The 54957-nt window shown below is 43.1% G+C and carries 67 protein-coding genes, 4 tRNA genes and 5 pseudogenes (2 of these 76 only partly in view); 51 read left to right on the top strand and 25 right to left on the bottom strand.

Features of this window, described 5'->3' with window-relative positions; genetic code table 11:
- The 27 genes and pseudogenes from rplD to FOC32_RS02015 form a co-directional block, all read left to right on the top strand.
- Nucleotides 1-199: the 3' end of a 50S ribosomal protein L4 gene (gene rplD, locus FOC32_RS02145; RefSeq protein ID WP_004786925.1), read on the top strand. 404 nt of this gene lie to the left of the window's left edge; the window shows 199 of its 603 coding nt (coding positions 405-603); its start codon lies beyond the left edge, outside the window; it ends in the stop codon at nucleotides 197-199.
- Nucleotides 196-516: a 50S ribosomal protein L23 gene (rplW, locus tag FOC32_RS02140; protein WP_004786923.1), complete on the top strand. Its 321-nt coding sequence runs from the start codon at nucleotides 196-198 to the stop codon at nucleotides 514-516. Before rplD ends, rplW begins: the two co-directional genes overlap by 4 nt.
- Before the next feature lie 11 nt (nucleotides 517-527).
- On the top strand, nucleotides 528-1352 hold the full coding sequence (rplB, locus tag FOC32_RS02135) for a 50S ribosomal protein L2 (RefSeq protein ID WP_005233738.1): 825 nt from the start codon (nucleotides 528-530) through the stop codon (nucleotides 1350-1352).
- 19 nt (nucleotides 1353-1371) lie between these two features.
- The gene (gene rpsS, locus FOC32_RS02130) at nucleotides 1372-1647 is read left to right on the top strand and encodes a 30S ribosomal protein S19 (protein WP_004673001.1); all 276 of its coding nucleotides are present in this window, start codon (nucleotides 1372-1374) and stop codon (nucleotides 1645-1647) included.
- 11 nt (nucleotides 1648-1658) lie between these two features.
- Nucleotides 1659-1988, top strand: coding sequence for a 50S ribosomal protein L22 (rplV, locus tag FOC32_RS02125; RefSeq protein ID WP_001982638.1), 330 nt, complete (start codon nucleotides 1659-1661; stop codon nucleotides 1986-1988).
- Between the two features lies 1 nt (nucleotide 1989).
- Nucleotides 1990-2806: pseudogene (gene rpsC / locus FOC32_RS02120) on the top strand (30S ribosomal protein S3).
- Nucleotides 2746-3159, top strand: a complete 414-nt coding sequence (gene rplP, locus FOC32_RS02115) for a 50S ribosomal protein L16 (protein WP_004786917.1) — start codon at nucleotides 2746-2748, stop codon at nucleotides 3157-3159. Before rpsC ends, rplP begins: the two are co-directional and overlap by 61 nt.
- Nucleotides 3159-3356 carry a 50S ribosomal protein L29 gene (gene rpmC / locus FOC32_RS02110; protein ID WP_004786915.1) on the top strand — a complete coding sequence of 66 codons (198 nt, stop codon included), beginning with the start codon at nucleotides 3159-3161 and terminating at the stop codon, nucleotides 3354-3356. Before rplP ends, rpmC begins: the two co-directional genes overlap by 1 nt.
- Nucleotides 3353-3610, top strand: a complete 258-nt coding sequence (gene rpsQ / locus FOC32_RS02105; RefSeq protein ID WP_004786913.1) for a 30S ribosomal protein S17 — start codon at nucleotides 3353-3355, stop codon at nucleotides 3608-3610. Before rpmC ends, rpsQ begins: the two co-directional genes overlap by 4 nt.
- 91 nt (nucleotides 3611-3701) lie before the next feature.
- Nucleotides 3702-4070, top strand: a complete 369-nt coding sequence (rplN, locus tag FOC32_RS02100) for a 50S ribosomal protein L14 (RefSeq protein ID WP_001982634.1) — start codon at nucleotides 3702-3704, stop codon at nucleotides 4068-4070.
- A 9-nt stretch (nucleotides 4071-4079) separates the two neighbouring features.
- The gene (gene rplX, locus FOC32_RS02095; protein ID WP_004786911.1) at nucleotides 4080-4397 is read left to right on the top strand and encodes a 50S ribosomal protein L24; all 318 of its coding nucleotides are present in this window, start codon (nucleotides 4080-4082) and stop codon (nucleotides 4395-4397) included.
- Nucleotides 4398-4413: 16 nt separating this feature from the next.
- Complete coding sequence (gene rplE / locus FOC32_RS02090) at nucleotides 4414-4950, top strand: 50S ribosomal protein L5 (protein ID WP_004786908.1); 537 nt, start codon at nucleotides 4414-4416, stop codon at nucleotides 4948-4950.
- A gap of 9 nt (nucleotides 4951-4959) precedes the next feature.
- Nucleotides 4960-5265: a 30S ribosomal protein S14 gene (rpsN, locus tag FOC32_RS02085; RefSeq protein WP_004786907.1), complete on the top strand. Its 306-nt coding sequence runs from the start codon at nucleotides 4960-4962 to the stop codon at nucleotides 5263-5265.
- 12 nt (nucleotides 5266-5277) lie between these two features.
- Nucleotides 5278-5673 carry a 30S ribosomal protein S8 gene (gene rpsH, locus FOC32_RS02080; RefSeq protein ID WP_004786905.1) on the top strand — a complete coding sequence of 132 codons (396 nt, stop codon included), beginning with the start codon at nucleotides 5278-5280 and terminating at the stop codon, nucleotides 5671-5673.
- Nucleotides 5674-5686: 13 nt separating this feature from the next.
- On the top strand, nucleotides 5687-6220 hold the full coding sequence (rplF, locus tag FOC32_RS02075) for a 50S ribosomal protein L6 (RefSeq protein WP_004786903.1): 534 nt from the start codon (nucleotides 5687-5689) through the stop codon (nucleotides 6218-6220).
- Nucleotides 6221-6234: 14 nt separating this feature from the next.
- Nucleotides 6235-6585 carry a 50S ribosomal protein L18 gene (rplR, locus tag FOC32_RS02070; RefSeq protein ID WP_004281497.1) on the top strand — a complete coding sequence of 117 codons (351 nt, stop codon included), beginning with the start codon at nucleotides 6235-6237 and terminating at the stop codon, nucleotides 6583-6585.
- A 2-nt stretch (nucleotides 6586-6587) separates the two neighbouring features.
- A complete protein-coding gene (rpsE, locus tag FOC32_RS02065; RefSeq protein ID WP_004786901.1) occupies nucleotides 6588-7085 on the top strand; it encodes a 30S ribosomal protein S5 in 498 nt (165 codons plus the stop codon).
- Between the two features lie 6 nt (nucleotides 7086-7091).
- On the top strand, nucleotides 7092-7268 hold the full coding sequence (gene rpmD, locus FOC32_RS02060) for a 50S ribosomal protein L30 (RefSeq protein WP_004786899.1): 177 nt from the start codon (nucleotides 7092-7094) through the stop codon (nucleotides 7266-7268).
- A gap of 3 nt (nucleotides 7269-7271) precedes the next feature.
- On the top strand, nucleotides 7272-7712 hold the full coding sequence (gene rplO, locus FOC32_RS02055; protein WP_004786897.1) for a 50S ribosomal protein L15: 441 nt from the start codon (nucleotides 7272-7274) through the stop codon (nucleotides 7710-7712).
- 45 nt (nucleotides 7713-7757) lie between these two features.
- Nucleotides 7758-9077: a preprotein translocase subunit SecY gene (gene secY, locus FOC32_RS02050; RefSeq protein ID WP_171065444.1), complete on the top strand. Its 1320-nt coding sequence runs from the start codon at nucleotides 7758-7760 to the stop codon at nucleotides 9075-9077.
- A gap of 20 nt (nucleotides 9078-9097) precedes the next feature.
- On the top strand, nucleotides 9098-9214 hold the full coding sequence (gene rpmJ, locus FOC32_RS02045; protein WP_000867907.1) for a 50S ribosomal protein L36: 117 nt from the start codon (nucleotides 9098-9100) through the stop codon (nucleotides 9212-9214).
- Nucleotides 9215-9321: 107 nt separating this feature from the next.
- Entirely contained in the window at nucleotides 9322-9678 is a 357-nt protein-coding gene (gene rpsM / locus FOC32_RS02040) for a 30S ribosomal protein S13 (protein ID WP_005233747.1), read from the top strand.
- Between the two features lie 19 nt (nucleotides 9679-9697).
- Nucleotides 9698-10084, top strand: coding sequence for a 30S ribosomal protein S11 (gene rpsK, locus FOC32_RS02035; protein WP_001040166.1), 387 nt, complete (start codon nucleotides 9698-9700; stop codon nucleotides 10082-10084).
- A 12-nt stretch (nucleotides 10085-10096) separates the two neighbouring features.
- Entirely contained in the window at nucleotides 10097-10723 is a 627-nt protein-coding gene (gene rpsD, locus FOC32_RS02030; protein WP_004786890.1) for a 30S ribosomal protein S4, read from the top strand.
- A 16-nt stretch (nucleotides 10724-10739) separates the two neighbouring features.
- The gene (locus FOC32_RS02025; RefSeq protein WP_004786889.1) at nucleotides 10740-11747 is read left to right on the top strand and encodes a DNA-directed RNA polymerase subunit alpha; all 1008 of its coding nucleotides are present in this window, start codon (nucleotides 10740-10742) and stop codon (nucleotides 11745-11747) included.
- 18 nt (nucleotides 11748-11765) lie between these two features.
- Nucleotides 11766-12131, top strand: a complete 366-nt coding sequence (rplQ, locus tag FOC32_RS02020; RefSeq protein ID WP_004786886.1) for a 50S ribosomal protein L17 — start codon at nucleotides 11766-11768, stop codon at nucleotides 12129-12131.
- Between the two features lie 207 nt (nucleotides 12132-12338).
- Nucleotides 12339-13829 carry a flavin-containing monooxygenase gene (locus FOC32_RS02015; RefSeq protein ID WP_175966134.1) on the top strand — a complete coding sequence of 497 codons (1491 nt, stop codon included), beginning with the start codon at nucleotides 12339-12341 and terminating at the stop codon, nucleotides 13827-13829.
- Between the two features lie 53 nt (nucleotides 13830-13882).
- On the opposite strand, the gene FOC32_RS02010 is transcribed toward FOC32_RS02015, so the two are convergent.
- A complete protein-coding gene (locus FOC32_RS02010; protein WP_005233750.1) occupies nucleotides 13883-15055 on the bottom strand; it encodes an acyl-CoA dehydrogenase family protein in 1173 nt (390 codons plus the stop codon).
- 182 nt (nucleotides 15056-15237) lie between these two features.
- Here FOC32_RS02010 and FOC32_RS02005 point away from each other — a divergent pair, with 182 nt between their 5' ends.
- From FOC32_RS02005 to FOC32_RS01985, 5 genes are all read left to right on the top strand, one after another.
- Nucleotides 15238-15495, top strand: a complete 258-nt coding sequence (locus FOC32_RS02005) for a succinate dehydrogenase assembly factor 2 (RefSeq protein ID WP_125278962.1) — start codon at nucleotides 15238-15240, stop codon at nucleotides 15493-15495.
- The gene (locus FOC32_RS02000; protein ID WP_175966132.1) at nucleotides 15488-15874 is read left to right on the top strand and encodes a hypothetical protein; all 387 of its coding nucleotides are present in this window, start codon (nucleotides 15488-15490) and stop codon (nucleotides 15872-15874) included. Before FOC32_RS02005 ends, FOC32_RS02000 begins: the two co-directional genes overlap by 8 nt.
- Nucleotides 15875-16420: 546 nt before the next feature.
- Entirely contained in the window at nucleotides 16421-17461 is a 1041-nt protein-coding gene (locus FOC32_RS01995) for a hypothetical protein (protein ID WP_175966130.1), read from the top strand.
- Nucleotides 17462-17533: 72 nt separating this feature from the next.
- On the top strand, nucleotides 17534-18106 hold the full coding sequence (rrtA, locus tag FOC32_RS01990) for a rhombosortase (RefSeq protein WP_005233757.1): 573 nt from the start codon (nucleotides 17534-17536) through the stop codon (nucleotides 18104-18106).
- Between the two features lie 177 nt (nucleotides 18107-18283).
- Complete coding sequence (locus FOC32_RS01985; RefSeq protein WP_175966128.1) at nucleotides 18284-20566, top strand: TRAP transporter large permease subunit; 2283 nt, start codon at nucleotides 18284-18286, stop codon at nucleotides 20564-20566.
- A 48-nt stretch (nucleotides 20567-20614) separates the two neighbouring features.
- Here FOC32_RS01985 and FOC32_RS01980 read toward each other — a convergent pair whose 3' ends face one another.
- The 4 genes from FOC32_RS01980 to FOC32_RS01965 are packed head-to-tail and all read right to left on the bottom strand — an operon-like array spanning nucleotide 20615 to nucleotide 24277.
- Nucleotides 20615-21490: a DMT family transporter gene (locus FOC32_RS01980; protein ID WP_034701408.1), complete on the bottom strand. Its 876-nt coding sequence runs from the start codon at nucleotides 21488-21490 to the stop codon at nucleotides 20615-20617.
- A 60-nt stretch (nucleotides 21491-21550) separates the two neighbouring features.
- Complete coding sequence (locus FOC32_RS01975; protein WP_175966126.1) at nucleotides 21551-21970, bottom strand: hypothetical protein; 420 nt, start codon at nucleotides 21968-21970, stop codon at nucleotides 21551-21553.
- Between the two features lie 14 nt (nucleotides 21971-21984).
- A complete protein-coding gene (locus tag FOC32_RS01970; protein WP_171064841.1) occupies nucleotides 21985-22197 on the bottom strand; it encodes a YheV family putative zinc ribbon protein in 213 nt (70 codons plus the stop codon).
- Between the two features lie 40 nt (nucleotides 22198-22237).
- Nucleotides 22238-24277: a M3 family metallopeptidase gene (locus tag FOC32_RS01965; protein WP_175966124.1), complete on the bottom strand. Its 2040-nt coding sequence runs from the start codon at nucleotides 24275-24277 to the stop codon at nucleotides 22238-22240.
- Nucleotides 24278-24542: 265 nt separating this feature from the next.
- Between FOC32_RS01965 and FOC32_RS01960 the strand changes: the two genes are divergently transcribed.
- Nucleotides 24543-24938, top strand: coding sequence for a transposase family protein (locus tag FOC32_RS01960; protein WP_175966122.1), 396 nt, complete (start codon nucleotides 24543-24545; stop codon nucleotides 24936-24938).
- Complete coding sequence (locus FOC32_RS01955; RefSeq protein ID WP_175966120.1) at nucleotides 24886-25356, top strand: transposase family protein; 471 nt, start codon at nucleotides 24886-24888, stop codon at nucleotides 25354-25356. Before FOC32_RS01960 ends, FOC32_RS01955 begins: the two co-directional genes overlap by 53 nt.
- 272 nt (nucleotides 25357-25628) lie before the next feature.
- Here FOC32_RS01955 and FOC32_RS01950 read toward each other — a convergent pair.
- The 3 genes from FOC32_RS01950 to rnr form a co-directional block, all read right to left on the bottom strand.
- A protein-coding gene (locus FOC32_RS01950) for an IS3 family transposase (protein WP_122959112.1) occupies nucleotides 25629-26773 on the bottom strand; the annotation gives its coding sequence in 2 pieces (ribosomal slippage) (nucleotides 25629-26509 and nucleotides 26509-26773; 1146 coding nt in all).
- A 74-nt stretch (nucleotides 26774-26847) separates the two neighbouring features.
- A complete protein-coding gene (locus tag FOC32_RS01945; RefSeq protein ID WP_175966119.1) occupies nucleotides 26848-27108 on the bottom strand; it encodes a hypothetical protein in 261 nt (86 codons plus the stop codon).
- Between the two features lie 79 nt (nucleotides 27109-27187).
- On the bottom strand, nucleotides 27188-29635 hold the full coding sequence (rnr, locus tag FOC32_RS01940; RefSeq protein WP_175966117.1) for a ribonuclease R: 2448 nt from the start codon (nucleotides 29633-29635) through the stop codon (nucleotides 27188-27190).
- A gap of 260 nt (nucleotides 29636-29895) precedes the next feature.
- Between rnr and FOC32_RS01935 the strand changes: the two genes are divergently transcribed.
- The 5 genes and pseudogenes from FOC32_RS01935 to FOC32_RS01915 all read left to right on the top strand — a co-directional run bounded on the left by FOC32_RS01935 (nucleotide 29896) and on the right by FOC32_RS01915 (nucleotide 31233).
- Nucleotides 29896-29985: transfer RNA gene (locus FOC32_RS01935), tRNA-Ser, on the top strand.
- A 13-nt stretch (nucleotides 29986-29998) separates the two neighbouring features.
- A tRNA-Arg gene (locus FOC32_RS01930) sits at nucleotides 29999-30075 on the top strand.
- A gap of 49 nt (nucleotides 30076-30124) precedes the next feature.
- Nucleotides 30125-30201 (top strand) — tRNA-Arg (locus tag FOC32_RS01925).
- 117 nt (nucleotides 30202-30318) lie between these two features.
- Nucleotides 30319-30924 (top strand): annotated as a pseudogene (locus FOC32_RS01920) (dihydrofolate reductase family protein).
- A gap of 232 nt (nucleotides 30925-31156) precedes the next feature.
- Nucleotides 31157-31233, top strand: a tRNA-Arg gene (locus tag FOC32_RS01915).
- A gap of 101 nt (nucleotides 31234-31334) precedes the next feature.
- Here the strand turns inward: FOC32_RS01915 and FOC32_RS01910 are convergent.
- Nucleotides 31335-32636, bottom strand: coding sequence for an SRPBCC family protein (locus FOC32_RS01910; RefSeq protein WP_175966115.1), 1302 nt, complete (start codon nucleotides 32634-32636; stop codon nucleotides 31335-31337).
- Nucleotides 32637-32796: 160 nt separating this feature from the next.
- Here FOC32_RS01910 and FOC32_RS01905 point away from each other — a divergent pair, with 160 nt between their 5' ends.
- From FOC32_RS01905 to FOC32_RS01895, 3 genes are all read left to right on the top strand, one after another.
- Nucleotides 32797-33294 carry a YcxB family protein gene (locus FOC32_RS01905; RefSeq protein WP_125279712.1) on the top strand — a complete coding sequence of 166 codons (498 nt, stop codon included), beginning with the start codon at nucleotides 32797-32799 and terminating at the stop codon, nucleotides 33292-33294.
- A 26-nt stretch (nucleotides 33295-33320) separates the two neighbouring features.
- Nucleotides 33321-33962 carry a fumarylacetoacetate hydrolase family protein gene (locus tag FOC32_RS01900; protein ID WP_175966113.1) on the top strand — a complete coding sequence of 214 codons (642 nt, stop codon included), beginning with the start codon at nucleotides 33321-33323 and terminating at the stop codon, nucleotides 33960-33962.
- A 258-nt stretch (nucleotides 33963-34220) separates the two neighbouring features.
- A complete protein-coding gene (locus FOC32_RS01895; RefSeq protein ID WP_175966111.1) occupies nucleotides 34221-35159 on the top strand; it encodes a DMT family transporter in 939 nt (312 codons plus the stop codon).
- 128 nt (nucleotides 35160-35287) lie between these two features.
- Here the strand turns inward: FOC32_RS01895 and FOC32_RS01890 are convergent, their stop codons facing one another.
- Nucleotides 35288-36535, bottom strand: coding sequence for a YihY family inner membrane protein (locus FOC32_RS01890; RefSeq protein WP_175966109.1), 1248 nt, complete (start codon nucleotides 36533-36535; stop codon nucleotides 35288-35290).
- Between the two features lie 113 nt (nucleotides 36536-36648).
- Here FOC32_RS01890 and wrbA point away from each other — a divergent pair, with 113 nt between their 5' ends.
- Entirely contained in the window at nucleotides 36649-37257 is a 609-nt protein-coding gene (gene wrbA / locus FOC32_RS01885; protein ID WP_175968135.1) for an NAD(P)H:quinone oxidoreductase, read from the top strand.
- Nucleotides 37258-37296: 39 nt separating this feature from the next.
- On the opposite strand, the gene FOC32_RS01880 is transcribed toward wrbA, so the two are convergent.
- The 4 genes from FOC32_RS01880 to FOC32_RS01865 all read right to left on the bottom strand — a co-directional run bounded on the left by FOC32_RS01880 (nucleotide 37297) and on the right by FOC32_RS01865 (nucleotide 40339).
- Nucleotides 37297-37722: a hypothetical protein gene (locus tag FOC32_RS01880; RefSeq protein WP_175966107.1), complete on the bottom strand. Its 426-nt coding sequence runs from the start codon at nucleotides 37720-37722 to the stop codon at nucleotides 37297-37299.
- A gap of 397 nt (nucleotides 37723-38119) precedes the next feature.
- Complete coding sequence (locus tag FOC32_RS01875; protein ID WP_175966106.1) at nucleotides 38120-38695, bottom strand: xanthine phosphoribosyltransferase; 576 nt, start codon at nucleotides 38693-38695, stop codon at nucleotides 38120-38122.
- A 90-nt stretch (nucleotides 38696-38785) separates the two neighbouring features.
- Entirely contained in the window at nucleotides 38786-39445 is a 660-nt protein-coding gene (locus tag FOC32_RS01870) for a DUF3108 domain-containing protein (RefSeq protein ID WP_376745074.1), read from the bottom strand.
- Nucleotides 39446-39652: 207 nt separating this feature from the next.
- Nucleotides 39653-40339: a hypothetical protein gene (locus FOC32_RS01865; protein ID WP_175966102.1), complete on the bottom strand. Its 687-nt coding sequence runs from the start codon at nucleotides 40337-40339 to the stop codon at nucleotides 39653-39655.
- Between the two features lie 262 nt (nucleotides 40340-40601).
- On the opposite strand from FOC32_RS01865, the gene FOC32_RS01860 reads away from it, so the two are divergent.
- Nucleotides 40602-41459: an energy transducer TonB gene (locus FOC32_RS01860; protein WP_171065445.1), complete on the top strand. Its 858-nt coding sequence runs from the start codon at nucleotides 40602-40604 to the stop codon at nucleotides 41457-41459.
- Here FOC32_RS01860 and FOC32_RS01855 read toward each other — a convergent pair.
- The 8 genes and pseudogenes from FOC32_RS01855 to miaB all read right to left on the bottom strand — a co-directional run bounded on the left by FOC32_RS01855 (nucleotide 41456) and on the right by miaB (nucleotide 47996).
- A pseudogene (locus tag FOC32_RS01855) lies at nucleotides 41456-41857 on the bottom strand (hypothetical protein). The gene FOC32_RS01860 and the pseudogene FOC32_RS01855 sit on opposite strands and share 4 nt — an antisense overlap.
- A 141-nt stretch (nucleotides 41858-41998) precedes the next feature.
- Nucleotides 41999-43582 (bottom strand): IS66-like element ISAba25 family transposase, encoded by a 1584-nt coding sequence (locus tag FOC32_RS01850; protein ID WP_005080957.1) that lies wholly within the window; start codon nucleotides 43580-43582, stop codon nucleotides 41999-42001.
- Nucleotides 43583-43656: 74 nt separating this feature from the next.
- Complete coding sequence (gene tnpB, locus FOC32_RS01845; RefSeq protein ID WP_000618091.1) at nucleotides 43657-43992, bottom strand: IS66 family insertion sequence element accessory protein TnpB; 336 nt, start codon at nucleotides 43990-43992, stop codon at nucleotides 43657-43659.
- Nucleotides 43989-44372, bottom strand: coding sequence for a transposase (locus FOC32_RS01840; RefSeq protein ID WP_005233700.1), 384 nt, complete (start codon nucleotides 44370-44372; stop codon nucleotides 43989-43991). Before FOC32_RS01840 ends, tnpB begins: the two co-directional genes overlap by 4 nt.
- A gap of 205 nt (nucleotides 44373-44577) precedes the next feature.
- Entirely contained in the window at nucleotides 44578-44814 is a 237-nt protein-coding gene (locus FOC32_RS01835) for an antibiotic biosynthesis monooxygenase family protein (RefSeq protein WP_175966100.1), read from the bottom strand.
- Nucleotides 44815-44906: 92 nt separating this feature from the next.
- Nucleotides 44907-45389, bottom strand: a complete 483-nt coding sequence (gene ybeY, locus FOC32_RS01830) for an rRNA maturation RNase YbeY (protein ID WP_175966099.1) — start codon at nucleotides 45387-45389, stop codon at nucleotides 44907-44909.
- Nucleotides 45390-45423: 34 nt separating this feature from the next.
- Complete coding sequence (locus tag FOC32_RS01825) at nucleotides 45424-46500, bottom strand: PhoH family protein (RefSeq protein ID WP_175966097.1); 1077 nt, start codon at nucleotides 46498-46500, stop codon at nucleotides 45424-45426.
- 38 nt (nucleotides 46501-46538) lie between these two features.
- A complete protein-coding gene (gene miaB, locus FOC32_RS01820) occupies nucleotides 46539-47996 on the bottom strand; it encodes a tRNA (N6-isopentenyl adenosine(37)-C2)-methylthiotransferase MiaB (protein ID WP_175966095.1) in 1458 nt (485 codons plus the stop codon).
- 335 nt (nucleotides 47997-48331) lie between these two features.
- Here miaB and FOC32_RS01815 point away from each other — a divergent pair, with 335 nt between their 5' ends.
- From FOC32_RS01815 to FOC32_RS01790, 6 genes and pseudogenes are all read left to right on the top strand, one after another.
- Nucleotides 48332-50266, top strand: coding sequence for a lytic transglycosylase domain-containing protein (locus tag FOC32_RS01815; RefSeq protein WP_392389698.1), 1935 nt, complete (start codon nucleotides 48332-48334; stop codon nucleotides 50264-50266).
- Nucleotides 50267-50300: 34 nt separating this feature from the next.
- Nucleotides 50301-50939: a ribonuclease I gene (locus FOC32_RS01810; RefSeq protein WP_175968133.1), complete on the top strand. Its 639-nt coding sequence runs from the start codon at nucleotides 50301-50303 to the stop codon at nucleotides 50937-50939.
- A 172-nt stretch (nucleotides 50940-51111) separates the two neighbouring features.
- Nucleotides 51112-52098 (top strand): malate dehydrogenase, encoded by a 987-nt coding sequence (locus FOC32_RS01805; protein WP_004786815.1) that lies wholly within the window; start codon nucleotides 51112-51114, stop codon nucleotides 52096-52098.
- Between the two features lie 176 nt (nucleotides 52099-52274).
- A complete protein-coding gene (locus FOC32_RS01800) occupies nucleotides 52275-52553 on the top strand; it encodes a DUF2789 family protein (protein ID WP_005233810.1) in 279 nt (92 codons plus the stop codon).
- A gap of 46 nt (nucleotides 52554-52599) precedes the next feature.
- Nucleotides 52600-52863 carry a DUF2789 family protein gene (locus FOC32_RS01795; RefSeq protein WP_175966091.1) on the top strand — a complete coding sequence of 88 codons (264 nt, stop codon included), beginning with the start codon at nucleotides 52600-52602 and terminating at the stop codon, nucleotides 52861-52863.
- A gap of 120 nt (nucleotides 52864-52983) precedes the next feature.
- Nucleotides 52984-53151, top strand: a pseudogene (locus tag FOC32_RS01790) (DUF2789 family protein); the annotation flags it as partial.
- Nucleotides 53152-53171: 20 nt separating this feature from the next.
- On the opposite strand, the gene FOC32_RS01785 reads toward FOC32_RS01790, so the two are convergent.
- The gene (locus tag FOC32_RS01785; protein WP_175966088.1) at nucleotides 53172-54035 is read right to left on the bottom strand and encodes an IS982 family transposase; all 864 of its coding nucleotides are present in this window, start codon (nucleotides 54033-54035) and stop codon (nucleotides 53172-53174) included.
- 93 nt (nucleotides 54036-54128) lie between these two features.
- Here FOC32_RS01785 and FOC32_RS01780 point away from each other — a divergent pair.
- A pseudogene (locus tag FOC32_RS01780) lies at nucleotides 54129-54227 on the top strand (DUF2789 domain-containing protein); the annotation flags it as partial.
- Nucleotides 54228-54299: 72 nt separating this feature from the next.
- On the opposite strand, the gene FOC32_RS01775 reads toward FOC32_RS01780, so the two are convergent.
- Nucleotides 54300-54827: a hypothetical protein gene (locus FOC32_RS01775; RefSeq protein WP_175966086.1), complete on the bottom strand. Its 528-nt coding sequence runs from the start codon at nucleotides 54825-54827 to the stop codon at nucleotides 54300-54302.
- Between the two features lie 71 nt (nucleotides 54828-54898).
- Nucleotides 54899-54957: the final stretch of a 2OG-Fe(II) oxygenase gene (locus tag FOC32_RS01770; RefSeq protein ID WP_175966084.1), read on the bottom strand. It continues 544 nt past the right edge of the window; only the last 59 of its 603 coding nucleotides appear in the window; its start codon lies beyond the right edge, outside the window — the gene reads right to left on this strand; its stop codon occupies nucleotides 54899-54901.

Below are 54957 nucleotides of genomic sequence, written 5' to 3'. Positions count from 1 at the left end.
AAAACTTAACGACTTGAATGCTACTCGTGCATTGATCGTTACTGATGCTGTTGATGAGAACTTGTATCTAGCTGCTCGTAACCTTCCACACGTTGATGTGGTTGATGCGACTGCAATCGATCCTGTTAGCTTGATCGCGTTCGATAAAGTTGTTATGTCTGTAGCTGCTGCTAAGAAAATTGAGGTAGAACTCGGATGAACAACGAACGTTTATATCAAGTCCTTCAAGGACCTGTTTTCTCAGAAAAAGCACAAGTTTTAGGTGAAACTGCTGGTGTTCAAGTATTCAAAGTTGCACTTGATGCAAACAAACTTGAAATCAAAAAAGCAGTTGAACAATTGTTTGGTGTAGAAGTTGTTAAAGTTAACACTACGATCACTAAAGGTAAAACTAAACGCTTTGGTAAAACATTAGGACGTCGTTCTGATGTTAAAAAAGCATACGTCACCCTGAAAGCTGGCCAAGATGTTGAAATGGCTGACTTGGGCGATGCCGCTGAAAGCGCAGCGGAATAAGGACGAAAACTATGCCTATTCAAAAATGTAAGCCAACGTCTCCAGGACGTCGCTTTGTAGAGAAAGTGGTTCATGATCACCTTCACAAAGGCGCGCCTTATGCTCCACTAGTTGAAGCTAAAAAACGTACTGGCGGCCGTAATAACAACGGTCACATTACGACTCGTCACGTTGGTGGCGGTCACAAACAACACTACCGTTTAATCGACTTCAAACGTAACAAAGACGGCATTCCAGCTGTAGTTGAGCGTATTGAATACGATCCAAACCGTACTGCGCACATTGCGTTGTTGAAGTATGCTGACGGTGAACGTCGCTACATCATCGCGCCTAAAGGTTTACGCGCTGGTGATTCAGTTCAATCTGGTAATGATGCTCCAATCCGTCCAGGTAACTGCTTGCCACTTCGCAACATGCCTATCGGTTCTACTCTTCACAACATCGAACTTAAAATCGGTAAAGGCGCGCAGTTAGCTCGTTCAGCTGGTACTTCTGTTCAGTTGTTGGGTCGTGACGGTTCTTACGCTATCGTTCGTCTTCGTTCAGGCGAGATGCGTAAAATTCATGTTGAATGCCGCGCTGTGTTAGGTGAAGTATCTAACTCAGAAAGCAACCTTCGCTCACTAGGTAAAGCTGGTGCATCACGCTGGCGTGGTGTTCGTCCTACCGTTCGTGGTATGGCGATGAACCCAGTTGATCACCCACACGGTGGTGGTGAAGGGCGTAACAAAGGTATTCAACCTGTAAGCCCATGGGGTCAAAAAGCTAAAGGGTACAAAACACGTACCAATAAGCGTACGACTAAGATGATTATTCGCGACCGTCGCGTTAAGTAACAAGTAAAGGAATCTGACAATGCCTCGTTCTCTGAAAAAAGGCCCATTCGTCGATGCGCACTTGTTCGCTAAGGTTGAAGCGGCTATCGCGGCTAATAACCGTAAGCCGATCAAAACTTGGTCGCGTCGTTCGATGATCCTCCCGGATTTTGTTGGTTTAACAATTTCTGTACACAATGGCCGTAACCATGTTCCAGTGATCATCTCTGAACATATGGTTGGACACAAGCTTGGTGAATTTGCACCGACTCGTACCTACCGTGGTCACGGTGTTGACAAGAAATCTAAACGTTAATAGGTGCTATGATGGAAGTAACTGCTAAATTACGCGGTGCCGCTATCTCGGCACAAAAAGCTCGTTTGGTTGCAGATCTTATCCGCGGCAAATCTGTTGCGCACGCTCTTAACATCTTAAACTTCAGCAACAAAAAAGCTGCAGTATTGGTTAAGAAAGCGTTGGAATCTGCAATTGCAAACGCTGAACATAATAACAGTTTAGATGTAGACGACCTTAAAGTTTCTACGATCTACGTTGATGAAGGCATGAGCCTGAAACGTATTATGCCACGTGCTAAAGGCCGTGCAGATCGTATTACTAAGCGTACTTGTCACATCACCGTTAAGGTAGGGGTTTGATATGGGTCAGAAGGTTCATCCAATCGGTATCCGCCTAGGTGTTGTGAAACGTCATAACGCTAACTGGTATGCGAGTCCGAAACAATACGCTGAATACTTGCTTAAAGATTTGCAAGTTCGTGAGTTTTTAACTAAAAAACTTAAGAATGCAATGATCAGCAATATTCTTATCGAACGTCCAACAGGCGCTGCTAAAGTAACTATTAGCACTGCTCGTCCTGGTATCGTAATCGGTAAAAAAGGCGAAGACATTGAGAAATTACAACGCGAATTAACATCTATTATGGGTGTTCCTGCGCAAGTAAGTATCAACGAAATTGATCGTCCAGACTTAGATGCGCGTCTAGTTGCTGAAGCTATCGCTTCTCAATTGGAAAAACGTGTAATGTTCCGTCGTGCTATGAAGCGTGCGGTTCAAAACACTATGCGTGCTGGTGCGAAAGGTATCAAAGTAGAAGTTTCAGGCCGTTTAGGTGGTGCTGAGATTGCTCGTACTGAATGGTATCGTGAAGGTCGTGTACCTCTACATACTCTTCGTGCAGATATCGACTACGCGACTATGCGTGCTGAGACTACTTACGGTACGATTGGTGTTAAAGTTTGGATCTTCCGTGGTGAGATCTTGGGTGGCATGAAACAAGTCATGAACCCAGCTCCAGCTGAAGAACGTCCAGCTAAACGCGGTCGCGGTCGTGGTGAAGGTCAAGAGCGTCGTGGTCGTCGCAATGATCGTTCTGCTGAAAAAGGAGAATAATCCATGTTGCAACCTAAACGTACTAAATTCCGTAAGGTGCAAAAAGGCCGTAACACTGGTCTAGCTCACCGCGGTAGCTCAGTATCTTTTGGTACTATCGCACTTAAATCAATTGAACGTGGTCAAATGACTGCACGTCAAATTGAAGCAGCGCGTCGTACAATTAGCCGTCGTATTAAACGTGGTGGTAAAATCTTTATCCGTGTATTCCCGGACAAGCCAATTACTTCTAAACCACTTGAAGTGCGTATGGGTAAAGGTAAAGGTTCTGTGGAATACTGGGTTTGCCAAATCAAACCAGGTAAAGTCTTGTACGAAATTGATGGTGTTAACGAAGACCTAGCTCGCGAAGCGTTCACGCTTGCTGCTGCTAAACTTCCGTTTAAAACCACTATCGTGACTCGGACGGTAATGTAATGAAAACTAAAGATCTACGTGAAAAGTCGGTAGAAGAGTTGACAGCTTTGCTTGATGAGCAACAGCTAAACCAATTCCGTCTTCGTATGGCGAAAGCAACTGGTCAATTGGGTAAATCGCACGAAGTGCAATTGACTCGCAAGACTATTGCTCGTATCAAGACCCTCCTTACCGAAAAACAGGGGAACGGACAATGAGTGAAAATACAGTCCGCACGTTAACAGGCAAAGTAGTAAGCGACAAGATGGAAAAATCTATCGTTGTTCTTATCGAACGCCGTGTTCAACACCCGTTGTATGGCAAATCAATCCGCCGTTCAACAAAATTACATGCTCATGATGAGAACAACACAGCTAAAGTTGGCGACGTTGTAACCATTAAAGAAAGCCGCCCAATGTCTAAAACTAAGTCATGGACTTTAGTTGAAGTTGTTGAAGCAGCTGCTGAGTAATTAACGTTCTTGTTGCATCATCGGTCAATTTCGAGTACTCTTTGAGCCTTTCGAAATTGTGACCGGTGATGCTCGGTTTTGGAGTAGGGCAATGATTCAGACCGAAACTATGCTCGACGTAGCAGACAACAGTGGTGCTCGCCGCGTACAATGTATTAAAGTACTTGGTGGTTCACATCGTCGTTATGCTTCTGTTGGCGACATTATTAAAGTTACTGTAAAAGAAGCAATTCCACGCGCACGTGTTAAAAAAGGTGACGTGATGAATGCAGTAGTTGTACGTACAAAATTCGGTATCCGTCGTCCAGACGGTTCAGTGATTCGTTTCGACGATAACGCTGCTGTTATTTTGAACAACAACAAAGCGCCGATTGCAACTCGTATTTTCGGACCAGTGACTCGTGAACTTCGTACTGAACAGTTCATGAAAATTATTTCATTGGCTCCTGAAGTTCTATAAGAGGCGATCATGGCTAAGATTAAAAAAGGCGATCAAGTAATTGTGATCGCAGGTAAAGAAAAAGGCAAACAGGGTACTGTTCTGTCTGTTTCTAATGACCGCGTTAAGGTTGAAGGCCTTAACTTGGTGAAGAAGCATCAAAAGCCGAACCGTGTTACTGGCGCTGAAGGCGGCATCGTAACTCAAGAAGCTTCGCTTCACATTTCAAACGTGGCAATTTTTAATGCTACAACCCAAAAGGCTGACCGTGTTGGTTACCAAACGATTGATGGCGTGAAAACTCGCGTATTCAAATCTAATGGTGAATCAGTGGCGGTAGCGAAGTAATAGGTTGAAAAAGGCAATGGCCAGACTTAAAGCACGTTACAACGACGAACTTAAAGCTCAATTAAAAGAACAATTGGGAATTAAGAATGTGATGGAGATCCCTCGCATCACTAAAATCACTATCAACATGGGTGTTGGTGCAGCTTCTGCTGACAAGAAACTCCTTGATGGTGCTCTTTCTGATATGCAAGCTATCGCTGGTCAAAAACCAGTTCTTACGTTAGCTCGTAAATCTATCGCTGGTTTCAAAATCCGTGATGGTTGGCCGATTGGTTGTAAAGTTACTTTACGCGGCGAACGTATGTACGAATTCTTAGACCGTCTGATCTCGATTGCGATTCCTCGTATCCGTGACTTCCGTGGTTTCTCTGCGAAATCATTTGATGGTCGTGGTAACTACTCAATGGGTCTTAAAGAACAGATCATGTTCCCTGAGATCGATTTTGACAAGATTGACCGTATTCGTGGTATGGACATTACCATCACTACGACTGCTCGCACCGATGACGAAGGCCGTGCGCTAATGCGTGCATTCGGCTTCCCGTTCAAATAAGAGGTCGAAATGGCTAAGAAAAGTATGATTAATCGCGAATTGAAACGCGAAGCTACTGTTGCTAAATACGCTGCAAAACGTGCTGAATTAAAAGCAATCATTGCAAACGTAAATGCTTCAGATGAAGAACGTTTCGATGCGATGATGAAATTACAAGCATTACCACGTAATGCATCTCCAGTACGTCTACGTAACCGTTGTGGTTTAACTGGTCGTCCTCATGGTTACTTCCGTAAGTTCGGCTTAAGCCGTAACATGGTACGCGATAAAGTAATGCAAGGTGATGTACCTGGCGTTGTTAAGGCAAGCTGGTAAGGAGCACTATAAATGAGTATGCAAGATACCGTTGCCGACATGCTAACACGTGTTCGTAACGCACAAATGGCAAAGAAACAAACTGTTTCTATGCCTAATTCTAAGTTGAAAGTTGCGATTGCTAACGTACTTCAACAAGAAGGTTATATTTCAAACGTAGAAGTTGCTGAAGTTGAAGGCAAAGCAACTCTTACTTTGACTTTAAAATATTTTGAAGGCAAGCCAGTTATCGAAACTGTGAAACGCGTAAGCCGTCCAGGTCTACGTCAGTATCGCGGTAAAGATGCACTTCCAAGCGTTAAGCAAGGTTTAGGTATTGCAATTGTTTCTACAAGCAAAGGCATCATGACTGATCGCGCTGCACGTGCTGCAGGCGTTGGTGGTGAAGTTATTGCTTTTGTTTCTTAATAGGTGATTCCTCATGTCTCGTGTGGCTAAAGCCCCAGTAACTGTACCTAACGGTGTAACAGTTACTCAGAACGGCCGGCAGGTCGAAGTGAAAGGCAGCAAAGGTACATTGTCTTTCAACCTGCATGCGCTGGTCGAGCTAAAACAGGAAGACGGTACTCTAGTTATTGCTCCTAAAGCTGAATCTAAAGACGCTTGGATGCAAGCTGGTACTGCTCGCGCTGTGCTTAACAACCTTGTAAAAGGTGTAAGCGAAGGTTTCGAACGTAAGTTACAACTTATCGGTGTAGGTTATAAAGCTGCGGTTAAAGGTAACGTTGTTAACCTTAACCTTGGTTTCTCTCACCCGATCGACTATACGCTTCCTGAAGGTGTAACTGCTGAAACTCCAACTGCAACTGAAATCGTACTTAAATCTGCTGATAAAGCAGTTCTAGGTCAAGTCGCTGCAGATATCCGTGGTTACCGTCCACCAGAGCCTTATAAAGGTAAAGGTGTTCGTTATTCTGACGAAGTTGTACTTCGTAAAGAAGCTAAGAAGAAATAAGGCGCGAGGTTCTTATGAACGAAAAGAAACAATCCCGTTTGCGTCGTGCGAAAAGCACACGCTTGCACATCCGTGCATTGGGTGCGACTCGTTTGTGTGTAAACCGCACTCCGCGTCACATCTATGCTCAAGTTATCTCAGCAGATGGCGGCAAAGTATTAGCGCAAGCTTCTACTCTAGACGCTACTCTACGTGCGGGTACTACTGGTAACGTTGAAGCAGCTCAGAAAGTAGGTGCTTTAATCGCGGAACGCGCTAAAGCAGCTGGTGTTACTAAAGTTGCATTTGACCGTTCTGGTTTCAAATATCATGGTCGTATCAAAGCCTTGGCTGATGCTGCCCGTGAAAACGGCTTGGAGTTCTAATCATGGCTAAAGTTGAACAAAACGAAGGTCTTGTTGAAAAGCTGGTTGCCGTTGATCGTGTAGCCAAAGTTGTTAAGGGTGGTCGTATCTTCTCTTTCACAGCATTGACTGTTGTGGGTGATGGTAATGGTCGCGTAGGTTTTGGTCGTGGTAAAGCGCGTGAAGTTCCTGCTGCTATTTCTAAAGCACTTGAAGCTGCTCGTCGTAACATGATTACTGTTGACCTTGTTGATGGTACTGTTCAGCACCCTATCAATGCTCGTCACGGTGCAAGCCGCGTTTACATGCAACCTGCTTCTGAAGGTACTGGTGTAATTGCTGGTGGCGCGATGCGTGCAGTTTTAGAAGCTGTTGGCGTACGTAACGTATTAACTAAATGTTATGGCTCTACAAACGCTGCTAACGTAGTAAACGCGACTTTTAACGGTTTGCGTGATATGACTTCTCCTGAGAAAGTTGCTGCGAAACGTGGTTTAACAGTAGAACAAATTCAAGGGTAATCAATCATGAAAACGATTAAAGTTACCCAGACTAAATCTGCATCGCACCGCTTGAAAAATCACAAGCTGAGCCTGAAAGGTTTAGGTCTGCGTCGTATTGGTCATACTGTAGAAGTGCAAGATACGCCTTCTAACCGTGGTATGATCAACCAAGTCTACTATATGGTTAGTGTAGAGGAATAAGCCATGACTCTGCGTTTAAATACAATTGCACCTGCAGAAGGTGCTAAGCGTGACAACCTTCGTTTAGGCCGTGGTATCGGTTCTGGCGTTGGTAAGACTGGTGGTCGTGGTATCAAAGGTCAAAACTCACGTAAGAGCGGTGGTACTCGTCCAGGTTTCGAAGGTGGTCAAACTGCACTTTATCGTCGTTTGCCTAAATTCGGTTTCACTAGCCAATTGGCTTTGAAAACTGCTGAAGTACGTTTATCTGAGCTTGCTAAAGTTGAAGGAGACATCGTGTCTCTTGAAACTTTAAAAGCTGCGAACGTTGTACGTAAAGACATGACTCGTGCTCGTATCGTACTTTCTGGTGAAATTACTCGTGCATTCACTGTACAAGGTGTTGCATTGACTAAAGGCGCTAAAGCTGCTGTTGAAGCTGCTGGCGGTAAAGTCGAGGAGTAATCCCCAGTGTCTATGACTCCTAGTTCTTCAGGTCATGTCAACATGATGAAAGGCCAACCATTTCATGTGAAATACCGTGAAATTATTCGTCGAATGATGTTTCTCATTGGTGCGTTGTTGGTGTTTCGACTAGGAGCGCATATTCCAGTACCAGGGATTAATAATGCTGCGCTAGAAAATCTGTTTAATGCAAACCAAGGTACCATCCTTGGTTTGTTTAACATGTTTTCGGGTGGTGCATTAGAGCGAATGTCGATTCTTGCTTTAGGGATCATGCCATACATCTCTGCATCGATTATCGTGCAGTTGATGTCTACTGTGGTTCCTCAGCTCGAAGCTTTGAAAAAAGAAGGCGAGCAGGGCAAACGTAAGATTAACCAATACACACGACAAGGCACGCTGTTCCTTGCACTTGTGCAAGCAATTGGTATGTGTGCTGGCCTGATCAGCCAGGGAATTACCCTGACCTCTGGTCTGGCTTTTTATGTTCCTGCAGTAACCTCATTGGTTGCGGGGACCATGTTCCTGATGTGGCTGGGTGAACAGATTACCGAGCGTGGGGTGGGCAATGGTATTTCCATGATCATCTTCGCAGGTATCGTTGCAGGATTGCCGACTTTAGTTATGCAGTCTCTAACTTCAGTTGATAATGGCCAGTCTAGTCTAATTGGACTAGCAATTTTTGGTCTGTTATCGATTGCTGTACTAGCAGCGATTGTGTTTATCGAGAAGGCGCAACGTCGTATTCCGGTGAACTATGCCCAAAAGCAGCAGGGACGTCGTGTATTTACTGCACAGCAAACGCATTTGCCATTAAAAATTAATATGGCGGGTGTAATTCCGGCAATTTTTGCCAGCTCTTTACTTTTGTTCCCAGCGAGCTTAGGTCAGTGGGTTGGTAGTTCGGATCCAAGTGCAGGAATTATCAAGCGTAGTCTACAAGACTTGGCATTGGTGTTATCGCCTGGTCAGCCGTTGTATTTGGTGCTCTTTGGTGCGTTAATTATCTTTTTCTGTTACTTCTATACAGCACTGGTATTTAGTCCTAAAGAAGTGTCAGAGAACTTGAAACGCAGCGGAGCTTACGTGCCTGGTATTCGTCCAGGTGAGCAAACTGCTCGTTACTTAGATCATATTCTCAATCGTTTGACCTTTATTGGCGCGATATACATCACTGTCATCTGTTTAATGCCGATGATTCTGCAAAGCTCTTTTGGTATTCCATTTAGCTTGGGCGGAACATCGTTGCTGATCGTGGTAGTGGTGGTGATGGACTTTATGGCTCAGCTTCAAGCACATCTCACCTCGCACCAGTATGACAATCAAACGTTAATGAGAAAAACGACTGCTCATCCTAAGGGATAAGCGCACTTAGAGGTTTCATCATGAAAGTACAAGCTTCTGTAAAGAAAATTTGTGGTAGCTGTAAAGTTATCCGTCGTAATGGGGTTATCCGCGTAATTTGTAGCGCAGAACCTCGTCATAAGCAGCGTCAAGGTTAATCTGATCAAGACCTGTTGATTTCAGTAGGCGAATTGGGTTATTATCCGCCCCTCAAGATTTTTGTGGGGCGGTTGATTATCTCTACTGCCTTTTTGGAGAAAATTGAATGGCTCGTATTGCCGGTGTAAACATTCCGGATAACAAGCATGCTGTTATCTCTCTAACGTACATCTTTGGTATTGGTCGCCACACTGCTAAGTCAATCTTAGCTGCTGCGGGTATCCCAACTACTACTAAGATCCGTGAATTAGATGACGCTCAGCTTGATGCGATTCGTGCAGAAGTTGCCAAGGTTCCGACCGAAGGTGATTTACGTCGCGAAATTTCCATGAACATTAAACGTTTAATGGATTTAGGCTGCTACCGCGGTCTTCGTCATCGTCGCAGCTTGCCTGTCCGTGGTCAACGCACCAAAACTAACGCACGTACCCGTAAAGGTCCGCGCAAACCAATTAAGAAATAAGATTTCTGGAAGCTAAAAGATGGCTAAAGATACTCGCACACGCAAGAAGGTCACTCGTACCGTCTCTGAAGGTGTTGCACACATTCACGCTTCTTTTAATAACACCATTGTGACTATTACCGATCGTCAAGGTAATGCACTGGCTTGGGCCACTTCAGGTGGACAAGGCTTCCGTGGATCACGTAAATCAACTCCGTTTGCTGCTCAGGTAGCTGCTGAAGTTGCTGGTAAAGCAGCTTTAGATTACGGTTTGAAAAACTTGGACGTCCTTGTTAAAGGTCCTGGTCCAGGTCGTGAGTCTGCGGTTCGTGCATTAGGTGCAGTGGGTTATAAAATTAACAGCATTACCGATGTGACTCCAATCCCTCACAACGGTTGCCGTCCACCTAAAAAACGTCGCGTGTAAGGAGAAACATTCATGGCTCGTTATATTGGTCCAAAATGCAAACTCTCTCGCCGCGAAGGGACAGACCTGCAATTAAAATCTGGCGTTAAACCATTTGACGTCAAAACTAAAAAACACGCTAAAGCTCCTGGTCAACATGGTGGAGCTCGTGGCGGTAAACAATCTGAGTACTCACTACAATTACGTGAAAAACAAAAAGTACGTCGTATGTACGGTGTTTTAGAGCGTCAATTTAGTAACTACTACAAAGAAGCTGCTCGTGTGAAAGGCGCAACTGGTGAAAACCTGTTGAAACTGCTTGAAAGCCGTCTTGATAACGTTGTTTATCGCATGGGTTTTGGTTCTACACGTGCAGAAGCTCGTCAGTTAGTATCTCACCGTTCAATCACTTTAAATGGCCGTCGCGTTAACATCGCGTCTATCCAAGTTAAAGCTGGTGACGTGATTGCAGTTCACGAAGGCGCTAAACAACAATTACGTATCAAAAACGCAATTGAATTAGCTGCTCAACGTGGCATTCCTTCTTGGATGGAAGTAGATCATTCTAAACTAGAAGGTACGTTCAAAGCTGCACCGGATCGTTCTGATTTACCTGCTGAAATCAACGAAAGCTTGATTGTAGAATTGTATTCTAAATAATCCTTGAGGTAGCAATATGACGCGTACTGCAAATGAGTTTCTAACTCCGCAAGCGATCAAGGTCGAAGCGGCAAGCGGGACCTCGGCAAAAGTTATTCTAGAACCCTTAGAGCGTGGCTTTGGTCATACTCTGGGCAATGCTTTACGTCGCATCCTTCTTTCTTCTTTACCTGGCGCTGCTGTGGTAGAAGTTGAGATTGAAGGTGTTGAGCACGAGTACAGTACTTTGGAAGGCTTGCAGCAGGACATCGTCGAGCTCTTGCTGAACCTAAAAGGATTGTCTATTAAGCTGTTCGATCAAAATGAAGCTTATTTAACATTAGAGAAACAAGGTCCAGGCGACGTAACTGCGGCTGACCTTCGTTTACCTCATAATGTTGAAGTGGTTAACCCTGAACACTTGATCGGCACGCTAAGTGCATCAGGCAATCTGAAGATGCGCCTGAAAGTGGCTCAAGGCCGTGGCTATGAGACTTCTGACTCACGTTTTCCAGAAGGCGAGACTCGCCCAGTGGGTCGTTTACAGTTAGATGCATCTTACAGCCCGATCAAACGTGTGTCTTACACAGTGGAAAACGCTCGTGTAGAACAACGTACTGACCTTGATAAACTGGTCATTGATCTTGAAACCAACGGTACAGTTGATCCTGAAGAAGCAATCCGCAAAGCGGCAACAATCTTGCAACAACAAATTGCAATCTTTGTTGATCTTCAGAAAGATCAAGCTCCTGTGGCTCAAGAACCTCGTGAAGAAGTTGATCCAATTTTGCTTCGTCCAGTAGATGATCTAGAGCTAACTGTTCGTTCTGCTAACTGTTTGAAAGCAGAAAACATTTACTACATTGGTGATCTTGTACAGCGTACTGAGGTTGAGTTACTTAAAACTCCTAACCTTGGTAAAAAATCGCTTACTGAGATCAAAGATGTTCTGGCTTCCAAAGGCTTACAACTCGGCATGCGTTTAGAGAACTGGCCACCAGCTAGTCTCCGTATGGACGATCGTTTCGCCTATCGTAGCCGTTAATTAAGTAGGACTATCACCATGCGTCATCGTAATAGTGGTGTGAAATTAGGCCGTACAAGCAGTCATCGTAAAGCGATGTTCCAAAACATGGCTAACTCTTTGTTTGAGCACGAGTTGATCAAAACAACTGTGCCTAAAGCAAAAGAATTACGTCGTGTTGCTGAGCCTTTAATCACTTTAGCTAAAGTCGATACAGTAGCAAACCGTCGTTTGGCGTTTGCTCGTACTCGTTCAGCTGCAACTGTTGGTAAATTATTTACCGTTCTTGGCCCTCGTTACAAAGAGCGTAACGGCGGTTATCTACGTGTTCTTAAAGCGGGCTTCCGTGCAGGTGATGCTGCACCGATGGCTTACGTTGAGCTAGTAGATCGCGAAGTTAACTAATTTCGTGTAGAGCAGCAAACGTTGTTCGAAAAGGTCGGTTGAATAAACCGGCCTTTTTTATTGTCTTGCATTTACCTATTATCAAGCAGTTTAGTAATTTGTCCTGAAAAGATAAAAAATAATCATTTTTATTTAAACTTGACATTGTGTATTGTCAATTTTGTGCTTTAATAAAAATATATGACAATGCTCAGGTAAAAGAAGAATATGGAAAAGCAAGTTGATATTTTAATTGTAGGCGCGGGGATCTCGGGAATTGGTCTGGCAGCCCATCTTTCTAAACATAGTCCTCAACGCTCATTCGAAATCATTGAACGTCGTGAAAGCTTTGGCGGTACATGGGACTTGTTTAAATATCCTGGCATCCGTTCAGATTCGGACATGTCGACTTTTGGTTTCAATTTTAAGCCTTGGAAAAAAGAAAGCGTATTGGCTTCCGGTTCAGCAATTAAAAATTATCTTGCAGAAGTGATTCAAGAATTTAACTTGAGCTCAAAAATTCATTTTCAACATCGCGTCGTTAGTGCCAATTATGATTCAGTGACACGTAAATGGTCAGTCGTAGTTGAAAACGCTCAGGGCAAAAAGCAGACCTGGATCGCCAACTTCGTTCTTGGCTGTACTGGTTACTACAATTATGATCAAGGTTTCCAGCCGGAATTCCCGAATCAGGAAGCATTCAAAGGTACATTCATTCACCCGCAGCATTGGCCTGAAAACTTCGATTATAGCGGTAAAAAAGTCGTGATTATTGGCAGTGGTGCGACAGCGATTACCCTAGTTCCTGCCATGGTCAAAGGCGGAGCAGGGCATGTAACCATGTTGCAGCGTTCACCGACCTATATTGCATCAGTTCCTTCGATTGACATGATTTACTCAAAGATGCGTAAATTATTGCCTGAAGATGTGGCTTATAAGCTGACCCGTGCGCGTAATATTGGCATGCAGCGTGGGATTTATGCACTTGCACAAAAACAGCCAAAATTACTGAAAACACTACTATTAAAATCTGTACAGTTTCAGTTGAAAGGGAAAGTGGATATGAAACACTTTACCCCGAATTATGAACCTTGGGATCAGCGCCTATGTGTAGTGCCAGATGGGGATTTATTCAAAATCCTGCGTGAAGGTCATGCATCTGTAGAAACAGATCATATCGAGAAATTTACTGAAACTGGGATTCAGCTGAAATCAGGTAAACATCTGGATGCGGATATTATTGTGTCTGCTACTGGTTTAAATATTCAGATTCTGGGTGGTATTCAGGCCACGATGGATGGCAAGCCTTTGGATACGTCGAAGCATATGTTGTATCAAGGGATCATGGTCAGTGATGTGCCAAATATGGCGCTGATTATTGGTTATATCAACGCTTCCTGGACCTTGAAAGTGGATATTGCCGCAGAATATATCTGCCGTCTGCTCAATTATATGGATCAGCATGGTTATGATGAAGTGATTCCAGAAGGGGATGCTACCGAATTACTTGAAGATACGGTGATGGGAAGTCTGACTTCAGGCTATATTGCCCGTGCAGCGGATGTGATGCCGAAACAGGGTAAGCATGCGCCTTGGAAAGTATCCAATAATTATCTAGCGGATCGTAAAGAGCTAAAAACTGCATCTTTTGAAGATGGAGTATTGAAATTCAAATTGAAATCCAGTGCCGTGCCAGCCAAGCCAAGATTGGTGTCTTAAGTGTAGATATAGATAAAAGGAGTACCTGATGTACTCCTTTTTCATATTTCAAATTAGAGTGATCTGGAAATCAGTTCCTTCATGATTTCATTGGTTCCTGCATAAATGCGGTTCGCGCGATTATCTAGATACGCTCGTGCAATCGGGTATTCCAGCATATAGCCATAACCGCCATGCAGTTGCAGGCATTCATCAACCACTTTGCTATACAGTTCAGAAATTTTGTATTTAGCAGCTGCGGCAGCATCAATTCCCAATTCCTGAGTAAGCTGTAGTTGCATACAACGGTCCAGATAAGCCCGACAAATTTCAATTTCGGTACGCAGTTCTGCCAGTTTAAAACGGGTATTTTGAAAAGCGCTGATCGGTTTGCCAAAGGCTTGACGTTCTTTGGTGTATTTCACTGTATGTGCGAATGCCGCTTCTGCCCCTGCCTGACATATGATGGCCACAATTAACCGTTCCCAAGCCAGTTCTTTCATCAGCATCATAAAACCCATGTCTTCCTGACCTAGCAGGTTTTCTTTAGGCACACGGACATTGTCAAAGAACAGTTCACAGGTATCCTGACCTTTCATGCCGATTTTATTTAAGGGTTTACCTTTACTAAATCCTGCACGATCTGCTTCGACCATAATTAAAGACAGGTTAGCAGAGCCTTTCTCGCTATGGCCCGTTTTACATACCACAATTGCCATATCACAAAGATAGCCATTGGTAATGAAAATTTTAGATCCATTAATCACATACTCATCACCTTCTAATACCGCACTGGTGCGTACTGCCTGCAGGTCTGAGCCAGTTCCGGGCTCAGTCATCGCAATTGCCGTGACCACTTCACCTGTTGCCATTTTCGGGAGCCATTGCTGCTTTTGTGTTTCATTGCAAAAGTTCAGAATATAATTGGCCACGATATCGGAGTGCAATGAAAATCCTGTCGCAGAGTCGCCTGCATAGGCCTGTTCTTCGATCAGGATCATGCTGTATAAACGATCCACCCCTGAACCGCCATAAGCTTCAGGCATCGTGGCACAGAGAAGGCCAAGTTCACCGGCTTTATTCCAGAGCTCACGATCGATATGCTGTTGCTGTTCATATTTTTCTGTATGAGGAGTCACTTCCTTTTCATAAAATTTACGGACCGTCTCCCGAAAGGCTTCATGTTCATCATTGAAAAGTTGACGTGGCAGCATGCTGGCCAATGGACGGATCGCGCTCGAATGCATCTTATAATTCCCTTATTGTGATGTTTTATTTAACTTAAGATAGAGCAGACGAGGGAGCAATGAGCTGAATGTTCAAATCTGGGGAATCTACTGATGCTTTTGGTCATTTGTATGAAATACCTCGAAATTCAGCAATGGCTTAAGGTAAACTACTCAGGTTTGTAACGAGTTGGGAAAATTCGATGACTGATGACATCACCTTAGAAGAGCGCAAAGTGATTTATCGCGCGCGTCGTGGCTTGAAAGAGATCGATGTATATTTTGATCCCTACGTGAAAAACTATTATCTCAATGCTGATCCCTTCGAAAAAGAGATGTTTGCTGAGCTGGTTGCACAGGAAGATCCGGACCTGCTGGACTGGTTTATGGAAGTGTCAGAACCCCCACGCCCTGAATTAAAAGATTTTATCAAGAAGCTTAAATTTTACGTTCATGGATAATCGCTGTTTCAAGCTGAGACGCAGCAAGTGTGCGCTGGTGTTTCAGCTTTTTATTTTCGCTGTATTGATGTTCTTGCTGTATCAGTTATTGCCTGTGACAATTTGGCTGGTTTGTGGCGTCATCGGATTGGTCATCTACCAGTTGTTTTATCGTAAGACACCGCACATTGAGCAGTTTGAATATCTGGATGGACGTGAATGGTCACTGACTGCAGCTGCACAAGGCACACGGCGAGTATTGATCAGTCACGTGATTGATCACCAAGCTTATATCGTGGTGTATTTCCAGCATGCAAAAGCCCGTCCATTGCTCATCTGGTGTGACCAGTTGCCTTTTAAACAATGGAAGTCTTTGAAAGTTCTGACAAAAATACTTTAATTGTCAGACAACTGATATTCCGAAATTTTAAATAAATTTTTTGAAAATAAAGATTTATCCGCTAACCCCGCTTGAATTGTCAGACAAAAAATCATATTTCTCTGCAAAAACAATGAATTGTATGACAATTTTTCGGCTGCTTTTTTTATAAGCAGGTACATTTAACTCACCAACAGCGAACACAGGAGATCATGATGGAATTTCCAATGTGGATGTTTTTGATCGTTGCGATTGTGATGGCCCTAGTCATAGGACGGCTGGGAACGGTGCTGAAGGACAGATTTTCACCTAAATAACAGAATTAAGCTCGAGAACCTATTTTCTTCTCGGCTTGCCGAGTTGATAAGTAGCATGTGCTGAACCGTCGCAATGCTACTTTTTTTTTGCCCAAAATTTGGGATTTTATCTACTACAGTCACTTGCAGCTGGGCGATTTAATGGCAAAGTGTCTGGTCTAAATTAGAGTAAATACTCTTTTATTCGTTATATGCTTCTGATATGTTTAGCAGAATAATGGACATAATCACAATTATAGAGGACAGGAAAATGTCGAGCGTCCGAAAAATATGCCAAGGTATGGCGACCATTGCAATAACAACAACAGTTCTAACAGGATGTTCTCAGGTCATTAAAACCGGTGCCAATGTGGCGCTGGGTTTCACTGAAAAGCATATTGTTCCACCAATCCTGGCGATGGATGATGCCGAGATGGTGTGTAATTCCGGGAATTCTTTAACGCCGGCTATCATGTCGACCAAGGAAATGGGGGCTGATCCGACTCGTGTTGCAGTACTGATGTATTCTGCAGCCGGAATTTGTGCCGAGCAGAAAGCGCTGGAGGCAGAGCTACGGTATCTGCGTGCTTCTAAAGTCAACCAGGTGACTGAAGCTCAGGATGCGCGGATTGAGCAGAAACGCTGGGCTGCATTGGCTGCACAACGCCAGTACACGGGTTATCAGTTATTCCAGACCCGTTATGAGAAAAAATATAAAAAAGCGCTGGGTGAAAGCTGCCCACGCATGAACAGTGATATTGAACAGACAGTTTATCTGCTAGGCATGCTGAGTGGCTTGCAAGCCATGACCAATGACATTAACTCGGGTGGGGCCGTACAAGTACCTAAAGATATTGCGGCTGTGGTTGAGCGTGGCATGACCTGTCTGGATAATACCAAATTCTGGGGCGCGCCAAATGCAACCCGTGCTGTCATCTGGACTTTATTGCCAGGGGCAGGTGATGGAAAACCTGATCCTTACCAAACTCTGAAACAGTCAGTACAAATCGGTGAGCAAAAAGGTGTACGTTTATCACATGCCTTATATGCTGTAGCGGCACAGGCTAGTGGGGATGATGCCAAAATCCGTGATGCATTAAGAACCTTTGATCAGGCACGTAGTGATGAAAAACCGGTCAATCCTCAGTTCAAGCTGATCGACAGTATGGCTGCCATTATGGTGAATGGTATTTCTGACCGTTACTGGACTGAAAATACCGGTATTCGTAGTGCAGATGATGGCATGCAGACCTTCTGGGATGAAACAGATAATTCCTCAGAACTGGATGATCTGTTCAGCGCTGATCTATAATTTAATGAAAAATTAAGTGAATGATGCTCATAGAGGTCATTTTCAATATGCTGAAAGGAGTTCAAGGAGCCGATGCAAGATCAACATCTTCGACGAAAAATTATTTTTCTGGCGGCTTTTGTCTCTCTTTCAGCGAGTTTGCAAATCTTTAACGATGCTTTCATCTACTGGCAGGAAAGCCTGCTCGGGGAATTCTGGCGGCTCTGGACTGCGCACTGGGTGCATGTCGGCTGGGCCCATTATTTTCTGAATATTCTTGCCTTTATCTGTCTACCTTTCATTTTTCCCCGTGCATCTGTGTGGCATTTCGTCTCAATCCTTTTGATTCTGCCACCGTTGATCAGCCTGAGTTTTTATTTTTTCCTGCCAAATATTGAAGCATATGCAGGACTATCCGGGGTATTACATGGGGCCTATGTCGCAGTCGCCTGTGTGCATCTGCTTTATCAACGTGAACGTGGATTTGCCGTACTGGTATTATTTTTAATCTTTGCCAAACTAATTTGGGAAAATACCATTGGAAATCAGGAAACTGCACAACTTATTGGCAGTCCGGTACTGGTCGAAGCGCATTTGTTAGGGGTGATCTGGGGAGTGGTAGTCGCATTGCTCTATATCTTGGGTAACTATGTTGGGGATAGCTGAAACTGTTGGCAGAAAAGACAAAAAGAAAAGATAAATTGTCATTTTTATTCTGCTGATTTTCATGCAGAGTCAAAACAGAAAATAATGATACTGACCCTTGTAAAGGAATTTTCGGGGCAGACAGGAAGACCAGCGCTTAAAAGAATGTAAGGCGCGAAAATAAGAATAGGAAAATACATGCACAACGATAATCAAAACAGATCAGGATTAGGTCTGTTACGTTATATCTGGACAGAGTGGATCTCGACCTTTGTCGTGCTCATCTTGCTCTTACTGACCTTGGTGATTGGAACCGGGGAAATGATTCATGGTCAGTTGCTGCGTATGGGCGAGCGTCTGTATGGTGACCCGGCAACAGGCATGCAGTATTCATTTTTGCGTGCTGAACCGAAAGCGCCACAATGTGATCGTAATATTAATGTCGATCAAAAAGTTCAGGAGCAGATGAAAGCAGATGCTGCAGATGAATATGCCGATTTCTTCGGTGTACGTTCTGAAGCGGATGTGCGTGCTGCAGTTATGCAGGCACAACAGGTCTGTGAAGAATCTTACCAGTTCTATGACAAGGCGATGACGCATATTGAAGCGCATCCAAGTATTCGCGCTTATCGCAGTTTTGAAACTTCATTCTTTGGCATTTTCAAGTTTGGGACTGAAAACCGTGCCTTGCTGCTGATCATTATGGTGGTATTCGCTGCAATCAGTGCGACATTGAAAACCCATCATATCGGTCTACGTAGTCCAGCGACCCGTATCGATTTCAAAGTTTATTCTGTGGCGATGCTGATCGCGAATAGTTTCCTGGCTTATTCTTCTTATAGCCAATATATGTCGGTGCTGAATTCCGGGGTGCCAATGGGAGACATGAAGTATGTCTACTGGCTATGGATGATTCTCTTTAGTACATTGACGCTGATCAGTCTGTACCAAGTCATTAAGCCACCTCAAGCGACCCGAGAGGGAGGCAGTTTTGGACTAGCTTTCTTAAGCGTGCCACTGTATGCCTATATGGCCATCAGTACTGGATTTAACTTTGTCTTCTTGATGGATTACCCGATGGGTCAGGGTATCTATCTGGGGCAGTTGGTTGAATTCTCAAGCATCTTCCTGAATCTGGCCTTATTTATCTGGGCCGGTATGCTGCTGAAACAAACTCGTGTCGTAGACATGTTCCTGAATATCCTGCGTCCATGGAATCTGGCGCCAGAAACCTTGACTTGGTTAATCCTGCTGGCAGCTGCATTACCAACCGCTTATACCGGTGCATCTGGAATTTTCGTGATTGCTGCAGGTGCGATCATTTATAAGGAAGTGTGGAATGCCGGTGGTCGCCGTCAGTTTGCCTTGGCAGCAACCGCCATGTCGGGTTCACTCGGTGTGGTATTACGTCCATGTCTATTAATTGTTGTGGTGGCTTCACTAAACAAGGAAGTGACGACAGATATGTTGTATCACTACGGTGTCTATGTCTTCCTGCTCAGTTCAACATTGTTCCTGATCATTTCGCTATTCTTTGCTGAAAGCAAATTCCGTATTGCTGCGCCTGGTCTGGCTGCACCACAGTCTGCACGTGCCTTTGTAAACGTGATTCCTTATATCGTGATTTTCATCCTGATCTGGCTGCTCTACAAATATGCCTTGTCTACAGATCTGAATGAATTTACTGCACCTGTCATGATGCCAGTCATTCTATTGATGATCGTGCTATTTGATAAGTTACGTCATGAGCCTGCACCATTACCGCCAATGGGACATTGGGATGAAACCTTAACTACCACCTTAGGTTCAGCAAATACGCCTGCAATGGCGACCGCGGGTACAGCCATGAATGCTGAATATCGTGAAGCAGAGCATATTGAGCAGCAGGGCAGTGAGCTGGATGTAGACCATGGTGTAAAACGTTCGACTGTTGGTAAAAGCTTGCGTCAAGTCGGCTTCTGGAAATCATTACACATTTCGACCAGTGAAACGGTTGGACACATTGGTGCGCTGGTGATCCTGATGGCACTGTCTGTCAGTGTGGGTGGCCTGCTGGAACGTATGGAAATTATGGAAGCGTTCCCGACAGATATCAGCAGTACCATTCTGGTGATTTCCATGATTGTTGGCCTGATGGTGTTCGTTGGCATGATTATGGACCCATTCGGCGCAGTGATCCTAATTTCAGCAACGGTTGCACCAGTCGCCTATCAGTATGGAATTCATCCGGTGCACTTCTGGATGATTACCTTGATTGGTTTCGAGCTGGGTTATGTGACACCACCAGTTGCCCTGAACCATCTGTTAGCAAGGCAATCCATTGGTGATGCGGAGGTGGCCGAGGCGGATGCAGAAGTTCGACATAAGTCCTTCTATTACCGTTATGAGCGCTGGATTTTACCGATGATCGTGTTACTGCCAGCGATGCTGATCATTGCCTATGTACCTTATGTATTTAAGCTCTTCGACTGGTATCAGTAATTTAAGCAAATAAAAAAAAGCACCTTCGGGTGCTTTTTTATTGTGGCCTTAACGCAGCCTAAGCTTATTTTGTAAAACAGGACTACACAGTAGAATCCCACAAAATATCAATCCTAGTCCGAGCAGGCTATAGAGATCTGGAATTTCTTCCCAGAATAAATAGCCCCATAAGCCAGCAAAGAAAATCGCAATATAGTTCACTGGCCCAATCTGACCAGCAGGTGCCAGTTTATAAGCATTGGATAGAAATAACTGGCTGGTATTTGCCAATAAACCGGCTGCAATTAAATAACCGAGTTCAGTCAGGGTATAAGGACGCCAATGCCAGAACATTGGAACCATGGAAATCAGGGTGCCGATCAGACAGAAATAAAACACAATCCGTTCTGGTGGTTCGGTCTGAGTTAGTGCGCGCACCGTGACAAAAGCCATAGCAGCCAGGAAGCTGGCACTCAAGCCAATCACAGACATCAGGTTAAATAAACCGGAATCAGGCTTAGCCACGCACAACACGCCAATAAAACCGATCGCAGCAGCCAGTAACATGCTTTGAGTGACTTTTTCTTTTAGAAACAGCCAGGCAATCAGTGGAATAAAAATCGGTGAGGAATAGGTGAAGACCATGGCATTGGAGAGCTTTAAATGTGCAATGGCATAGAAAAAGCCATACATCGCTGTCAGACCTGCGACAGAACGCCAGGTGTGCATCCAGAGTTTTTCAGTTTTAAAAAAGCTAATGCCTTTATTAAAGATTAATGGCAGAAAGATAAACAGGCCGACAAAATTCCGGAAAAATACCACCGTGGCATTGTCAACCGTGTGTGAGGCGAAGCGAATACAGACGCCCATGACTGAAAACAGAAAAGCGGAACAGGTCAGAAAGACAATTGCCTTAACCAGATGCGAGGGAGAGGCTACACTCATGAGAGAACTTAGCTAGAAAATCTGTGGATATTCTAGCTGAAAATCCCTAACTCATTCTGATTATTGTGCCAGTTGTACTTCGAGTAACTTGATTTGTTCCTCTTTGAGTTTAATCAGCTCATCCGCATCACTATGCTGTTGCTTCAGGCTTTTTTCCTGCTCATTGAGCTGTTGCTGGATATCTTCCAGTTTGGCAATTTCTTCTTTCGCCAAAGTAGCATTCTCAGTAACTTCTTCTCTTATAATAGAGGCATCGACTAGGACATTTTCAGAAGTAGGCACAATTTCTTCCAGTTCAGCTTCTGCTTTAGGTGCTGCTTGTGTCACCGGTGCATGCATCAAGTCACCCTGATGTGCCGGTAATGTTTCATTTTGCGTGAGAAAAAACTGTGTAATTATTAAAACAGCAATAATCACAACAATTAATCCACTCACTATTCCCCATAAAAGTTTAGGATTTTGTCGATGATCTAGAGTCATTTAGGTTCCCGAAATTATTCTTTTGGCTGACGGGGTTTAAACTGAATCACACCAATTTCATCCGGAACGGCTGGTGACTCAGGTTCCTCGATATGGGTGGGACGGTTTTCTTCATACCCACATTCGATACATTCAATCCATTCAGCTTCACCAGAGGTCAGCATAACGATCCGATCTAACGCCTGACATTTAGGACATTTTGCGCCTGCAATGAAACGACGTTTGATAGCCATCATACTCACCCTGTGATTTACTTAAAAACGTAGTTTAAGCGTTTTTAGAGCGGTTCGTCCAACCTTGATGACGTAACAAAGCATCTATTTTTGGCTCGCGTCCGCGGAAATTGATAAATGCGTCAAGTGCTGTATCTTTTCCGCCAACTGCTAGAATTTTTTGTCTAAACTGCTTTCCGGTTTCAGTGTTAAAAATTCCTTCTTCTTCGAAGCGATCGAAGGCATCACTGGCCAAAACTTCTGCCCATTTATAAGAATAATAGCCCGCTGCATATCCACCCGCGAAGATATGACTGAAGCTGTGCTGGAACCGGTTATATGGTGTAGTGGGTAAAACGGCGTATTTTTCACGAATCTCGTTTAAGGTTGCCTGAATCTGTTCAGCATTCAATGCCGGATTGGCACGGTGAATGCTCAGGTCGAATAAAGCAAATTCCAGCTGACGCAAAGTTTGCATACCGGACTGGAAGAAGCGAGCATCCAGTAAGGCTTTTAACAAGTCAGCAGGTAAGACTTCCTTGGTTTCGATATGTTCGCTAAGCAGGTTTAAACTGTCCTGATCCCAAGCCCAGAATTCCATAAACTGGCTTGGTAGCTCAACAGCATCCCAATCCACGCCGTGTGTACCAGCCACAGCAATATTGTCCACTTCTGTCAGCATATGATGCAGACCGTGACCAAACTCATGGAACAGGGTAATCACTTCATCATGAGTCAGTAGTGCAGGGCGGTTACCAACCGGTGGAGTAAAGTTTGCCACCATGTAACAGATCGGTTTTTGCAGACCTTCAGCAATTTGCATGCGTGAACGAAAGCCGCTCATCCAGGCACCGCCACGTTTGCCCTGACGTGCATAGAGGTCGAAATAGAAACCGCCAATCACTTCACCTTGATCTTCCAGTTCAAAATAACGTGCATCTGGATGCCAGACTGGCGCTTCACGTTCAACTACCTGAATGTCATATAAACGTTTCAGGATACTGAACAGACCTTGCAAGATTTTTGGAGCCGGGAAATAGGGTTTCAGCGATTCCTGAGACAGATTAAACTGCTGCATTTTCAGCTTTTCAGAATAGTAACTGCTGTCCCAAGGCTTTAATTCAGTAATACCATCTTCAGCAGCGATGGCTTTCAGTTCAGCCACTTCCTGTTCAGCAGGCGCACGGGCATGTTCTGCCAGATCACGCAGGAATTCATCCACAGCTTCGACATTTGGTGCCATTTTGCTGGCCAGTGAATATTCGGCATAGTTATTAAAGCCTAATAGCGCTGCCATTTCCTGACGTAGTTTCAGGATCTCTTCCATGATGGCAGTATTGTCAAATTCAGTCTGTTCGGACTGATCTGACGCGCGCGTGGTATAGGCTTTATAGAGTTCTTCACGCAGGCCACGATCTTCGGCATGAGTCATAATTGCTAGATAAGACGGAAAATCTAAAGTGGCAACCGGCTGATCCAGTTCACGTTGCTGGCCATATTGTTTTAACAGTTCAATATTGCTTTCAGACAGCCCCGCTAATTCTTCTTCCTTAAGCGGTCTAAAATAAGCTTGAGTTGCATCGAGTACATGATTAGAGAAATCTGAGGAAAGTTGTGACAAATGTGCAGAAATTTCTGCATAGCGTTTTTTTGCTTCACCCTCTAGCGCTACACCTGACAATTTAAAGTCACGCAGCGCCAGTTTAATTGCACTTTGCTGAGCTTCCGGTAATTCATTAAAAACTGGTGCATCCTGTACATGTTGATAGGTTTGATACAGGGCCGTATGCTGACCTAGCTGAGTATAGTAATCACTTAGACCCGGTAATAATGCCTGATAGACATCACGGGTTTCACTATTATTCATGACTGCGTTCAGATGCGACAAAACGCCCCAGGACTCGCTCATATTATTTTCTAGCGTATCAACCTGTTTTAGGACCGCAAGTTGTTCCTGGACAGTATCAGGCGTCTGGGTCAGTTCATTTAGAAATTGCAAACCTTGCTGAATGCAGCCTTCAATTTTTTGTTTAAGGTCTGCCAGCGTAATCTGATCGAATTGTGGAACGGGTAAAGTTGCTTTTTCTAATGTCATGTCGTTTCTGCCGAAGTCATTTCCTATGTTAAATCTAGATGTAGGGCTTATTGGCAGGGAAATCAAGCTATCTATAATTTTTTCTCAATTTTTTGATTTAAGGTTGTTAAGGATTTATTGATATTTTTTAATTGTTCTAAGATGCCGCCATTGGATGAAGGAAGAGATTCTAGTTCATTAGATCTCTTTCATAAATCAAAAAACGATCTTCTTTTTGGTTAATATTTGCACTCCGGATTTCTTGGCATTCGTGCATAATCTGCGGATGAAATACATCGATTCAAACAAGCTTTCTGATCCTCAGTTCAAGCGATACACAGGCATCTCATGGTCAACTTTCTATTTGATGGTTGAGCAATTGCAGAAGCATGTCTCTGCCAAAGGCAGACCGCCCAAGTTAAGCCTGGAGGATCAGGTTCTGCTCTGTCTGAGCTATTGGCGGGAATACCGAACCTTATTTCATGTTTCGACGAGTTACGGGGTTTCAGAGCCCACAGCCTCAAGAATTGTCCGTCATGTTGAAGACTGCCTGATTCGGTCCAATCTGTTTAATTTACCCAAAGATTTACCCGAGGGCGAAGGCATCGACTGGAATGTTGTGATCGTGGATGCCACGGAAATTCCAATCCAAAGGCCTAAAAAAACAGAAGAAAAGCTATAGCGGCAAGAAAAAGACCCATACCTTTAAAGTACAGGCCATGATTCACTACAAAACTCAGCAAATTCTGAGTTTATGTACCAGTCGCGGTGCAGTGCATGATTTCGAGTTGTTCAAACGCAATTTAAACCAGATTCCTTTTGGGGCTTTTATCCTTGCAGATAAAGGCTATCAGGGGATTTATGTGTTGTATCCGAATAGCCTGTTGCCATTAAAAGCCAAAAGACACTGTAAATTGGATCCTGAATTGAAAATCTATAATCAGGAAATCAATAAAAGAAGAATCGGAATTGAGCATGTATTTGGCAGCCTGAAAACCTTCAAAATCCTTGCTGAGCGTTATCGAAATAGAGGTAAAAGGCTTGGTTTGAGATTCAGTTTAATCGCTGGAATCTACAACTTGGAACTGAGCAAAAAATGATTTATGAAAGAGGTCTATTCATATCGATAATAGAGATATTAGTGATTTTGGTTTTCCACAGGTTCAAAGGATGTTTATAAAAATAAGTCACAGTGAAGGTGATAGATGTATTATTTAATGATTCTTTAAGACCTCCATATTGTCCCCAATCGTATATGTAACTTTGATTAGGTGGAAATACTTTTATTCCATTTTTAAAAATACCAGAATCAGAGGTGGTTCCACATGTTTGAACAACTAAAAGCTTATTTATAAGTGATACTCTGCTCTAGTTAAGCTACCTTATTTTGTTGTGGTAGCTGGTCATAGTAAAACTCATCTGGAGTCATTTTGTCCAGACTCGAATGAGGTCGTTTCAAATTATAAAATTCAAAATATGCGTTTAATTGCTTCTTCGCATCCAAAACATTGCTGTAGGCTTTGAGATACACCTCTTCATATTTAACGCTCCGCCATAATCGTTCAACCATCACATTATCTACCCATCGACCTTTACCATCCATACTGATTTGAATGCCATTTGATTTCAATACATCAATAAATGCATCACTGGTAAACTGACTGCCTTGGTCTGTATTAAATATTTCAGGTCGACCATATTTTTCAATAGCTTCATTTAATGTTTCTATGCAAAATGTAACCTCCATACTAATCGATACTCTATGCGCAAGTACCTTGCGGCTATGCCAATCAATCACAGCACATAAATAAACAAAGCCTTTTGCCATAGGGATATACGTTATATCCGTAGACCACACTTGATTACTGCGCTGAATAGCCAATCCTTTGAGCAGATATAGATATTTACGGTGAGCTTGATTAGCCTGGCTTAAATTTGGTTTGCAATATAACGCCTGAATACCCATTTTCTTCATTAAAGTACGTGTATGACGTCGTCCTATATGATGCCCTTGACGATTCAACAAATCACGCATCATACGACTGCCTGCAAAAGGATATTGCATATGTAATTCATCAATACATCGCATCAGCTTCAGATCTGATGAGCTAACAGGTTTTGGGCGATAATAATAACAACCACGAGAGACTTTCAGTAACTTAGCTTGTTTAGATACTGAAATCTGAAGTGAGTGATCGATTAACTTTTGTGGTTGAAGCGGCCCAGTTTCTTCAACACACCTTCTAAAAAATCAATTTCTAATGCCTGCTCACCGATTTTTGCATGTAACTTTTTAAGATCAATGGGAGGTTCTGATGGAGCTTTTGATTGATCGAAAGCTTGTGAGGAAGCTGAGATCAATTGATTTTTCCAGTCAATAATTTGGTTTTGATGAACATCAAACTCAGAACTCAATTCAGCAAGTGTTTTTTCTGCTTTGATCGCAGCAAGTGCTACCTTAGCCTTAAAGTCGTTTGAATGATTTCTTCTTGGTCTACGTGCCATAAAATACTCCATATATTGATGTTTATAACATCATTTGAGGAGCAGAGTATCACTTATAGGAGTTGTTCAAATTTCCGGATCCATCTCTAATCAAAATATTGCTTATTAGAATTTAATTTCTCAATTCCAAATGCTGCTTGAGGAATAGGTCGGTCGCTAAAGACTCTTACATTGTGAGCGATAGATTTACCAATATTTTTAACATGAAGTTGAATTAAAGATTCTTTTCCATAATGAGGTGTAGCAAAAATAAGAATCTGTGGCTGTTGATCTGATTTAAACACTGCATAGGTTACAAGTAGAGCTGTGAGGGAAATGATTAATGTAAGAATAATAACTGTATCCAATTCATAATTTTCCTTTTAATTAGTATATTGATTATAAATAAAAAGAGCGCCGTAGCGCTCTTTTTTTGATCATTAGAAATTATTCAATCTTGGCTTTTGCATTCGACTTTTTCTTTTTGATCTTGGCTTTTTTCTTTACTTTATCTTTAGCCTTTGCTTCAGACTTTCCTGCAGATTTTTTAGCAGGCTTTTTGCTGTAGGAACTGGGCTTGGATTTGTCTTTTTTGCGTCGTATGGGCTGTTCTCCATCATCACTGGGCTGGGCTTTTTGCGCACGCTCATGATTATTGAAGACTTCCTCTTTTGCTTCCGGACGTGGTGCAGGTTTTTTTTCTGCGACACGTGGAGCACGGGCGCGAATTGGACGACCCGCATGAGTCAATTGCTGGATCAGCTCAAAATCAATTTTGCGTTCTTCCAAATTGACTCCTGCAACCTTGATCTTCACTTCATCACCTAGGCCGAAGATCTGACCACAGTTCTGGCCGACCAGACTCTGGCTGCTTTGATCAAAGACAAAGAAGTCATCGCCCAACTGGCTGACATGCACCATACCATCGACATAGAGGTCTTTCAGCGTGACAAATAAACCAAATTCAGCCGTTGCACTGATAATGCCAACAAACTCTTCACCTAAATGCTGCTGCATATAGTGACATTTCAGCCAGGTCGTTACAGAGCGGGAGGCTTCATCAGCACGGCGTTCTGTTGCTGAGAAATGCTCACCGGCATCATCTAAAGAGGCACCTGAAATTGGATATGGCTTTTTACTCAGATGGGCTTTGATAGCACGATGTAATAACAGATCGGGGTAACGGCGAATTGGAGAGGTGAAGTGCGTATACGCTTCATAAGCCAGACCAAAGTGACCAGCATTGTCGGCACCGTAATAGGCCTGCATCATGGAGCGTAATAACACGGCATGAATACTTGGCGCATCAATCCGGTCTTTGGTCGCTTCAATGACTGCCTGATAATCGGCTTGGGTTGGCTGTTCCGGGAATGGCAGACCCAGCAGCTTCACGAAATCACGAACTTTCTGGATACGCGAAAACTCAGGTGGTTGATGCACCCGGTACAGCATCGGTATTTCATTTTTCAATGCATATTCAGCTGCTGCAACGTTGGCCAGCAACATACATTCTTCAATCAGCTTGTGCGCATCATTACGGGTACGTGGCAGAATTTCATTGATACCACCCAGCTCATCGAAAGTCATATAGGTTTCAATGGTTTCGAATTCCATTGCATTACGTTCAGCACGCAAGCCTTTTAGAATTTGATACAACTGGAACAGGGTATTTAGTGATTTACGTACACTGCGATCTTCAGTAATCGCTGTACTGTCACCTTCAAAATACTTCGCGACCTGGTCATAAGTCAGACGTGCTTTGGAATGCATCACCGAAGGATAGAATTCATACCCGGTTACTCGGCCAGCACGTGACAGTTTCAGGTCACAGACCATGCACAGACGATCGACATTCGGATTTAATGAACACAGGCCATTAGAGAGTGCTTCAGGCAACATTGGTAAAACGAAGTGTGGGAAATACACGGATGTCCCACGTTCTTGAGCTTCATCATCCAGTGGTTTGCCCGGACGTACATAATGACTCACATCAGCAATTGCTACGACCACACGATAGCCACCGCCTGGACGTTTTTCTGCATAGACCGCATCATCAAAGTCACGTGCATCTTCACCATCAATGGTGACAAGCGCTAAATCACGTAGATCGACACGGCCGTCACGGTCTTTGGCAGAAGGCTCTTTAAAACTTTCCGCTTCTTTCAAGACTTCTTCAGGGAATTCATATGGCAGGCCATATTCCAGAATCGTCTGTGGAATGATGATTTCGGTATCGGCTTTGTCTGCCATCGACTGCACAATATGACCAGTCGCAAATTCTTCTTTGGTTGGGTAGGTATCAATCGCCACGCGGATCGAATCGCCGACTTTGACCTTGGCATGCTCGATCAGCTCTTTTTCTAGAGTAATAGGCTGATGTGCATTTGGATTGGCTGGCTGAACAAAGTATTCACCTTCATATTCAGACACTTTACCAATGATCTGTTTGACGCGGTGCTGCAAGACCTCGGTAATAAAGCCCCAAGCCTTGCCTTTGCGGTCTACTGAGGTCTGGCGGACTTTGACACGGTCACCGTTAAAGACCTGACGCAATTCACGCTCAGGTAAAAGCAGGTCATCTTCACCTGAAATATTGGCTGTGCCGCTTCCCTTGAAGTTGATATATACCGTTGCTTCATGCTCAGGCTGTTCCGCCGCAATCTGGAACTTGTAACCGTCTTTCATCAATTGCCCGTCACGTACCATCGCAATCAGACGATGGCTCAGGGCATCAATACTTTTTTGATCGGCAATTTCAAAATATTCCACCAAGTCGGCATGGGACAGGGCAGTTTTTTCTTCTATAGTTTCGAGAATCAGGGTACGGCTTGGAATAGGGTTGTCATAACGTTCGGCTTCAGCTTTTGCTTCAGGATCGACCCAATTTTTCATCATATCTTTAAAGTGTCCTTGGAGATAGGTTTAGCATAAGTCATGTCAGTCCAGACTGCACGTAAATGATTGCAATAATCTGTTTAAGTTTTCGATTTTTGGCTAATTTTAGATAACTGGAAATTTATCGGGTTTTTCAGGACTTAAATGACTAAAAACAGGGAAATTGTTTAAAAAGTATTTAAACGAGCAAAAATATGCAGTTTTTTTTCAAGCTGTGCTTGCAGTGCTATGCCGAAATTTGTATTATGGCGGCACGTTACGGTGAGATGGGTGAGTGGCTGAAACCACGTCCCTGCTAAGGACGCATACGGGTAACTGTATCGAGGGTTCGAATCCCTCTCTCACCGCCACTTTACTTATGTCGCGCTCATAGCTCAGCTGGATAGAGCACTTGGCTACGAACTAAGGGGTCGGGAGTTCGAATCTCTCTGAGCGCACCAATAAGTAAATCGGAAAATAACGCAGTCTAATAAAGACGACACAAGTTACGCGCTCATAGCTCAGCTGGATAGAGCACTTGGCTACGAACTAAGGGGTCGGGAGTTCGAATCTCTCTGAGCGCACCAACTTGAACAATGAACCGCACATGTTGCGGTTTTTTTGTGCCTAAAATTTACAGAATCCGCCTCAAACACATACTAAAAATAAATCCTAGATGACTCAATAAAAATAAGGGCAGCGTGATGAGAAAAATCATTGTCCAGGAATTTCTGACTCTAGACGGTGTAATGCAGACACCCGGCGGTCCGGAAGAAGATACATCGGGTGGCTTTCAATATGGTGGCTGGGTGGCGCCGTATTTTAGTGCTGAATCCGATTCAGCATTTGATCACATCATGCAAAAATGGATGCAGTCTACCGATATTTTGATTGGTAAGAATACCTTTCAGATTTTTGGACCTTACTGGCCGAAGCATGCTGAAGACTGGTCAGGAATTAATGAAGTAAATAAATATGTGCTATCCACCAGTTTGGATCACTCGGACTGGCAAAATACGATCTTTCTAAAAAGTATTGATGAAATCGTTAACCTGAAGGCTCCAGGGGAGGGAAATATCCGGGTGTATGGCAGTGCCGCAGTGGCACAGGCACTTTTTAAGCATGATCTTGTGGATGAACTCTATTAAATGACCTTTCCTGTAATATTGGGCAGAGGAAAACGTCTATGTGCTGAAGACTCTACGCCGGCAGCATTTGCACTGACAGATCATCAAGTTACCTCAAATGGCGTGGTATTGAGCTGTTATCAGCGGGCAGGCGAGGTTAAAACTAGCCTGGTTGGGGAGTAGCTCCATTAGACTGTGAGCAAATGAATATGAGGTAGTTGAAAGATTAATTTAGCTAATCCTGAAATCTCGCCAAGTCTGGGTTATTGTTTTTAACTCTAAATCCGCAGGAATTTTCATCAAAAAAACTGAAATATTGCAGTATCGTTTAATTACTGTACGTTCGGTTATGATTTTATTAAAAAACACTTAACAAGTACTGAAAACTCTATATAATGCACTCCATCAAGACGTCGCGCTCATAGCTCAGCTGGATAGAGCACTTGGCTACGAACTAAGGGGTCGGGAGTTCGAATCTCTCTGAGCGCACCAATCTTGATAAAGAATTCTGAAAAAACCGCACATTGGTGCGGTTTTTTTACGTCTGTATTTTTTTAATTTTTCATATAAAAAACCAATAATTAGAAATAAACTTAAAATTTCAATTTCTGCTGTATCTTCAAGGCGTAGACAGTATTGCCACCAACAGCCGGCAACATGTCATGATAGGGAAGGCTGCGCATGGCTTTCAGTAAAAAAGGCGCCTGATCATGAATTTTCATGGAACTGGTAATCTGGAATAGCGTTCCCTGAGATTGAGGCAAAAGCTTCATTCCACCTCGTACAAATTTTAAATCTCCGCCATTGGCATAGAACTGGTTTTGTAAGGTATTTGGCTGTTCAAAACGCATTTTAAAATTAAAGGGAATCTGAATGACGCCCAAGCCGACTGATACCTTGTATTTAGCATCAATACTTTGCGGGTTGACTGGATTCAGTTCCACTTTTTTGATTTGTCGTGGAAAGAGTTTCTGGCTGGCCTGAGCCGATAACCAGGGCTGCAGCTTCTCAGTCGGATGCGAGAAATATTGATAGGTGGTACTGAATCTTAGATTTTCTGAATCTTTACCGGCCTTGACCTGATAATTGGGCAAAATAAAGCTGACAGGCTGTCCTGATTTCTGACTGAGCTGGGCAATTTTTTGAGTTTGTTGATTGCTGAGTTGAACTTGAGGCACTGCCGTATTTAAAGCTATGGCAGCAGGATATTTAAAGCGCTGTTGTAAAGCTTCAAGCAGAAAGGCATTAGTGCCAGCAGGAATGCCGAGTTTGGCTTCCGGCAGAGCATTTAGAATCTTGCTAAATAGAAAACCTTGTGGCTGGTTTAGATCGCCCCATTGCGTTACTGTCACTAAGGTTTTATTGGGACCCAGTGCAAACCATTCCAGCTTTCCGGCCCCATAGGGAATTGGCGCATCCAGAATCAGTGTGCTGATACTGTTATTTTCCAGATGATGCTGCATCACCACAGTTTCTTTAAAGTTTAAGACTGGAATTGGGGTAGGAATATGCACCTGATATTTAACTCGTTGAATGCTCCCTTGCTGCTCAATTATTTTGGCGGATTTTAGGGTCGGAAACAGGCCGACATAATTCGGATAATGTTGCAATAATTTTTCGACTTGTGCTTCGGATGCAGACAAGACCACAGCCGCACTGTAAAACTGGGATTTGCTACTAGAAGCTGTTTTAAAAGTCGGTAGATGGGTTTTGCCGGCGGGATGCGCATAAATCAGGATACGCTCGCCAGTGAGTTCGGCCAGTTGCTGAGAATTGCCTTGAAATACATCAAGACTGCTTGGCAGATTAGGGGTCCATGGCGTTATTTTTGCGAAAGCCGGTGAGATTGCAAATAAAGTGCTACTCATCAGCAAATAGGGGATCAATCCTTTCATCCAATATCCTATTGTGTGTTTTTTGTTTTAATGAGGATTTATTTAAAACTAAATTTAGTTATTTCCAAAGCAAAGTTATGTAATTGATAGCATAAGCCATGAGTTTTAAGCATGTTTTGATATAGTATGGGTCAGGATTTTATATTTTTGATGTAATGCTATGACTGAGTCAGCACCGACTTTATCCACCCGTTATTATCTCACTCTAGAAGAATCTCAGGATGGATTTGCCCTGGCCACTTTTGGCAAAAAACAAATTTCACGCTTTCTGACGCCTTTGGTCAGCATCGGGATTATTATCTGGGGCTTTTCAATGGGCCTGAATGGGGTTGGTCGTTATTATGTGGCTTTGGGTGCCTTCTTCCTGATTCTGCAGGGTATCATGCGCTACTGGTTCCTGCCGATGATGTTTAAGCGCCAGTTTGTAAAATATCAGTTTGGAAAAAGTGAACAGGGCATTGACCTGTTTCAGGACTATGCAGAAATTTTCAATAACGGGCGTAGCAAGGTCGTGCATTATAATGAAGTACAAAGTTTTGCCATCGGCAAGCTGACCTATATGCTGGAACTGAAAAACCGTACAGTGGTGATTGTGCCAAAACGTGCCTTTAAAGATGGTACTGAGCAAAGCATTTTCGAAAATACCTTCAAGAAATAAGACAGATCAAGAACAGGAAAGAGATCATGAGTATACGTCCATCGAAAATTGTTTGTGTCGGTCGCAGTTATGCTGACCATGCCAAAGAGCTTGGAAATGCGGTACCTGATCGTCCTGTGCTGTTTATCAAGCCACCGAGTGCTTTGACTGTATTGGATGCAGGTATTGAATGGAATCCGGACTGGGGCAACTGTCATTATGAGTGTGAACTAAGTTTGCGTATTGACCGTACCTTAAGCAAGGAAAATGATCCTGCCAAAGTTTTGCAGGCAATTGGCGCTGTGACTTTAGGTCTGGATCTGACCTTACGTGATCTGCAGGATGACCTGAAGAAAAAAGGTCAACCTTGGGAACGGGCCAAAGCTTTTGATGGTTCTTGTGTACTTGCTGACTGGGTGCCAGTAGGCGATGTGATTGCTGACTGGAAAGATGTGCACTATACGCTGGAGATCAATGATGAGCTGCGTCAAAAAGGCGATACAGCTCTATTAATTTTTGATATTGCAACTTTATTGGCAGACATTAGTCAGGTATTTACGCTGGAAGCAGGTGATGTGGTCATGACCGGTACACCAGCAGGGGTGGCTGCCTTGCAATCTGGTGATCAATTGAAAATGACCCTAAAAGGCCAAAATCAGGATTATGTCTGGACGACATTTGTAAAGTAAGACCGGATTTTTAAGATCAAGGAGCCGAAGGGCTCCTTTATTTTGCTTAGAAAAGTGTAATGAGCAAGGGATAATTTATCAGACTGATCAGGCGCGGTTGCCATTCGGTTTCTAGATATAGATTGGGTAGTGTCTAAATCGTTTTTTATGCATCCCTATTCTTAACTGAATCACCCCCTCATTGATCTGTTTTGAAGTATATCTTCTACTTCTAAAATTTTTAGTATGTAGCGGCTCCAATCAAGAACAGGAATATATTTGAATCATCGTCAGGCACTAGATATTAAAGCATCTGCCATTATGTTTGTACTATGTATGTTGTGGGGTTTGCAGCAGGTCGTACTGAAATGGGCGGCAAGTGATATTTCTGCCCTGATGCAAATTGCATTACGTTCAGCCTTATCTGCACTTATGGTTTATCCTTTAATTCAGCAAAGTGTACGCCGTCAGCTTTGGAGTGCACGATACTTATCTGCGGGTTTACTGGTGGGTGTGCTGTTTTCCGCTGAATTTTATCTGGTGGGTGAGGCACTGCGTTATACCTCAGCTTCGCATACCATTGTCTTGCTCTATACGGCACCGATTTTTGTGGCTTTAGGCTTGCACTGGAAACTGCCGGCGGAACGTTTGTCTCATGTACAATGGAGCGGAATTTTTCTTGCCTTTAGCGGTATTGTAGTGAGTTTCCTGCTACGCCCGCAGACAGGATCTGCTTTACAATCTCATGCCTTATGGGGAGATTTTCTGGCATTACTGGCTGGTGTATTCTGGGCAGCCACGACCGTGAGTGTACGTTTGAGCTCGCTGGCTGAAGCGCCTGCAACCCAGACCTTATTCTATCAATTGCTGATCGCTGGTATGGTGTTGTTGCCTTTGTCCTTTTTGACTGGGCAAGCCAGTATTCAATGGACAACTTTGTCGATTTCCAGCCTGATTTTTCATACGGTGGTGATTTCCTTTGCCAGTTATTTAATCTGGTTCTGGATGCTAAAACACTACCTGGCTTCACGTTTAGGGGTGTTTTCCTTTTTAACCCCAGTTTTTGGTATGCTGTTTGGCGCGTTAATTCTAAATGAGCATATTGAGATCAACTTTATTGTTGGTACTTGTATGGTAATGCTAGGCGTGATTCTGGTGAGTTTACAAGGATGGTTAAAGAAGCCTGAGCCTCAGATCAAGACTCAGACATCTATATAAAAAGATGGTCAATGAAAATAACGACACCTGATTTTTGGATAAGTATAGCTTTAATGACAGCAAGGACGATTATCCGCTGAAAATCAAATCAATCTACTTAAGAATCCTCTCAAAAGAGAGGATTGAATTTATTTACTGCGGAACAGTTCTGATAATGGAAAACTGAGTTTTTCTTCCAGAAATTGATCAGTTTCATTCAGTTTAGGTGAGAATTTTTGCATCCAGAGATCATCAGTATGCACATCAGTCAGATGCTGTTTGCGCGGTAGAGGATAAGGAAGCTGTAAATAAAAATTCCAGAAGCTGACCTGATCCAGATCGCGTACCAGCACATATTCATTGTCATCTGTGCGTTTAATTAGATTTTGTTTTTCAAACATGCTGACATAGCTTGGCCAGCGTCCAATTTCATCCCGTCCCAAAACTTCCAGTGCCTGTGCTTCACTGACACTTTCCCCAGTTTTCTGCTTTTTATAAAACAGTTCTAATAGATCCAGCAACATGACGATCGGATGACGCTTATTGTCCTGTCCAGATTCGAATGCAGTCAGGGCATAACTGATTTCCACGCCCAACAATACAATAATCCAGGACAGGTAAATCCAGAGCAGGAAAATAGGAACTGCTGCGAAAGCGCCGTAAACAATTTCATAACTGGTAAAGTTTGACATCAAAAAGCCAAACAGGTTTTTTAATAGCTCAAATACGATGGCACTAAACAGGCCGGCAATTAAAGCAGACTTGAGCGGTACACTTCGATTAGGAATAGTCCAGTTCAGAATAAAAAAGCCAAGCACGGTCAGAGAAAAGGAAATTACCGAGAGAATAAAGGCGCCATCCAGTTCATAACCGGCAAAGTTATTACTGAGAATATTCATGGAGGCCAAAGTAGAAGAAATCACAAAGGCGCTGCCCAGCAAAATTGGACCAAGTGAAATTATGGTCCAGTAACGCATAAAACCGATAATGCCACCGCGGGTTTCAGTCACACGCCAGATCCGGTTAAAGACCGTTTCGATGCTACTGAGCATCAGTACTGTGGTGATGAATAAAAAAAGAATACCGATAATAGTTAAATTGCTGGACTTCTCCGTGAAGGCATTGAGCGCTTTATCGAAAGCGATGGTCGTTTTAGGTAAAAAGTTACTATAAATCAGCTGTTGGAGCTGTTGTCGTGCCGGTTCCAATGCCCTGATTGAAGAGATAATGACCAGAAACACGGTCAGCATCGGGACTACAGCAAACAGGGTAGTATAGGTAAGTGAACCAGCCTGCTCACGACACCGGTCAGCCTCAAAACGCCGTATTACAAATAAAATAAATTGAAACCAGTGTTTTTCATAAAAAGGTAACTTCTTTAAATATTCAACGATCATGCGCTTTCAATCTCAATTTTTTTATTCATCATGAATTTTCATTCTTCAGCTTACCCAAAAAAGTTGCGAAATACCGTATAGTTTTATTTTTTTAAGTAATGAATAAGAACTTTATGCAACCTTATGTCCTTGTTTTATATTACAGCAAATATGGCTCAACCAAAGAAATGGCGCATCTGATTGCGAATGGTGTTGAAGCAGCAGGAATGGCTGTAAAAATTCGTACTGTTCCGAATATTGCGACGGTGGTGAAAGAAGCAGAACCAAGCATTCCGGCAGAAGGTGATATCTACTGTACTTTAAATGATCTTGCCCAGTGTGCTGCTTTGGCATTAGGTTCACCCACCCGCTTTGGGAATATGGCTTCAGAAATGAAATACTTCTGGGATCAGACCACCAGTTTATGGCTGAATGGTGCTTTGCATGGTAAGCCAGCCTGTGTTTTTACCGCGTCAGGCTCAATGCATGGCGGACAGGAAAGTACTTTATTGACCATGCTGCCACCTTTATTCCATCACGGCATGATGATCATGGGATTAAGCAATGCGACACCAGCGCTGTCCAATACTAAAAGTGGTGGTACACCTTATGGCGCAAGTCATGTTAGTGGCCCGCGTCATGACCAAGGCTTAAGCCAGGATGAGAAAATTTTGTGTGAAGTACAGGGTAAACGTCTGGCCGAAGTTGCTTTAAGACTCTATCAGGCTTCAGAAATTAATTAAAAAAGGAAATGAAGAATCAGCTTCATTTCCTTGATTTTATTAATCTTCTTTTTGATCTTTTTGATCTTTTTGATCTTTTTGATCTTTTTGATCTTTTTGATCTTTTTGATCTTTTTGACTGAATCTGTGTTTGCAATTCAGACACTGATAATCCAGAAACAGATTACGATCTACTGAAACGCCTGCTTTTTTACCTAAGAAGTTTCCGACCACGCCCCCAGTAATGCCTACGCTGATTGCGCCTACGAAGGTTCCCACCGTGCCGCCTACAATTACCCCTAAAGGACCTGCGACTGTACCAATGGCAGCGCCAATTGAAGCGCCAGAGGCTGCGCCACCCACTGTACCGGCCGTGGCGCCGGCTGAGGTCATTAAAATACCACCAATTTTTTTCAAATTCTTTTCATGATCACGTAGCTCAATTTCCGTTGAACCACATTTAGGACATTGCATAGGATTTTCCATCAGCGATTAGTATTTATTCATTTTAAGCAAATGTGTGATATGGAATCTTCCTTAGACAAGCAATTATTCAGCACATCCTGCTTAACAGTATGTCGGTTCTGAATATTGAAGTCAGGAACATTTCGTACCAATTTGATTCTAGTAGAGTTTAATTCAGAGAAGTTTAGTTGAGTTGTAAATACATGCATTTTCCACTTTTTATAATTTGTTCGATCTTTGGGGCGAACAATATGCAAAACTAAGGCATGAATATACTTTTTTTAGGGATTTAGTCGGGCATTTTTTGTCTAAAGGGTGATGAATCTAAGGTAGATTATATTTGTTCTTAGCTAACCGAAATTAAAAAATCCAATAAAAAAGAGTGCCGAAGCACCCTTTAAAATATTCATTTGTAAATTTAATCTCGAACAAATTCTACAGTACCATTTGCCAAGGATTTCACACGCGCTAATGATTCAACGCGGTAACCTTTTTCAAGTAACAGGTCACGGCCTGGCTGGAATGATTTTTCAATCACAATTCCGATCCCTACCACTTCAGCATTCGCCTGATGAATCAAGTCAGCAAGACCAAGTGCTGCCTGGCCATTTGCCAGGAAGTCATCAATCACTAAAACCTTGTCAGATGAACTGATGTGTTTATTTGAAATGGCAATCGTGCTTTCAGTCTGTTTGGTAAATGAAAATACTTTAGAACGGTATAAATCATCTTTTAACGTGAGAGACTGGTATTTGCGTGCAAAAATTACTGGAACACCAAGCTCTAAGCCTGCCATGACTGCAGGTGCAATACCCGATGCTTCAATGGTAATAATTTTGGTAATACCAGCATCTTTAAACAAACGCGCAAATTCCTGACCAATTTGCTGCATCATGATTGGATCAATTTGGTGATTTAAGAAAGAATCAACTTTCAAAACTTCTTCAGATAGAACGATACCTTCGACTAAGATTTTCTGTTCTAGTGCGTGCACGGGAGAATCCTCAAGAGCAGGTGCTTTTTAAAGCAAAAGCGTATTGTAAAAAGCACCCAAAAAAAATCAAGCGAAATTCACCAAAAAACCTTAGTTCGTTTTACCGTTATAGCCGGTCAGCAGTAAACCGTAAGAGGTTTTCTTATCGACATGCGATACTTTAACTGGTAAGTAGTCCAGTTTCGGTGCTAACCAGAAAGTAGTTTCACGGCCTGGTTTGTTGTGCTTAATCACTACTTTAATGGTACTAAATGAACCATATTGGGTGCTTACCGTTTCTGTACCTTGTTTGACGAATTTACGGCCTTCCACCTCTTTGGCATCAGCAATGTAGTAATTCGATTTTAATCCACCATTTTTCAGGTCTTCACGAATCTGCAATTCAGCATTTAGCTCATCCAGTACATCTGCTCTCCAGGCAAAAGAACGTTTTTCATCATCCTTCTTGGTACTGATTGTTTTGCTAGAAGGATTAAAGTTAATACTCATGGTATTGCTATGCACCAGAATCTTACTGGTACGGCTGAAACTGCTTGAACCAATCTTGCCATTATTAAAAGTGAAACGGCTGGTTTCAGTCGCCGAAGCAACACCACCTGCTTTGGCTGCAAAAACATAGGTCCAGTTATTACCAGATTTGCTCAAGGTACGGGTAGCAGAACCCATATTTTTTCCATTGTAGCTAAACTGGTAATTGGCTTGGAAAGGCGCCATGGCGAAGGTCTGGGTGGATAAACCAGTAAGTACCATTGCGGTAGTCAAGCCTGCAGTCACACCTAAAGTTTTGAATACAGTTTTCGCCATAAAAAATTGTCCTGTGTAATTTCAGATAAAATTGATCACTTTCCACTTTTTATTATTTGGTTAAAATGTGGAAAATGAAGGGAGATTTTCAATAAAAATGTATATTTCATGTAGTTGCTGGCGTGTTTGTTTAGGTATTGAATTACACACAGTTTAAGTCGGTTCTTTCTGTTTGATCGGTGTGACTTTATTGTCATCCATGTCGTCTTCATCCCATTTCTCTTCTTTTTCCTGAGAAAGCTTTCTGAACAGGGCTGCAAGATTCACATTACCGATCACGACCAGTTCAGCTTCACGAAGTACTGCATGGTTCACATGAACCTTACCAAGTGTCTCAATCACCGAGCGGTTTTTACCTAACCAGCGATTCAGATCCAGATGCAATAAATCATCTTTTACTTCAATGACGCCGAGTTTTTCCAGAATCATGCCAAGAGGATCCTTATTCAGCACGCGCTGATAGAAAAATAGGGCAAAGCGCACACCCAGTTTATAAAAGACATTTGGGTATTTGGCTTCAATCAACTGGGTATCACTGATCTGTTCAAATACGATGAGCTGCGTATTCTTATTCAGCTCCATTTGCACCAGTTTTAAATCAACCGATAAGGTCACGTTCAGACCTTTATAGTCCAGCGTGGCATAGAGTCGTAACCAGTCATCATGCAGATCGGCATGCAGATCTTTCAGCATGGAAACATTGTCAGTGACAAAACGCTGAAATGTCGCATTCAGGAAAACTTGAGACAAAGGGAATTCGCGTTCATCCTCAATAAATCCTTCCGCCTTTTGATACGCTTGGCGAATTTTATTAGAAATATTGGAAATTAGCGTTTGCATCTTTAAGCATCCTGGCAACTATATGTTTTAATTCGAAGTGTATCTTGTCGAATTGTATAAAAAATACAAGAGTTTCAGCTTGCAGTTTAGCAAAATAAATAGCACCATTTTTAGGGTTTTAGTTATGTAACGTTGAAGATTTGATAGGTTTGGCATTTTTAAAAGAAAAATGCAAAGCTGTTTATTTTTTAATTTTTAAAAATGCTGTTTGAGGGATGAACTCAAGTCTGGGTTCGTAGCGATGAGATCAACCATGATATTAATGCCTCTGGTCAAAGCCTGGTGGAAAGATCCAATTTTTAATAGCGCCGTATTTGCAGCTGTTATTTTGCATGTGATTTTTCTCACGCTGGAATTTGGTATGCCACAAGATCAGGAGAGCATGACTAAAGAAATTGCAGTCAGTATTCGTCAAACTGATGAAAAAATTGAGCATGCAGATTTTCTGGCTCAAACTGACCAGCAAGGTTCAGGTAAATTTCGTGAAGCACATCGTATGTCGAGCGATATGCCTGCACCGTTGATGGAGCAAAAGACCGGAGAAGAGCAGCAAGAAAGTCCGGATATGTTACAGCAACAGCGTGAATTAAGCTTTGAAGAAAAAGTGCTGATGACGACTTTAAGCTGGCAAAAACAGGCGGAAGAAAATCAGCGAAAAAAAATGCAGGAGCAGTTACAAAGTCAGTTTCAGGCCAAAGCTGCCATGGTAGCCAGTCTTGAAGCCCAATATCTGCAACGACAACAAAACTTCAGTCGTCAGCAAAAAATTAAAACCGTAGATGGCATCCAGTCCAAACAGGATGTCTCTGCTGCTTATCTGGAAAAATTCCGTCAAAAAGTGGAGTTCTATGGTAACCGCTATTATCCAGACGCGGCCAAACAGCAGAATCTGGCAGGAGAGGTGCGTTTGATGGTGATCTTGAACCAGAACGGCGGAATTCGTGCAATTCGGTTAATTGACAGTTCCGGACATAGCTTGCTAGATGAAGCTGCAAAATCTTCAGTACGCAAGGCAGCACCGTTCGGAGCATTTGATGCCAAGATGTCGGATATTTCCGAGTTACGAATCATTCGAACCTGGCGTTTTGATCCGGCTGAAGCGGAATTTGAGGTGCGTTAATCCGGGCGCTTCGCCTGTATATAACTACCTTGCTGAGTTCCATCGTCCCAGACTACATTTAAATGGTTTTCATCTATGGCTAGATATTTGGGAAATATCATCAAGTCCTGGTACTTTGGATCTGCTTTTAAGCCAATACACTCTTTATTTTACCACCATGTTCCTTCAGCAAATTGATCCAGAGCACCATAGGCCAGATACCATTTAAAGGTACCATCTGCTTGCAGAAGCAACTCCGAACCTAATTCCATAACTCCGTTTAAATAATAATGGCCTGCCCATAAGCTTTAGTTTTGTTGAAATTTGATTTTTGGGCACATGGGAATTGAGTGGGCATAAAGTAGTGAACACAGCCATGGAGAGAAAATAAGTAATGCAGTCGAGAACAATCTTTTCATTACGTTCTCCTAAAATTTTTGAAGCACAGTTCTTCGTTAAAGTTCATTATGTGCTTATGGATTTCTGGAAGAAATCATGAATGCGTAAGCAGATATTTTTTTAAAACTCTGTAAGCGTCCGCTGAATCCCATACCTATTTTTTAATTCGATTTAGGTTTCCAGCAGTGCGGCAGCAATTCTTCAATTTGGGTCACTTTGTGTGTCGGTAACCTTTTCAGCACATCACTTAAATAGGCATACGGATCCAAGCCATTCAGCTTTGCTGACTGGATTAAAGTCATGATGTTTGCCGCTCGCTGACCACTGCGCAGCGAACCTGCAAACAGCCAGTTCTTGCGTCCCAACGCCCAGGGACGCATCTGATTCTCTACCCAATTGTTGCATATCGGTAGATTGCCATCATCCAGATAGCGGCTTAAGGCTGGCCAACGCTTCAGAGTGTAATTGATAGCCTTGGCGGTGGGAGAACTCGATGGCACTGTCAGATGATGTTGGTTGAGCCATTCATATAGTTGTTGCATCACTGGTTGACTATGCTGTTGTCGGTATTCGCGGCGGTCTTCCGCTGTACCATCGGTCTTTTTCCTGAGTTCTGCTTCTATCGCATACAGTTTCTGAATCAGCACTAAGGCCTGTTCAGCAACCTGACTTTTCCCAGTTACATGCAGTTCATGGAATTTACGACGTGCATGGGCCATGCACCCCACCTCAATCACCTGGCCTGATTTAAAACGTGCTTTATAACCACTGTAATCATCACAGACTAGATAGCCCTGCCAGCCTTTCAAGAACTCTTCAGCATGCTGGCCTGAACGACTATCCTGAAAGTCATAGATCACCGCCTGAACTGGATTATACTGTGTGGTGGCATAGGCCCAGACATAACCTTTCTTCGGTTTTTTATTATTCTCACCCATCCGCATGATGGTGACCGGTGTTTCATCTGCATGCAGCACCCGCTGTTGCAGCACCACCTCTTTTAAGGCATTGGCCAGAGGTTCCAGTTCTACACCGCAGCGACCTATCCAATCAGATAAAGTGGATCTGGACAGATCAATGCCAGCCCGCTGATAGATCAGGCGCTGACGGTACAGCGGCAAATGATCGGCATACTTCGATACCAGCACATGGCTGAGCAATTCAGGTGAAGCAATGCCTTTATCAATCACATAGGCGGGCATCGCTTGCTGAGTTAGAGTGTCACACTGATCACAGACCCATTTACCACGCACATGCTGTTCCTTATAGAACTGTGCCGGTCTGAAATGCAGTTTTTCACTGACATCTTCGCCGATACGACGGAGTTGGCAGCCACAAGCACATTGGGTTGATGCAGGTTCATGCTCAATACGGATGGTGTGTAGATGATCTGGCAGTGGTCGACGTTTAGGTTTATTGGTTTTGGCTTTCTGTGTCGCTGCATTGGTTTTATCTGCATTTAGCCGTTCCAGTTCTAGATCAACCGCGGCAATATCTTCTTCAACCGCTTCATCCCAGAGATGGATTTGTTTTGCCGTTAAGTGTTCATTCTTTTGGGCGAATTTGTGCTTTTTAAACAGCGCCAGTTCATGCTCGTATTTTTGATTGAGAATAGAAAGATGTTGAACTTTGGCATCCAATTGTTGGTTTGATTGTGCTAGAGACTGATGCTGCAGCGCCAACTGCCTGGTGAATTCCAGCAGTTGTTCATGGGTCAGTTGGCTTAAGTCAGGCAGCGTATTCATGACCGCAGTATGCCTGAGGTCATGAGAAGAATGAAATAGAACGTTTGGAGAATAGCAGAATGGTCGAGCCTGGTTTAAAGCATCGTCACCACCTGCTGTCGTCCAATGCGCTGCCAGGGCAAACCTTGGATCAGTGCCTGTAACTGTTCCGGGCTGAGGGCCACGGTTTCACCTTGGTGAACTTGAGCCCAGTGAAATTTGCCCTGTTCCAGCCGCCGGGCACACAGCCAGATGCCCAATCCATCATGTACCAGCACTTTCATGCGATGGCCACGTTTATTACAGAACAGGTAAGCACAATGCGGTTTGATGTAGCCAAAGGCTCTCACCACCTGAGCCATGGTCGTATCCATACCTGCACGCATGTCCATGGGCTGAGTAGACAACCAGATTTCATCAATGCGGATCATGTTGCAAGTGCCTTGAGTAATTCTGCCAAGGCAGGTATTTCTGATGTCTGCCATTTTAGCTGAATATCATTATTCGTATGAGGCACGGTGATACACAACGTGATCCTCTCATCAATAGGTTGGCTGATTGCAGCAGTGTAAGGCAAAGCAATAAATGCTGGATTCACATGAGTAGGATCCTGCACGGCACCCTCATGATGGCTGAAGATCCTGATCCAACGACTGACAAGGTTGGCATTAATACTATGTTGCAGTGTGACCGAAGCGATCGAGGTATTAGGATTTTTGCAGGCATTGACAATACTGAGTTTGAATTCTTTGCTGTATTTTCGGCGTTTTTTAGCAACAGGAGGTGTTGCTGAATATATATCCATGTTCATGGATTAAGTCCCCACTTGTTTTTAGGTGGGAACTAAATTAAGGCTTATAGGATCGCTTGGTAAGGCTGTGTTAGCCGGATGCTTACAAAACTCTGTATCTAAGAACAGATCAAGAAAAAAATAAATAAGGATCGATGAGTATTTAATTTAAATGTGCATCATAGCGCCGTAAAACTTCACAGACTTCCACGCTGAAATATGTATATCAGCTATTTTTCCCTAGCTCTTGAGCAGCCTGATGTTCAGTATCTGCATGCCAGGCGCGAATATCATGAAGACTGTTCCAGTAAGAAAGCGCAATTTCCTGAGTACCTTCGGTTAGGGCTTCAAAATACTGGCACTGAAATTGTGAAAGGGCTCTTTCTCTCATTCGCTGGACTGTTTCAAAATAATACTGATCTAATTCTTTAATTTGCGCTTTGAAAATCACGACATATTTCATGAAGGTTTTTATTTTATTTCTTAAATTGAGCTTATTATGAAGTGAATAAAATGAAAAAAGCGAGCCTTGGCTCGCTTTTTAATTGTTGAATTTTAATCTCTTTCCAGATAAGGATTAGCAATACCCAGTTTGTCCAGAATCTCGATCTCAATGCCTTCCATTTCTTCAGCATCTTCCTCTGAAGTTTCATGGTCATAACCCATCAGATGCAAAGTGCCATGTACCAGCATATGGGTGAAATGGATCAGTGGAGCTTTGTCCTGTTCAGCAGCTTCACGCAGCACTACTGGAATACAAATCACCAGATCACCGATCGGGAAAGCATCCAGAATCTGTGCCATTTCATCTGGAAGTTCACTTGGAAAAGACAGGACATTGGTCGGTTTATCCTTGCCGCGATATTCCAGATTGAGTTTATGACTTTCATCATTATCGACACAGGCAATGCCAATTTCACAATCACTTTGGGTGCCGATATGACGCAAAGTGGTTTCTACAACTTTTTTAATATAGGCACGTTTCAGCACCAATTCTGGTGACTGAAAGTCCTGTTGCAGGGAGAGACTAAGTTTCAACGTGAATCCTTAAAAATTAAATAACAATGCAGCGTTAATGCTGTGCATCAGCCGCAGCATCATTCTCAGCTATCAAGGCTTCCTGACGGGCTTTACGCTCAGCACGAGCCTCGGCGCTTAAACGCTGCTGTTCACTGTCCCAGCCTTCATAGGCTTCAACAATTTTCTGAACCAGCTGGTGACGCACGACATCACGAGAATGGAAACGGGTAATATGAATCTCAGGGATTTTATCAATCACACGTAAGGCATGTGCCAGACCCGACTGCTGACCACGTGGTAAATCCACCTGAGTCACATCACCAGTAATCACTGCACGTGAACCAAACCCTAAACGGGTCAGGAACATCTTCATCTGTTCAGGTGTGGTGTTCTGGGCTTCATCCAGAATCACAAAAGAATGATTCAGGGTGCGACCACGCATATAGGCGAGCGGTGCAACTTCAATAATCTGACGTTCGATCAGCTTGGCCACTTTTTCAAAGCCGAGCATTTCATACAGGGCATCATAAAGGGGACGCAAATACGGGTCGATCTTCTGGGTTAAATCCCCCGGCAGGAATCCAAGTTTTTCACCCGCTTCAACTGCAGGACGAACCAGTAAGATACGCTGGATTTCATTACGCTCCAGCATATCTACAGCAGCCGCAACAGCGAGATAAGTTTTACCGGTACCCGCAGGGCCAATACCAAAGGAAATATCACTTTGCAGAATACGCTGTACATAACGTTTCTGGTTGGCACCGCGCGGATTGATTCGGCCTTTGCGAGTCTGCAGCCAGACATTGTCCAGACCGGTATGTTCCTGTTCTTCCAGGTTCTCCTGGAGTTCACGATCGGTCTGGCTACCTTGAATCATCATATGCAAAGTATCTGCACTGATCTGCTGGCTGTGTTCAGATTCTTCATGAAGACGTTGCAAGAGCATTTCGGCTCTCTCAACGGCATCGATTCCACCATCGATAAAGAAACTTTCACCTCGGTGGGAAATTTTGACGTCTAAACGTTGTTCAATTTGTTTCAAATGACCGTTATAGGCACCTAAGACGGCTTGTAAACGGTCCATCGAAATTCCAGGAAAAGCTACTGTACGTTGAATCGTTGCAGTCAAGAGTGTTCCTTTTAAAAGTGTACGTTATATGTTCTACATTACGCCACGTCAGGCTCAAGATTCAAGAGCTCACCGTAAACTAAATTTAAAGTTTTAATTTCGGTGATTTCGATCTCTGCAAAGCGTCCTACCCATGATGCATCTCCAATAAAGGTGACATAACGGGTGTTGTCTGCTGTACCGACCAGAATGTTCGGATCTTTATCAGAAACTTTCTCAACCAGTACACGTTGAACTGTACCGAGCATGGCATCTGTTTTACGAATACTGGACTGTTTAATCCAGCCCTGAACTTTGGCCAAACGTTCTTTTTTCACCTGTTCAGGTGTCGTATCTTCCAGCTCTGCGGCAGGGGTGCCCGGACGTTTGGAATAAACAAAACTATAAGAATGGTCGAAATCCAGATTTTGAATAAACTGATAGGTTTCTTCGAAGTTCTCATCGGTTTCGCCCGGGAAGCCGATAATAAAGTCTGAAGATAAATGCATGTCTGGGCGAACTTTACGTAGTTTCTCGATTTTCTCGATATACACATCAATGGTGTGGTTACGTTTCATCGCCTGTAAGACATCATTGGAACCGCTTTGTACTGGTAAATGCAGATGTGACACCATTTGTGGCAGGTCACGATAGCACTGGATCAGATCATCGTTGAATTCCAGTGGATGCGAAGTGGTATAACGAATACGACCAATACCCGGAATTTCTGCAACCAAGCGTAACAGATCGGCAAAAGTACAGATTTTACCGTCGAAGGTTTCACCGCGATAGCCATTTACGTTTTGACCGAGCAGCGAAATCTCACGCACGCCTTTTTCTGCCAAGCCAGCAATTTCTGCCAGAACGTCATCCAGTGGACGAGACACTTCTTCGCCACGTGTATATGGAACTACACAGAAAGAACAGTATTTTGAACAGCCTTCCATGATCGAAACAAAGGCTTTATAACCTTCAACACGTGGTTCAGGCAGGAAGTCAAATTTTTCGATATCCGGGAACGAAATATCCACCAGCTTGATTTTTTCTTTTTTCGGTTTTTCGACCTGCTCAAAATGCTGGTCCAGCATTTGCGGTAAACGGTGCAGGGTTTGCGGACCAAAAATCATGTCTACATAATTGGCACGTTTCTGGATATTGTCACCTTCCTGAGAAGCCACACATCCACCGACACCAATAATCAGATCCGGATTTTTTTCTTTCAGCTTGCGCCAGCGGCCCAATTCTGAGAATACTTTTTCTTGTGCCTTTTCACGGATCGAGCAGGTATTCATCAGCAGAATATCCGCTTCTTTAGGATCAGTGGTCAGCACATAGCCATGGGAATCGCCCAGCAGATCTGCCATACGGTGACTGTCATACTCATTCATCTGACACCCTTGCGTTTCGATATACAGTTTTTTAACTGAATCATCGATGGCTGGGGTGTGCGCTGGCTGGGTAACAGTGTTTTCTGAGGCAGCTGGGGCACCATTCGGAATGAAGGTTTGAACCGTCATGTAGGCTCCTACAAGGTAATACGTCGAAAGAGTGAACGAATAATCCGCTTGCATAGACAAACGGGTAAATAAAAATTCAATTCACGTTCTGAAATCTTTTAAAAGGCGCATATTTTAGCAGGAAAGTCGCTTAAACTTATAGCCTAAAATGCGGCTGGGAAAATATTGATTTATGGACAAAAAGTGTCTGAAAATTAATATTGTCTAATCATAAGGTTACATAAGTGAACAATACAGTGGGTTATAATTTTTCGGCTAACTCTTATGATAGGCAATAGGGGCTAGGCGAAAAATCGATGATAGAAGGCAAATTGATGTTTAAACACACTAAAAATATGAAGAAATATTATAAATTACTAAGCTTGAGTGTGGCATGTCTGTGTTCAATGAGTGCGCAGGCAGCAGAAGAACAATTTAATGATGCCTTACGCGCAGCAAATGCTGGAAATATCGGACAATTACAACAATATCAGTCTGCCATGCAAAATGATGCCTTGGGCTATTATCCTGAATACTGGATTCTGAACCAGAACCTTGGCTCCCAACCTGCCAGTCAAATTATCAGTTTCGCCCAACGCTATCCTCAATCGGCTATGGCAGAAAAACTTGCAGCCGATTATGTCGAAGAAAAAGTCAAAATGGCTGACTTTGCCACTGCACAACCTGTACTGCAATATGTTACCAATGCCGATCCGGCTGAAGCCTGTGCAGTTGCACAAGTCCGTGCTAAAAGTGGCGATCAGTTGGTTTATGCTGAATTTAAGGATGTCTGGCTGACCACAAACTCTCAACCTGAGTCTTGTACGGGCTTAGGACGAATGATGTTATCCAGTCCTCTAATGACCAATGAAGACCGCCAGCAGCGTTTGTGGGTGCAATTACGTGCTGGTCAGTCTGGACAGGCAATTGCCACTGCACAAGGTTTAGGGCTTAACCTGTCTCTAGCTCAGCTCAATACAATTCAGGCCAATCCAACCAATTACTTATGGTCAGCCCCTAAAAGTACTGCCACTGATCATGCCTATCTGATTTATGCGTTGGGGCGTCTGGCAGACAGTGATCTCGATTCAGCAATGTCCATTGTAAAACGTACTGCTGAAGGTAGGCCGGTACAAGTACAAAAAACACTATTCAGAACTGTTGGTTATATTGGCGGCACTACGGTAATGAAAAATAATTTTAACCGTGAAGTGCTGAACTATCTGGATGCCAGCTATGGTTTGCCATTTAGTCCAGAAGAAGCCGAAATTTATGCCCGTCAGGCGATTCGTTTTAGTGCCTGGGAAAGTCTGATTCGTGCCATTGATGCAATGAGTGTGAACCAGAAACAGGAAGACCGCTGGCAATACTGGCTGGCACGTGCCAGTGAACAGCGCACAGATCGCGCTTCAAAACAGGCAGCAGAAAGTATCTATAAAAAACTGGCGGTCGGTGAGGATTATCATAACCTGCTGGCGCGAGATAGATTAGGCCAATTAACGGCTTCTACACCGAATTCAGCACAGCCATCCAGTCAGGCCATGCAACGCCTGAACCAGGATATCCATTTCCGCCGTGCCTTTGCCTTACGTAATATTAATGCACCAGAGAATTATATTAACCGTGAATGGAACTGGGCAGTGCGTCAGGCTTATTTAAGAAAAGATGACGATTTACTGTTGGCAGCAGCCAAACGCGCGATGGATATGGGCTGGTATGACCGTGCCATTTATGCAGCGGATCGTACTGCGGACAAGCATAATTACAATTATCGTTATCCGATGCCACACCAGAATTATGTTGTGAGTCATAGCCGTAATGCCGGCATTGATGCTGCCTGGGCTTATGGTTTGATGCGTCAGGAAAGCCGGTTTAATACCGGCGCACGCTCTCATGTAGGTGCTGGTGGTTTGATGCAGATCATGCCGGACACCGCCAAACTGGTCGCTCGTCAAATGGGTGAGACCTATAACCCGGCGGCCTTAACCGATATGAACACCAATATCCGTTACGGAACTTACTATTTATCAACAATTCAGCGTCAATTGAGCAATAGTCCAGTACTGGCTACAGCAGGTTATAATGCCGGCCCGAACCGTGCTCGCCGTTGGCAACCCGAATTCCAAAGTATTGCTGCGGATCAATATACCGAAACCATTCCTTTACTGGAAACGCGAGATTATGTGAAACATGTCATGACGAACGCGACATATTACGGTATTTTATTGGGCCAGGGCGCACAATCGGTCGGTAAGCGTATGCAAGCCATTCCATTACGTAATACACCATAGCATTCAAAAAATCTAAGGGAAGGATAGTTTGTTGATCAAGGGAATAAGGGATGCTCAAATTTCTGCTGGATGGGCTGCACTTTTATTTTTAGCAGCAAGTCCAGCTGCCTTTGCATTGCCAACGGGTTATGTCATGGACATCCAGATGGTACCGGCACTTTGTAGTCTGGATCCGGCCTACAGTAAAAAAAGAAAATGTCTTGAAGGTTATTCCCTAAATATTTCTGGTCTCTATCCTCAAACCACATCGACACATTGCACTACTACCAGTTCTGCAAAGTTACCGCCTTTGCAGGCTAAAGTGGTGGCGCGTATCATGCCGGATGAAAATACCCGCGCATTGCTCTGGCATAATATTGGCGGCTGTATTCCGATGAATGCTACACAGTATTTTCGTACGGTGATCAATCATGCTGATCGTCTGAAAATTCCTGAAGAACTCACCGAGCAGGAAAGTCATACCGTTTCCATTGATATGCTGCGTTCAAAATTTCTGAAAATCAATCCGCAACTGCCTTCAACAGCATTGCGCTTTAACTGTCATCAGACCCGCGCATCTAGCCTGCTGACCTCGATTCAGGTCTGCTATAACGCCAATGGGGGCTATAAAGACTGTCCTGCAAACATTATTAATACATGTCCAAAAACTGTCACAATAAAAGGGACATACTAAGCCTTTTAGTCAAATTAATTTATATTTCCTATCATACTTTTGTTGAAATCCATTCTCTTTTACATGCATCTCGAAGAGGATTGGAGTACAATCTTTGCCGTTTATGATTATTAAGATTAGATAGAACAGCTATTTAATCATTATGACGATCCTCTCAATTGGAGATAATTACATGAAGCAACCTGTTCGCGTTGCCGTTACTGGCGCTGCTGGTCAAATTGGTTACAGCCTATTATTCCGTATCGCAAGCGGTGAAATGCTTGGTAAAGACCAACCAGTTATTCTTCAATTATTAGAAATTCCTGTTGAGAAAGCTCAGCAAGCGCTTAAAGGCGTAATGATGGAACTAGACGACTGTGCTTTCCCATTATTGGCGGGCATGATCGGTACTGATGATCCTAAAGTAGCTTTCAAAGATGCAGACTATGCTCTATTAGTTGGTTCACGTCCACGTGGTCCTGGTATGGAACGTGCTGACCTGCTTAAAGTAAACGGCGAAATCTTCATTGGTCAAGGCCAAGCACTGAACGAAGTTGCTAGCCGTGACGTTAAAGTTCTTGTTGTAGGTAATCCTGCGAACACTAACGCTTACATCGCTATGAAATCTGCTCCAGATCTTCCAGCGAAAAACTTCACAGCAATGTTACGTCTTGACCACAACCGTGCGTTAACTCAACTTGCTCAAAAAGCGGGTGTTGCAGTTTCTGACATCGAAAACATGACTGTTTGGGGTAACCACTCTCCAACTATGTATGCTGACTACCGTTTTGCTAACGTAAACGGCGAAAGCTTGAAAGACAAAATCAACGATGCAGCTTGGAACAAAGACGTATTCCTTCCAACTGTTGGTAAACGTGGTGCTGCGATTATCGAAGCACGTGGTTTGTCTTCTGCTGCTTCTGCTGCAAACGCTGCAATCGACCATATGCGCGATTGGGCTCTTGGCACAAACGGCAAATGGGTAACTATGGGTATTCCTTCTGACGGTTCTTATGGTATCCCTGAAGGCGTAATGTTCGGTTTCCCTGTAACTACTGAAAACGGTGAATACAAAATCGTTCAAGGTCTTGAAATTGACGAATTCAGCCGTGAACGTATCAACGTTACACTGAACGAGCTTGAAGAAGAGCGCGCTGCAGTTGCTGACATGATCAAATAATTTAATCTTTTAAGATTAAGTTAAAAAAGCACTCCATTTGGGGTGCTTTTTTATTGCTATTTCTACAAAATTTAAAGAACAAAAAATAACATCTTGTGAAGGAGGGACAACTGAACTTTGCGAGTAGCTCATCTAGTTTAATAAGAAGAATCATCAACAAAAGAGGAGGTACTGAGATGTTAGAGCAGCGACCTACCATGGAACTTTTTTTTGAGCAACTCGGCTTGGATTCAAGCCCGGAAGCAATCGATGAATTTATTAAAACCCATCAGATTGGGATGGATGTTCCCTTACATAAAGCTCCTTTCTGGACCAAAAACCAACATGATTTTCTGATTGGCCACTGGAAAGAAGATGATGACTGGGCAATTTTCGTAGATGTACTTAATGAGCAATTGCATATTGAGGCAGAAGGGAGTGGTTCTTGTGATCTGCCTTCTTCTAAGCATCAATAATATTTTCAAATCAATGAACTGATTATTTTTATGATGGAGTGAGCGAATGGTATTAGAACAGCAAGTGACTTTAGAATTATTATTTGAGCAATTAGGCTTGCCTGCTGATGAAGCATCAATTGATGAATTTACCAAAAATCATCAGCTACCATCAGAAGTGATTTTGCCGGATGCAGATTTCTGGAATGAGGGGCAAAGCGCTTTTCTTCGCGAACACTGGCATCAGGATGATGAATGGATCGTAATCATTGATAAACTGAACCAGCTTTTACATGTCGAAAGTGATAAAAAAGGCCCTGAAAGCAATTAAGGTTTCTTTATACAAAAAGACACAACAAAACCTAGTCCTTTGACTAGGTTTTTTTTATATTATCTTATAAGTTAGTCCTATAAATAACTACAATATATCTGATATATATAAGGAGGGCATATGCTCGGGAAGAACCAACCATCCTTAGAAATGTTATTTTCTCAACTCGGCCTAGCTAACAGCCCGGCGGCCATCGAGCTTTATGTGCGTACTCATCAGCTACCTGCCCATATGTCATTGCATGAAGCACCTTTCTGGAATAAGGCGCAGCGTTCGTTGCTAATTAACCTGAGTTCGACGAAATAAGCCTAGCTTTTAAGCATATTTTGCATGGAAGGCTTATTCGGATTCAGGCAATAAGCTACTACCGCTGCCATTATATTTACTAGAAAGTTATTTACCGAACGATGACGTGAATGTTCAATCTGATGTAAATTCTTCAATTGATCATTCACAGTTTCTATTAAACCTCGTCTTGCAAGTAATGCTTTTTCTTCCGCATTATGTAGTACTTTATTCTTCATATTCTGACGTGAAGGTGTCAGTAGTTTTAATCCTCTTGAAGCGAGTTCTTTAACCTTGGCTTTGCTCAGATAGCCTTTATCTCCAAGCAAAATACCTTTCAATTCTTGAGTGATCTCATCTAAAACTTTAATATCATGTACATTTCCTGAGGTTAGTTTTATTTTTATAATTTCACCTAGATTGTTGATAATAATGTGTAATTTAAATCCATAAAACCAACCTGTACAGCTTTTACCACGCTCAGCTAGACCTTTAAAAACACGATGTCTTTTTATTCTGAGATTGTGACATACAACCAGTTTTGTTGAATCGATAATACTTAGCCCTGTATCTTTACCTTTTATCTGATGAAAGAAAGAAGCTAATGCTTGCAAGCATTTAGGCATAATTTCAATAAATCGGTTGTAACTAATGAGTTTGGGAAAATATGATTTCCAAAATGGAATCAGCATTTGCTGATAGAAATATTTAAAAAAGCGAAAGCCTGATTGCTGAAACATAATGACGATGGTCATTGCCTCGGACAGACTTAGAGATGATTGTCTTTTCCTATATTTTTGCTTTGTGATGAGTACCTTTTCTAAAGATTCTTCGAAATTATTGCAGAAATCATCAATTGTGCAGAATAATTCGGTAATATGATCCATGAGAAAAGCCTTGTTTTTTAGATTTTGTCTTGATAACCAATATCTTATAAAAGCACAGGCTTTTCTTCTATTTTTTCTTACGTCGAACTCAGGTTAATTAGTCATCTGGTACAAGATGATGACTGGGCAATCTGGATTGATGAACTGAATCAGCAATTGCATCTGGATGCAGATCGACGCCGTCTGGCTTGAGTAAATTAAATTAATTCATAAAAAATGCCTCATCAATGTGAGGCATTTTTTATAAGAATAGATTTCGTTGTTCTAATGCATACGGCTACGCAGAATCTGAATAAACCATTCCAGTTGACGATATTCATCAAATGCCGGATGCTGGCCTACCAGTTCATGGTCAAAATGGGCCGTTTTGCTGTATTTATTTAACCAGTGACGAGTCATCGCAGGCTCTTTCTTACTGGCAGATGCATAAGCCAAGAAGAAATAAATATCCGCATGCTCATAATTGGTCATTGGTTTTAGAATCTGCTGGGTAATGAGCGCATAACGATCTTCTTTGGTCAGCTCAAAGTAGATCATATAGGCTTTGGCCAGGTGTAAAGACAGATTGATATACAAATCCAGTGGCATTTCTTCAAATTCAATCCGGCCTTGCTCCAGCAGAACGATCGCTTCTTGCAGGAAATGCACCTGCTCTTGACGTAACTGACTGATAGTCACCAGTTGCAGACGAAGATCAGCTCGTTCAAGCGCCAATTCAGGCGTATTGCCATTTAAAAATAGCTGATCTGTTTCACCAATGCGTGTAATGATCTCTTTGGGGGTTGGTCGCATGAACGCAGTCCTCATATCTCAATGATTGCTATATGAGGCTGAAAATTGAAATTTAAAGCGTGGAAAAAAGATTAGAGCAAATGGGTATCACTTCTTAGCCAGGCAGTGATTGATAAACGCTGGTGTTTGG

The sequence above is a fragment of the Acinetobacter sp. FDAARGOS_724 genome, from assembly GCF_013364475.1.
In the GTDB taxonomy this organism is placed as follows: Bacteria; Pseudomonadota; Gammaproteobacteria; order Pseudomonadales; family Moraxellaceae; genus Acinetobacter; species Acinetobacter variabilis.
Note: the sequence above shows the minus strand (reverse complement) of the source record. Positions and strands in the feature narration are given on the sequence as shown.

Bases quoted from the DNA above. Each gene is read 5' to 3' on its own strand.
- rplW (WP_004786923.1), top strand. From the start codon at position 196: ATGAACAACGAACGTTTATATCAAGTCCTTCAAGGACCTGTTTTCTCA.
- rplB (WP_005233738.1), top strand. From the start codon at position 528: ATGCCTATTCAAAAATGTAAGCCAACGTCTCCAGGACGTCGCTTTGTA.
- rpsS (WP_004673001.1), top strand. From the start codon at position 1,372: ATGCCTCGTTCTCTGAAAAAAGGCCCATTCGTCGATGCGCACTTGTTC.
- rplV (WP_001982638.1), top strand. From the start codon at position 1,659: ATGGAAGTAACTGCTAAATTACGCGGTGCCGCTATCTCGGCACAAAAA.
- rplP (WP_004786917.1), top strand. From the start codon at position 2,746: ATGTTGCAACCTAAACGTACTAAATTCCGTAAGGTGCAAAAAGGCCGT.
- rpmC (WP_004786915.1), top strand. From the start codon at position 3,159: ATGAAAACTAAAGATCTACGTGAAAAGTCGGTAGAAGAGTTGACAGCT.
- rpsQ (WP_004786913.1), top strand. From the start codon at position 3,353: ATGAGTGAAAATACAGTCCGCACGTTAACAGGCAAAGTAGTAAGCGAC.
- rplN (WP_001982634.1), top strand. From the start codon at position 3,702: ATGATTCAGACCGAAACTATGCTCGACGTAGCAGACAACAGTGGTGCT.
- rplX (WP_004786911.1), top strand. From the start codon at position 4,080: ATGGCTAAGATTAAAAAAGGCGATCAAGTAATTGTGATCGCAGGTAAA.
- rplE (WP_004786908.1), top strand. From the start codon at position 4,414: ATGGCCAGACTTAAAGCACGTTACAACGACGAACTTAAAGCTCAATTA.
- rpsN (WP_004786907.1), top strand. From the start codon at position 4,960: ATGGCTAAGAAAAGTATGATTAATCGCGAATTGAAACGCGAAGCTACT.
- rpsH (WP_004786905.1), top strand. From the start codon at position 5,278: ATGAGTATGCAAGATACCGTTGCCGACATGCTAACACGTGTTCGTAAC.
- rplF (WP_004786903.1), top strand. From the start codon at position 5,687: ATGTCTCGTGTGGCTAAAGCCCCAGTAACTGTACCTAACGGTGTAACA.
- rplR (WP_004281497.1), top strand. From the start codon at position 6,235: ATGAACGAAAAGAAACAATCCCGTTTGCGTCGTGCGAAAAGCACACGC.
- rpsE (WP_004786901.1), top strand. From the start codon at position 6,588: ATGGCTAAAGTTGAACAAAACGAAGGTCTTGTTGAAAAGCTGGTTGCC.
- rpmD (WP_004786899.1), top strand. From the start codon at position 7,092: ATGAAAACGATTAAAGTTACCCAGACTAAATCTGCATCGCACCGCTTG.
- rplO (WP_004786897.1), top strand. From the start codon at position 7,272: ATGACTCTGCGTTTAAATACAATTGCACCTGCAGAAGGTGCTAAGCGT.
- secY (WP_171065444.1), top strand. From the start codon at position 7,758: ATGAAAGGCCAACCATTTCATGTGAAATACCGTGAAATTATTCGTCGA.
- rpmJ (WP_000867907.1), top strand. From the start codon at position 9,098: ATGAAAGTACAAGCTTCTGTAAAGAAAATTTGTGGTAGCTGTAAAGTT.
- rpsM (WP_005233747.1), top strand. From the start codon at position 9,322: ATGGCTCGTATTGCCGGTGTAAACATTCCGGATAACAAGCATGCTGTT.
- rpsK (WP_001040166.1), top strand. From the start codon at position 9,698: ATGGCTAAAGATACTCGCACACGCAAGAAGGTCACTCGTACCGTCTCT.
- rpsD (WP_004786890.1), top strand. From the start codon at position 10,097: ATGGCTCGTTATATTGGTCCAAAATGCAAACTCTCTCGCCGCGAAGGG.
- FOC32_RS02025 (WP_004786889.1), top strand. From the start codon at position 10,740: ATGACGCGTACTGCAAATGAGTTTCTAACTCCGCAAGCGATCAAGGTC.
- rplQ (WP_004786886.1), top strand. From the start codon at position 11,766: ATGCGTCATCGTAATAGTGGTGTGAAATTAGGCCGTACAAGCAGTCAT.
- FOC32_RS02015 (WP_175966134.1), top strand. From the start codon at position 12,339: ATGGAAAAGCAAGTTGATATTTTAATTGTAGGCGCGGGGATCTCGGGA.
- FOC32_RS02010 (WP_005233750.1), bottom strand. From the start codon at position 15,055: ATGCATTCGAGCGCGATCCGTCCATTGGCCAGCATGCTGCCACGTCAA.
- FOC32_RS02005 (WP_125278962.1), top strand. From the start codon at position 15,238: ATGACTGATGACATCACCTTAGAAGAGCGCAAAGTGATTTATCGCGCG.
- FOC32_RS02000 (WP_175966132.1), top strand. From the start codon at position 15,488: ATGGATAATCGCTGTTTCAAGCTGAGACGCAGCAAGTGTGCGCTGGTG.
- FOC32_RS01995 (WP_175966130.1), top strand. From the start codon at position 16,421: ATGTCGAGCGTCCGAAAAATATGCCAAGGTATGGCGACCATTGCAATA.
- rrtA (WP_005233757.1), top strand. From the start codon at position 17,534: ATGCAAGATCAACATCTTCGACGAAAAATTATTTTTCTGGCGGCTTTT.
- FOC32_RS01985 (WP_175966128.1), top strand. From the start codon at position 18,284: ATGCACAACGATAATCAAAACAGATCAGGATTAGGTCTGTTACGTTAT.
- FOC32_RS01980 (WP_034701408.1), bottom strand. From the start codon at position 21,490: ATGAGTGTAGCCTCTCCCTCGCATCTGGTTAAGGCAATTGTCTTTCTG.
- FOC32_RS01975 (WP_175966126.1), bottom strand. From the start codon at position 21,970: ATGACTCTAGATCATCGACAAAATCCTAAACTTTTATGGGGAATAGTG.
- FOC32_RS01965 (WP_175966124.1), bottom strand. From the start codon at position 24,277: ATGACATTAGAAAAAGCAACTTTACCCGTTCCACAATTCGATCAGATT.
- FOC32_RS01960 (WP_175966122.1), top strand. From the start codon at position 24,543: ATGAAATACATCGATTCAAACAAGCTTTCTGATCCTCAGTTCAAGCGA.
- FOC32_RS01955 (WP_175966120.1), top strand. From the start codon at position 24,886: ATGCCACGGAAATTCCAATCCAAAGGCCTAAAAAAACAGAAGAAAAGC.
- rnr (WP_175966117.1), bottom strand. From the start codon at position 29,635: ATGATGAAAAATTGGGTCGATCCTGAAGCAAAAGCTGAAGCCGAACGT.
- FOC32_RS01910 (WP_175966115.1), bottom strand. From the start codon at position 32,636: ATGAAAGGATTGATCCCCTATTTGCTGATGAGTAGCACTTTATTTGCA.
- FOC32_RS01905 (WP_125279712.1), top strand. From the start codon at position 32,797: ATGACTGAGTCAGCACCGACTTTATCCACCCGTTATTATCTCACTCTA.
- FOC32_RS01900 (WP_175966113.1), top strand. From the start codon at position 33,321: ATGAGTATACGTCCATCGAAAATTGTTTGTGTCGGTCGCAGTTATGCT.
- FOC32_RS01890 (WP_175966109.1), bottom strand. From the start codon at position 36,535: ATGATCGTTGAATATTTAAAGAAGTTACCTTTTTATGAAAAACACTGG.
- wrbA (WP_175968135.1), top strand. From the start codon at position 36,649: ATGCAACCTTATGTCCTTGTTTTATATTACAGCAAATATGGCTCAACC.
- FOC32_RS01880 (WP_175966107.1), bottom strand. From the start codon at position 37,722: ATGGAAAATCCTATGCAATGTCCTAAATGTGGTTCAACGGAAATTGAG.
- FOC32_RS01870 (WP_376745074.1), bottom strand. From the start codon at position 39,445: ATGGTACTTACTGGTTTATCCACCCAGACCTTCGCCATGGCGCCTTTC.
- FOC32_RS01865 (WP_175966102.1), bottom strand. From the start codon at position 40,339: ATGCAAACGCTAATTTCCAATATTTCTAATAAAATTCGCCAAGCGTAT.
- FOC32_RS01860 (WP_171065445.1), top strand. From the start codon at position 40,602: ATGCCTCTGGTCAAAGCCTGGTGGAAAGATCCAATTTTTAATAGCGCC.
- FOC32_RS01850 (WP_005080957.1), bottom strand. From the start codon at position 43,582: ATGAATACGCTGCCTGACTTAAGCCAACTGACCCATGAACAACTGCTG.
- tnpB (WP_000618091.1), bottom strand. From the start codon at position 43,992: ATGATCCGCATTGATGAAATCTGGTTGTCTACTCAGCCCATGGACATG.
- FOC32_RS01840 (WP_005233700.1), bottom strand. From the start codon at position 44,372: ATGAACATGGATATATATTCAGCAACACCTCCTGTTGCTAAAAAACGC.
- FOC32_RS01835 (WP_175966100.1), bottom strand. From the start codon at position 44,814: ATGAAATATGTCGTGATTTTCAAAGCGCAAATTAAAGAATTAGATCAG.
- miaB (WP_175966095.1), bottom strand. From the start codon at position 47,996: ATGACGGTTCAAACCTTCATTCCGAATGGTGCCCCAGCTGCCTCAGAA.
- FOC32_RS01815 (WP_392389698.1), top strand. From the start codon at position 48,332: ATGAAGAAATATTATAAATTACTAAGCTTGAGTGTGGCATGTCTGTGT.
- FOC32_RS01805 (WP_004786815.1), top strand. From the start codon at position 51,112: ATGAAGCAACCTGTTCGCGTTGCCGTTACTGGCGCTGCTGGTCAAATT.
- FOC32_RS01800 (WP_005233810.1), top strand. From the start codon at position 52,275: ATGTTAGAGCAGCGACCTACCATGGAACTTTTTTTTGAGCAACTCGGC.
- FOC32_RS01795 (WP_175966091.1), top strand. From the start codon at position 52,600: ATGGTATTAGAACAGCAAGTGACTTTAGAATTATTATTTGAGCAATTA.
- FOC32_RS01785 (WP_175966088.1), bottom strand. From the start codon at position 54,035: ATGGATCATATTACCGAATTATTCTGCACAATTGATGATTTCTGCAAT.
- FOC32_RS01775 (WP_175966086.1), bottom strand. From the start codon at position 54,827: ATGCGACCAACCCCCAAAGAGATCATTACACGCATTGGTGAAACAGAT.